Raw genomic sequence first — 56398 nt, forward strand, 5'->3', positions numbered from 1 at the left:
CAAAGACGCCGAAGCCCCCATCTTCGACCTCGTCGACTACGGCATCGTCGGCGACCTCTTCCAGGTCGTCCCCCAACTCACCGAAGAAGTGAACAGCCGCAAGGGCTGACCGTCTCACTTCCTGGCCGGGGCCGTTGACCTTGTCAACGGCCCCGGCTACTTTCGTTCTACGGATTGTTGAATCCGCAGAGCGGAAAACTGGAGGGTGTACGCATGGGTCAGCAGGAGAAGGTGGCAACGAGCCTCGCGGGCAAGGTCAGCGAGGACATCAGCGCCTCCCTCACGGGAGTGGACGCCGAACTGGCCCGCCGCTACCCGGGAGACCCCGGCACCCGCCAGCCCGTGCACACCGTGTACGTCCCCGGCGATGTCTTCGCGCCGGACACCATCCGTTCCTGGGGCGACCAGGCACTTGAGGCTCTCGACCGGCACGCACCGGACGCGGGTGCGCTCGCGCACGTGCTCGGCATCTCCGAGGACCTGGCCGCACCCGTCTACGACCGTGTGCGCGCCAAGCTGGAGCGCGAGCCCGTCGAAGACCTGCGCATCGACTTCGAGGACGGCTACGGACCGCGCCCCGACGCGGAGGAGGACGAGGCGGCCGCCCGCGCGGCCCGGCTGGTCTCCGAGGCGTACGCGAACGGCACCGCCGCCCCGTACATGGGCATCCGCATGAAGTGCATGGAAGCGCCGGTCCGGGACCGCGGCATCCGCACCACGGACGTCTTCCTCAGCGGGCTGATGCAGGCCGGCGGCCTCCCCGAGGGCATGGTCCTCACCCTCCCCAAGGTCACCTACCCCGAGCAGGTCACCGCGTTCGTGCAGCTTCTGGAAGCCTTCGAGAAGTCGCACGGACTCGACGCCGGCCGCATCGGCTTCGAGATCCAGATCGAGACCAGCCAGTCCATCCTGGCCGCCGACGGCACCGCGGCCGTGGCCCGGATGATCGACGCCGCCCAGGGCCGGGCCACCGGGCTGCACTACGGCACCTTCGACTACAGCGCCTGCATCGGCGTCAGCGCCGCGTACCAGGCCAGCGACCACCCCGCGGCCGACCACGCCAAGGCCGTCATGCAGGTCGCGGCCGCCGGTACGGGCGTACGCGTCTCGGACGGCTCCACGAACGTCCTGCCCGTCGGCCCGACCGCCCAGGTCCACGAGGCCTGGAAGCTCCACTACGGACTGACGCGCCGCGCCCTGGCCCGTGCGTACTACCAGGGCTGGGACATGCACCCCGGTCACCTGCCGACCCGCTACGCCGCTGTCTACGCCTTCTACCGCGAGGGCCTCGACGCGGCAGCGGCCCGCCTCGCCGCGTACGTGGCGAAGGCCGGTGGCGACGTGATGGACGAACCCGCAACCGCCAAGGCGCTCAGCGGCTTCCTGCTGCGCGGCCTGGACTGCGGGGCGCTCGGCGAGGAGGAGGTCGGCCTGCTCACCGGACTGTCCCGCGCCGACCTGGACTCCTTCTCCAGCCCGCGCCGCGCAGCGCTCACGGTCACGGCTCCGTAGAGGGCCGACCAGCCCTAGTGGGGCGGGAGTTCTCCGGAACCCCGGGCGATCAGGCGCGTCGGCAGCACCTTCTGGGCCGGCGCGCCTCCTGCTCCCTCCAGGCGGCGGAAGAGGCTCTCGGCCGCCGTACGGCCCAGCGTGGCCGCGTCCTGGGCGATCACGGTGATGCCCAGCAGATCGGCCAGCTCGATGTCGTCGAATCCGACGAGGGCGGTGGGCCGGCTCCGCCCGGCCAGCACGCGGACCGCGGTGACCGTCACACGGTTGTTCCCCGCGAAGATCGCGGTGACCGGGTCGGGGGCGTCGAGCAGTGTCGTGAGCGCGGTCGCGACCCGGTCCGGGGCGGTGGTGCCCAGCGAGACCCAGGATTCGTCGACCGGAAGCTCGGCCTCGTCCATCGCGGCGTGATAGCCGCGGAGCCGCTCTATCGCGGTGTGGATGCGCGGCTGGTCACCGATGAAGCCGATGCGTCGGTGGCCGTGCGCGATGAGATGCGCGACACCGTCGCGGGCGCCGCCGAAGCTGTCGGACCGTACGACATCCGCGTCGATCTGCCCGGCCGGACGGTCGACGAAGACCGTGGCCACCCCCGCGGCGATCTCCGGCTCCAGATAGCGGTGGTCGTCCCCGGCGGGGATGACGATCAGCCCGTCGACCCGGCGTGCGCAGAGCGCGAGCACCAACTCCTGTTCGCGCTCCGGGTCCTCGGCGCTGGAGCCGTTGATGAGCAGGGCACCGTGTGCGCGGGCGACCTCCTCGACGGCGCGGTTCAGCGGGCCGTAGAACGGGTCGGCGAGATCTTCCAGTACGAGACCGATGCTCGCGGTGCGGCCCTTGCGGAGCACGCGCGCGCTGTCGTTGCGGCGGAAACCGAGCGCCTCGATCGCCTCCTGCACGCGACGCTCCGTGTCGGGAGTGACTCCCGACTCGCCGTTCACCACCCGGGAGACCGTTTTGAGGCCCACGCCGGCGCGGGCGGCGACGTCCTTCATGGTCGGCCGATTGCCGTAGCGGGGCTCGGGGCGGCGGTCGGTCTCGGCCACGGTGCGCTGTCCTGTCGTCGGCTGAAGAGGGCTGTACATGGTGTGGCGTCGAGCATAGAGCCTGGACAACGTTGTCAGGTGAATGGAGACTGGTCATCGCGATACCTTCTGTGCCCCTTGCCACCTGGAGATCCCACACCGATGCACAACGACCTGTACGCCGCGCTGGACATCGGCGGCACCAAGATCGCCGCTGCGCTGGTCGGCGACGACGGCCGGATCCTCCTCCGTACGCAGGCGCCGACCCCCGCACGTGAGGACGGCGAGACGGTCATGGGGGCCGTCGGCACGGTGCTCGACACCCTGACCGCCGACCCCCGCTGGGAGCGGGTGCGCGCTGTCGGCATCGGCAGCGCGGGCCCCGTCGACGCCTCGGCCGGTACGGTCAGCCCGGTCAACGTCCCCGGCTGGCGCGGCTTTCCGCTGGTCGACCGGGTGCGCGGCGCGACCCGCGGACTGCCGGTCACGCTGGTCGGCGACGGCGTCGCGATGACGGCGGCCGAGCACTGGCAGGGCGCGGCCCGCGGCTACGACAACGCCCTGTGCATGGTGGTCTCCACGGGGGTGGGCGGCGGTCTGGTCCTCGGCGGGAAGCTCCACCCCGGCCCCACCGGCAACGCCGGCCACATCGGGCACATCAGCGTCGACCTCGACGGGGACCCGTGCCCCTGTGGCGGGCGTGGCTGCGTCGAGCGGATCGCCAGTGGACCCAACATCGCCCGGCGGGCGCTGGAGAGCGGCTGGCGGCCAGGACCGGACGGCGACACCACCGCCGCCGCCGTGGCCGCTGCGGCCCGCGCGGGGGACCCCCTGGCCGTCGCCTCGTACCAGCGTGCGGGTCAGGCGCTGGCCGCCGGGATCGCCGCGACGGCGACTCTGGTCGAGATCGACATCGCGGTGATCGGCGGGGGAGTGGCCGGTGCGGGCGAGGTGCTCTTCGCGCCGCTGCGGCGCGCGCTGCACGACTACGCGACGCTCTCGTTCGTACAGCATCTGAAGATCGCTCCCGCGCTGATGGGTACGGACGCTGGTCTGGTGGGTGCGGCGGCTGCCGCCTCGCTCAGTGCGCAGGAGGCGGCAGCCGCTGTCGGCTAGCAGTCGGCCACTAGCAGCTGAGCCTGGCGTCGGCCCAGTCGGCGTGATCGGAGTCGTTGCCGTCCCCGCCGTCCGTGACGACCAGGCGCACCACCTGCGCGCCGCTCACGTCCGCGGAGAGCGGCTGCGCGGGCATGGCGGTGGTCAGGACGCCGGTGGCGGCGACCTTCTTCCCGTCGGCCCAGATCTCGAAGGTGACCGTGCCCTTGGCGCTCTTCTCGTCGTCGACACCGACCTGCGCCGAGACAGAGCTGCACCTGCCGCCCGTGTAGTACTCGATGGAGCTGTCCGCGTGGGCGCCGATTCCCTTGGCGTAGACGGTTCCGCCGAGGGTGATCGGCTTGCCGTCGCCCGCGGCGCTCTCACCGTTGCTGGTGTTGCGCTCGACGGGCCCCCAGCCGTTGCTGGACGACATCCAGGGCAGGTCGCCCAGGTACGAGCTCCCGGCGGGTGGCGGCACCACCACGCTTCCCTGGAAAGGCAGCCGGCTCTTCACGCGGACGCCCGCAGGTGAGCGGTAGGCGGCGCTGAGCGTGAAGTCGTACGCACCGACCGCAGTGCCCGCCGGTGCGGTCACCTTCCACTTCGTGGTGAGGGCCGTGCCCGTCGGCAGGACCGTCTTCGATGTCGCGGAGGCCGGTGCGACCTCCCAGCCCGCCGGACCCGTGAGGGCGGCGGAGACCTGCAGTGCGGGCGTACGGCCGAGATCGGTGACCGTGGTGGTCAGGTCGACCGTGCCGCCTGCTTCCACCAACGGGCCGCTGTCCAGGCCGAGTTCGACGGCCGGTGGGTTGGTCGCCCACTTCTTGTCCGCCGTGACGCGCAGCAGCACGGTGCCGTGCGCGGGGACGGTCGCCGAGACGGTGCCCGCGGTGTTGAAGCTCTGGTGCTTCCAGAGGTCGCGCTGGGTGTACGCGGCAGCCTTCGGCAGACCTACGGCCTGCGCGGTGGTGGCGATGTGCTGTGCGGTTCCGGTCTCGTTGAAGAGCGCGATGGTCCGGCTCCCGTCCGCCATCTCCTTGGACACCACCCAGCGGCCGCCCTCGGAGGAGAGCACGGTGCCCTGCTTGCCCAGGGGGTCCTGGTCGACTGCGATGACTTCACTGTTGGTGACGATGTCGAAGGTTTCGGGCGTCGCCTTGCGCAGATCGGAGCCGATCAGCAGCGGGGACGCCATGACCGACCACATGGAGAAGTGCGTGCGGTACTCGGTGTCGGTCATGCCACCGTTGCCGACCTCCAGCATGTCCGGGTCGTTCCAGTGCCCGGGGCCGGCGGCGGAGGCGAGCGGCAGGTTCTGCTTCATGATCGACAGCATCGATCCCCAGCTGTCGCTGATGTCGCCCGTGGTGCGCCACAGGTTGCCGACATCGGCCGCCCACTCCCAGGGCTTGTTGGAACCCCATTCGCAGATGCTGTAGACGATGGGACGACCGGTCGCCTCGAGTGCGTCGCGCATCGTCGTGTAGCGCTGGACGGCGTCCACGCCCTGGTTGTTGCAGTTGTCGTACTTGAGGTAGTCGACGCCCCAGTCGGCGAATTGCCGGGCGTCGCTGTACTCATGGCCGAGGCCGCCGGGGAATCCCGCGCTGTTGCAGGTCTTGGTGCCGGCGCTGGTGTAGATGCCGAGCTTCAGTCCCTTGGAGTGCACATAGTCGGCAACGGCCTTGATTCCGTTGGGGAACCGCACCGGGTCGGGCACCAGTTCGCCGTTCGCGTCACGCTGCGGGAGCGCCCAGCAGTCGTCGAGGTTGACGTACTGGTAACCGGCGGCCTTGAGGCCCTTGTCGACGAAGATGTCGGCAATTCCCTTGACCATCGACTCGTTGAACTCGGCCCTGCAGCCGGTGGAGTTCCAGTTGTTGAAACCCATCGGAGGGGTGAGGGCGAGGCCGTTGTCGAGTTGTGGTGCGGCGCGGGGTCCGGCATCGCGTGCCGCGGCCGGGGCTGCCAGTCCTCCGGCGCACAGCAGTGCGGTGGCCAGCGCTCCGAGGATTCTTCGGTGGGTGGTGCGCGGTGGGAGATGACGCATCGTTACGTTCCTCCGTGCTCGCCTGTCATCGGATCTCTCCATGTACGCGTCAGAGACGCGCGTTTACGTTAGAGCCTGTTGAAGTCTGTTGGAAGAGATGCGGTAACGGTTGTTCGATATCTCGTGAAACCCCTTGACGAGCACGTGACTTGGGAGTGAGATCCAAGCCTCGCGTTCGGTTGTGTTGGGTTCCACCCTGGAGGAGGGGGACATGGCGCAGTCTTCGTACAAAGGTTCGGCCATACCTGGAAGCGTGGCAGGACATCGGATGTCCCGGCGGAATCTTCTGCGCGGTGCAGCGGTCGGGGCCGGTGCTGTGGCGCTGCCCTCGCTGCTCGCCGCCTGCAGCAGCGGGCCCGGAGGTGACTCCAAGACCATCCGGCTGGGGTCCAACTCCTCGGACCCCGTACCGAAGAAGGCATTCGCGGATGCCTTCGCCGCATATGAGAAGCAGTCCACGGGGGGCCGGAAGATCAAGGTCAACACCGTTGACCACAACACCTTCCAGGAGAACATCAACCGCTATCTGCAGGGCAAGCCGGACGACGTCTTCATGTGGTTCGCCGGATACCGCATGCAGTTCTTCGCGAAGAAGGGTCTGCTGCTCGACATCAGCGATCTCTGGAAGAACTACCAGGGCTTCTCGCAGGCGTTGAAGGACCAGTCGACGGGCGAGGACGGCAAGCAGTACTTCACGCCGTACTACTACTATCCGTGGGCCGTATTCCACCGCAAGAGCCTCTTCGACCAGCACGGTTACACCGCCCCGAAGACGCTGGACGAGTACATCGCGCTCGCCAAGCAGATGCAGAAGGACAAGCTGGTCCCGATCGCTTTCTGCGACAAGGACGGCTGGCCCGCCATGGGCACCTTCGACTACATCAACATGCGGACCAACGGCTACGAATTCCACAAGTCGCTGATGGCGGGCAAGGAGGCGTGGACCGACAAGCGGGTCAAGGACGTCTTCGACACCTGGCGCAGCCTCCTTCCGTACTGCCAGCCCGGCGCCAACGGCCGCACCTGGCAGGAGGCGGCCACCAGTCTCCAGCAGCGCAAGACGGGCATGGCCGTCTTCGGGATGCCGCACCCCGGCGCCCAGTTCCCCAAGGGCGAGCAGACCGACATCGACTTCTTCCCCTTCCCGGAGATCAACCCGGAGCACGGCCAGGCGGCCGTCGAGGCACCCATCGACGGGTTCCTGCTGGCGAAGAACTCCAAGTCGCTGAAGAACAAGAAGACGCTCGAAAGCGCGAAGGACCTGCTCACCTATCTGGCCACGCCCAAGGCGGAGGACGTGTACCTCGCCGGCGACCCCAACAACGTCGCGGTCAACAGCGGGGCCAGCACCTCGACCTACTCGGCGCTGCAGAAGAAGGCGGTCGAACTGGTCTCGGGCGCCAAGCAGATCTCGCAGTTCCTGGACCGCGACACCCGGCCGGACTTCGCGTCCACCGTGATGATCCCGGCCATCCAGAGCTTCATCAACAACCCCAAGGATGTCGACGGCCTGGTCAACGGGATCGAACGGCAGAAGAAGACCATCTTCTCCACCGAAGGCTGACCGGCTCCGGCTTCACCAGACCGACCTGGAGTTCACAGACGTGTCGCTGACCTCTGCGCGGCGCGCCAAGCGACGAGGGCCACGGCGGTTCACCCGCCGTGACCTCGTCGTCCTGGGCGTGCTGCTGGGCATCCCGATCCTGCTCGACATCGCCATCGTGTGGGGCCCGACCATCGCCTCCGTCGTTCTCTCCTTCACCAGTTGGGACGGCATCGGATCGATCCACTGGGTCGGTACGCAGAACTACACGAACCTCTTCACCAACTACCCGCCGTTCTGGCCGGCGGTGCGGCACAACCTGATGTGGCTGGGCTTCCTCGGGCTCATCGCCACCCCGTTCGGGCTGCTGCTCGCCGTACTCATCGACCGGGGCGTGCGGTTCAGCCGCTTCTACCAGTCGACGCTCTACATGCCCGTGGTGCTCTCCCTGGCCATCGTCGGCTTCATCGCCCAACTGGTCTTCTCCCGCGACCAGGGCGCGCTCAACGCCGTACTGGGAAACAAGGACAACCCCACCGACTGGCTCGGTGATCCGAACCTGAACATCTGGATGATCCTGATCGCGGCCGCCTGGCGGCACACCGGTTACGTGATGATCCTCTACCTGGCCGGCCTCAAGGCCGTCGACCCCTCGCTCAAGGAAGCGGCCGCCATCGACGGGGCCAACGACCGGCAGACCTTCTTCCGCGTCGTCTTCCCGACACTGCGCCCGGTCAACGTCATCGTCGGTGTCATCACCGTCATCGAGTCGCTGCGCGCCTTCGACATCGTCTACGCCGTCAACCACGGCCGCAACGGCCTCGAAGTGCTCTCGGTGCTCGTCACCGACAACATCATCGGCGAGGCCAGCCGGATCGGCTTCGGCTCCGCCATCGCGGTGGTGCTGCTGGCCGTCTCCATGGGATTCGTCGTGACCTACCTGGTCCAGGAGATCCGAGGAGAGAAGAACCGATGACGCTCGACACCACGGTGGACGTCGCGACCCCGGTGAAACCCGCGGCCCGCCGGCGTATCCGCCCCGGCCGCTTCGGCGTCCACGTCTTCCTGATGGCCGTCTCGCTGGCTTTCGTGGCACCGCTGCTGCTGGCGGTCTACGCCTCGCTCAGGCCGTACGACGAGACGTCCAGGGACGGCTACCTCTCCCTTCCCAAGCATCTCTCCTTCGACTACTACAAGCAGGCGTTCAACGACTCGGGGATGATGAAGTACTTCGTCAACACCCTGATGATCGCCGTGCCCGGGGTGATCCTCGCCCTGTTCTTCGCGTCCTTCGTGGCCTTCGCCGTCTCCCGGCTGCGGCTCAAGGGCGGCATCGTCCTGCTGATGCTCTTCACCGCGGGCAATCTGCTGCCGCAACAGGTCATCGTCACCCCGCTGTACGTGGTCTTCAACAAGATCCCGCTGCCGTACTGGATGTCCGACTCGATGACGATGTTCGACTCGTACTGGGCCGTCGTCGCCGTCCAGGTCGGATTCCAGATGGGCTTCTGCGTCTTCGTCCTGGCCAACTTCATGCGCACCCTGCCGCAGGAGATCCTGGAAGCGGCGATCGTCGACGGGGCGGGCGTATGGACGCAGTACTGGCGCATCACGCTCCCCCTGTGCCGCCCCGCGCTTGCCGCGCTCGGCACCCTGCAGTTCACCTGGATGTACAACGACTTCCTGTGGGCGCTGGTCTTCATGTCCGACGGGGACAAGCTGCCGATCACCTCGGCACTGAACAACCTCCGCGGCCAGTTCTTCACCGACTACAACCTGCTGGCCGCGGGCTCCGTGATCGTCGCGCTGCCCACACTCGTCGTCTTCCTGCTGCTCCAGCGGCACTTCATCGCGGGGCTGACACTCGGATCGAGCAAGTGAGAGGAGCTTCTCAGGGGGCGACGGGAAGCTGACGCTTGTGCTCGGTGAGGCGGTAGCGGTCGACGATCATCTCGTAGGCGCGCCCGTCCACCGGCTTGCCCTCCAGGAAGTCGTCGATGTCGTCGTACGTCACCCCGAGCGCGTCCTCGTCGGTCTTGCCGGGGTCCAGCGTCTCCAGGTCGGCCGTCGGGGCCTTCCACACCAGCTCGGAGGGCGCGCCCAGCGCGTCCGCGACGGCGCGCACCCGGCGCTTGGTCAGGCCGGTCAGCGGGACCAGGTCGGCGGCGCCGTCACCGAACTTGGTGAAGAAGCCGGAGACCGCCTCGGCCGCATGGTCCGTACCCACGACCAGGCCGTTGTGCGCTCCGGCCACCACGTACTGCGCGATCATGCGCTGGCGGGCCTTGATGTTGCCGTGCACGAAGTCCTGGTGGTGTACGTCGCGGAAGCCCACCCCCGCCGCCAGTGCGGCATCGAGCGCGGCATCGCTCGCGGGCCTGATGTCCACTGTCAGCACCTGGTCGGCCCGGATGAAGGAGAGCGCGAGCTGCGCGTCGTGTTCGTCGGCCTGGACGCCGTACGGCAGGCGCATCGCGTAGAACGTCGCCTCGTGGCCTGCGGCCCGCGCCCGCTCGACGGCGAGCTGGCACAGCCGGCCCGTGGTGGTGGAGTCGACGCCGCCGCTGATGCCCAGCACGAGGGCGCGCAGACCGGTGGAGGTCAGCCGCTCGGCGAGGAAGGCCACACGGCGTTCGATCTCCTGGGCGGCATCGAAGGTCTCGGCCACCTGGAGTTCCCGGGCGATCTCCTGCTGCAGGGCGATGGACGCCGGCTCGCTCACGTCTGCTCCTTGTTCCGCTTCACGATGTGCTGTCGCGGCCACTCTATCCAGGGGCTTCCGGCGGATCGGGGTGCGCCTACTCCGCGGGCTCCAGCTGTCTGGCGACGACCAGGAACGCATCCGTGTCGAGGTCCATCACGACCTCGACCGGGCGCCCCAGCGCGCGCTGGGCCGCCGCGAACTCCTCCGCGGGCCAGCTGCCGCGCGGGCCCCCGGCCGGAAACTTCTGCACCACCATGCGGTTCATGCCCAACTCCTCTGTCCCACTCGGGTTTTCCGGTGCTGGAGAACCCAACGAGATGCCGTGTACGTGCGTCACGGTCTCCCCTTCCCCCGCGGAAGGACTCAAGGTGAAGGACGCAGTGCTGCGTACGGAACGTTGCTGCGGGGCGGGCAACAGTACCGCTACGGATGTCGGGCTTCTGTACCGGGGAGGGCCGGGCGTTCAGGCCGACGCGCGCTTCTTCGCCGCGGCCGACTTCTTGGCGGGAGACTTCTTCGCTGCCGCCTTCTTCGCCGTCGTTTTCTTCGCGGCCGTCTTCTTGGACGCCGCCTTCTTGGGTGTCGACCTCTTCTGACCGGGGCGCAGGGCGGTGACCTTGGCCGGCGGCGAACTCGCGTCGCCGCGCGACTCCTTCGCCTCGCGCACACTGTTCTCCAGCGCGGCCATGAGGTCGATGACCTTGCCCCCGGACGGCGCTCCCGCGGACTCCGCAGCCGCCTCGCCGCCGGACGTCTTCGCGGCGATCATGTTCTCCACGGCTTCCCGGTAACCGTCGCGCAGCGAGGCCATCTCCACTTCGCCCAGCGTGCTCATCAGGGTGTCCGCCAGGTCGAGTTCGGCGTCGCTGACCGTCACCGCGGACTCGGGCGCGACTCCTTCGGGGGCGCGGATCTCGTCGGGCCACAGCAGGCCGTGCATCGCGATCACGTCGTCGACGACGCGCAGCATCCCCAGCCGCTCGCGCCCGTGCAGCGCGAATTTCGCGACCCCCACCTTCTCGCTGCGCTTCAGCGCCTCACGCAGCAGCGTGTACGGCTTCGCGGCGGGGACACCGTTCGCGACGAGGTAGTACGCCGAGCTCATCTGCAGGGGATCGATCGAAGCAGCGGGGGCGAAGGAAACGATCTCGATGGTCTTGGCGGTCGGCAGGGGCAGCGAGGCCAGGTCCTCGTCGGTGATCGGGATGATCGACCCGTCGGCGTCCTCGTACCCCTTGCCGATATCGGCGGCAGCCACCTCCTCCTCGTCCAGCTCGCAGACCTTGCGGTAGCGGATCCTGCCCCCGTCGGCGGTGTGGATCATCTTGAAGCCGATCGAGTGGTTCTCGGTGGCGTTCACGAGCTTGATAGGGATGCTGACCAGGCCGAACGAGATGGCGCCATTCCATATGGATCGCACGACTGCTCCTACCCGACGGGTCGATTTGTCATGAATCGTGGGATTCTCATGGTATGCCGCCGATGACTGAGGTGGAGGGGCGACGCCTGGCGCTCAGCAACCTGGACAAGGTCCTGTACCCGTCCACGGGCACCACCAAGGGCGAAGTCCTCCACTACTACGCCACCACCGCCGGGTCGCTCCTTGCCCATCTGTACAACCGGCCGGTGTCCTTCCTGCGCTATCCGAACGGCCCCGAAGGCCAGCACTTCTTCGCCAAAAACGTTCCACCGGGAGCTCCCGCCTGGGTCCGCAGCGCCGAGGTGCCGCGCTCCGGCGGCAAGACCGCACGCCAGGTCCTCGTACAGGACGTGGCCACCCTGATGTGGGCCGCGAACCTGGTCACCGAATTCCATGCACCGCAGTGGCAGGCGGACACCCCGGGCATCGCCGACCGCCTGGTACTGGATCTGGACCCCGGCGCGCCCGCCTCGGTGGTCGAGTGCTGCACCGTGGCGATGTGGCTGCGCGAGCGCCTCGCCGTCGACGGTCTGCACGCGTACGCCAAGACCAGCGGCTCCAAGGGCCTGCATGTGCTCGTCCCGATCGAGCCCACGCCGTCCGAGGACGTGAGCGCCTACGCGAAACGCATCGCCGTCGAGGCGGAGGCCGATCTGCCCTCCCTGGTCGTCCATGCGATGGCCCGGGCGCAGCGCCCGGGAAAGGTCTTCGTCGACTACAGCCAGAACGCGGCGGCGAAGACCACCGCCACGGCCTACACCCTGCGCGCCCGCCCCGAGCCGACCGTCTCCACGCCCGTCACCTGGGACGAGGTCAGGGACTGCGGGGCCGCCGAGGAGCTGGTCTTCCGCATCGAGGACATCGGGCCGCGCCTGGAGCGGCACGGCGATCTCCTCGGGCCGCTGATCAACCTCAACCGGGCCAGGCCCCTGCCGTGAAGCAGCCCGTCGACGTGGCGCTCGCCGCCACCGTGCGGGCGTTGCCCGACGGGCAGGGATGGGCGTACGAGCCGAAGTTCGACGGCCATCGCCTGGTCGTCATCAGAGGCGAGGACGCGGTGGTGCTGCAGGCGCGTTCGGGGCGGAATGTCACGGCCTCCTTCCCTGACGTCGCCGATGCCGCTCGCGCCCTGCCTGCCGGCACCGTCGTGGACGGTGAAGTGGTCGTCTGGACCGAGGGGCGTACCGACTTCGGTGCCGTACAGCACCGCGCCCACGCCTCGGCGGCGCAGGCGGCAGCACTGGCCGTACGGCTCCCGGCCTCGTACGCCGCCTTCGACCTGCTGGAGGAGCACGGCGTGGACCTCCGCACCGGTCCTTACACCCTGCGGCGCGAACGCCTGGTCGCACTCCTCACTCCGCTCGGCCCGCCCCTCCAGCCCGTCCCCATGACCACGGACCGCGCCACGGCCGTCCTCTGGTACGACACGCTGCCCGCCACCGGCATCGAGGGCCTGGTCGCCAAGCGGCTCGACCAGCCCTACCGGGGCGGCACCCGCGCCTGGAGCAAGCTGCGCCACTCCGAGCCCCGCGACGCCGCAGTCGTCGGCCACATCGGCAGCGCGGCCCGCCCCGGCGCCCTGCTCCTCGTACTGCACGGTGACGACACCCCGGTGCGGTCCTCCCCGCTCACCCCCGCCCTGCGGGGGCAGGCGGGTGCGGCGCTGGCCGCCGGTGAGCTGGGGGAACTGGCCGCGGAGGTGGAGCAAGGCACCACCGCGCGGCACGCGGGGGTCACCGTCATCCGCCTGATCAGGCCCTGAACGGGCCTGTTCCGCAGGGCAGTTCCTGTCCGGCACGCGTTTCCGTGGCAGGGTGTTGCGGGCAAGCCACAGGGGGCTACGGATGAGGGGGGAACCGTGATCGTCTGGATCAACGGTGCGTTCGGTGCGGGCAAGACCACGGCCGCGCGGGAACTGATCGATCTGATCCCGAACAGCACCTTCTACGACCCCGAGGTGATGGGCGGGGCGCTGCGCCACCTGCTGCCGCAGAAGCGGCTCGCGGAGGTCACCGACTACCAGGACCTGCCGATCTGGCGGCGCATGGTGGTCGACGCGGCCGCGGCGCTGCTCGCCGAGGTGGGCGGGGTGCTCGTGGTGCCGATGACGCTGCTCAGGCAGGAGTACCGGGACGAGATCTTCGGCTCGCTGGCCGCGCGCCGCATCCCGGTCCGGCATGTGCTGCTGACAACTGACGAAACGATCCTGCGCCAACGCATCGAGGGACGCGAGGAGTTCGACGGCGACCCCGAGGGCAGTGAACGCGTACGCCAGTGGGCGCAGGACCGCATCGAGCCGTATCGCACGGCGCTCGGCTGGCTCCGCTCCGACGCCCATGTGATCGACAACAGCGCGCTCACACCGGCCGCGACCGCCGAACGTATCGCCGAGGCGATACGGTCCGGGGCGGCCGCGGTCTGCGAGATCGTCCAGACGCCCGCGCCGACCGGGGAGACCGTCGCCGCCGGGGTCCTGCTCTTCGACGAGGAGGACCGGGTGCTGCTCGTCGACCCGACCTACAAGCCGGGCTGGGAGTTTCCCGGGGGAATAGTGGAACGGGGCGAGGCGCCCGCCCGCGCGGGGATACGCGAGGTGGCGGAGGAACTCGGCATCCAACTCGACCGGGTGCCCGGGCTGTTGGTGGTGGACTGGGAACCGCCCAGACCGCCCGCGTACGGCGGGCTGCGGCTGCTGTTCGACGGCGGGCTGCTGAGCCCGGCGGAGGCCGGAGAGCTGTCGCTTCCGGGTCCCGAGCTGCGCGCCTGGCGGTTCGTCACCGAGGTGGAGGCGGCCGGGATGCTGCCGCCCAACCGTTTCGAGCGGCTGCGCTGGGCGCTGCGGGCCCGGGAGCGGTCAGCCGTGATCAACCTCGAGGCCGGAGTCCCGGTCGGCTGAAGCGCGCAGCACCTTCGCCGCGTCCTCCGTCAGCGGATCGCCGTGGCCGAAGCAGACCGTCGTGGGTGCGAGGGCGGCCAGGCGACGGTACGAGGCGAGAGCGCGGCGCCGGTCGGTGTTGAAGACGCCCAGCATGACCTGGCCGACCGCGGCGACGGCGTCACCGGTGAACAGCACACCGTGGCGCGGGAGATGGACGGCGATCGAGCCGTCCGTGTGACCGGGGGAGTGCACGACGAAGGCGCCGTCACCGAAGCCGAGCTCGTCACCGTCCTCCACCTCCCGGTCCACCCGGGTGGGCGGGGCGACGGGCACGGTCAGTCCGTGCTCGTACAGCGGGATCTCCCAGTCGAGGAGCACGGGTTCGGGTGCGGGCGCCAGACCGCGGACGACCGGTGCGTCCAGGCGGTGGGCGATGATCTCGGTGCCGTACAGGCCGGCGAGTTCCTCCGCCGCACCGACGTGATCGCGGTGGCAGTGCGTGAGGACGATACGGCTCAGGCGGTGCGGATCGAGGCCGAGTCCGCGTATCGCTGCGCCGATCGCGGTGGCCGAGTCCGCGTGACCGGCGTCGATCAGCGTCAGTTCGTCGCCGTCGCGCCAGAGGTAGGCCTGGCCGATGGGGAAGCGGAGCAGATGCAGGCGGGGGAGTACTTCGACGAGGTCCATGCGGCGAACGTAATGAGCTGTGAGCGCCCGCCGCACGGGCCTTCGCCGAGCGCTTAACCCTGCTTGGAGCGTGCGTAGTTGACCAGGAAGTGGGCTTCGGCGACCGAGAGCCGCTCCAGTTCCTCGGGGGAGACGCTCTCGTTCACCGCGTGGATCTGCGCCTCCGGCTCGCTCAGCCCGATCAGCAGGATCTCCGACTCCGGGTAGAGCGCGGCGAGGGTGTTGCAGAGCGGGATCGAGCCGCCCATGCCCGAGGACTGCATCTCCTGGCCGGGGTAGGCGATGCTCATCGCCTCGGCCATCGAGGTGTACGCCGGGCTCGAGGTGTCCGCCCGGAAGGCCTGGCCCTGCCCGACCCGCTCGAAGGAGACCCGCGCACCCCACGGGGTGTGCTTCTCGATGTGCGCGAACAGCAGCTCCGTCGCCTCGGCGGCGTCCTGGCCCGGGGGTACCCGCAGGCTGATCTGGGCGCGGGCACTGGCCGGGACGGACGGGGTCGCACCGGCCACCGGCGAACAGTCGATGCCGACCACGGTGACGGCGGGTCGCGCCCAGATACGGTCGGCCACCGCGCCGTTGCCGATCAGCTCGACACCGTCGAGGACCTTGGCGTCCTTGCGGAAGTCGCCCTCGGGGTACGCCAGTCCGTCCCACTGCGCGTCGGCGGCAAGCCCGTCGACGACCGTGGAACCGTCCTCGGCGCGCAGCGAGTCCAGCACGCGGATCAGTGCGGCGAGCGCGTCAGGGGCCGCGCCGCCGAACTGGCCGGAGTGCAGATTGCCTTCGAGCGTCTCCAGGGTGACCCGGATCATCGTCATGCCGCGCAGCGTCGCGGTGACGGTGGGCAGGCCGACCCGGAAGTTGCCGGTGTCGCCGATCACGATGGAGTCGGCGGTCAGCAGGTCGGGGTGCGCCTCCGCGTACCGCTCGAGACCCCCGGTGCCCTGCTCCTCCGAACCCTCCACGATCACCTTCACGGAGACCGGGATGCCGCCGTTGGCCTTGAGGGCCCGCAGCGCGAGCAGGTGCATGATGAAGCCGCCCTTGCAGTCCGCCGCACCGCGCCCGTACCAGCGGCTGTCCCGCTCGGTCAGCGCGAAGGGCGGGGAGACCCAGGCGGCCTCGTCGAGCATGGGCTGTACGTCGTAGTGCGCGTAGAGCAGTACGGTCGGCGCGCCCTCGGGGCCGGGCAGGAAGCCGTACACCGACTGCGAACCGTCGGGGGTGTCGAGGAGGGCGACGTCATCGAAACCCTCGGTGCGCAGTGCGTCCGCGACCCAGTTGGCGGCGGCCTCGCACTCGCTCTTCGGTGCCACGGCCACATCCGCCACCGACTGGAACGCCACCAGTTCGGTGAGCTCCGCCTTGGCGCGGGGCATCAGCGAAGCAATGGTCTCGGCAATCGGATTCGCGGTCATGGGCACGCTCCTCGTGGGTGCGACGTTGGGATACGTGTACGTGTTTGTACGACGAAGGTGAGATCGATCCTCCCACAGCGGGATCGGTGACTACCGCGCCGTAGGATGCCGTCGACAGCACGGGCCACTGGTCGGATCGGGAGCAGCAGCACATCGTGAGCAGCGAGAACGCAGACGCGGGCACGGAGAACGACCTGTCGGTCTGGGACGTCGTCGTGGTCGGCGCAGGGCCCGCGGGGGCCTCGGCCGCCCATGCGGCGGCAGTCGCGGGACGGCGGGTGCTTCTCTTGGAGAAGGCCGAACTGCCCCGCTACAAGACGTGTGGCGGCGGAATCATCGGACCCTCGCGCGACTCGCTGCCGCCCGGCTTCGAACTGCCGCTGCGCGACCGGGTGCACGCCGTGACGTTCTCCATGAACGGGAAGCTGACCCGCACCCGCCGGTCCAAGCAGATGCTCTTCGGGCTGATCAACCGCCCTGAGTTCGACCAGGGTCTGGTGGAGTCGGCGCAGAAGGCGGGCGCCGAGCTGCGGACCGGCGTCACGGTCTCGCGGGTCGAGCAGCACGGATCGGCCGTGCCGGACCGGCGGACCGTGGCCGTGGTGCTCTCCGATGGGGAGACCGTACTGGCCAGGGCGGTCGTCGGCGCGGACGGCAGTGCCAGCCGTATAGGGGCACACGTCGGCGTGAAGATGGACCAGGTGGACCTCGGCCTGGAGGCGGAGATCCCCGTGCCGCCGACCGTCGCCGAGGACTGGGCAGGGCGGGTGCTCATCGACTGGGGCCCCATTCCCGGGAGTTACGGCTGGGTGTTCCCCAAGGGCGACACCCTGACGGTGGGTGTGATCTCCGCGCGCGGCGAAGGCGCCGCCACCAAGCGGTACATGGAGGACTTCGTCGCCCGCCTCGGGCTCGCCGGGTTCGAGCCCGCTGTGTCCTCCGGCCATCTGACGCGGTGCCGCAGCGACGATTCGCCGCTGTCGCGCGGCCGGGTGCTGGTGTGCGGGGACGCGGCCGGGCTCCTCGAGCCGTGGACGCGCGAGGGAATCTCCTTCGCCCTGCGGTCGGGCCGGCTCGCGGGGGAGTGGGCGGTGCGGGTGGCGGAGTCGCACGACGCGGTCGACGCCCGGCGCCAGGCGCTGAACTACGCCTTCGCCGTCAAGGCGGGACTCGGTGTGGAGATGGCGGTGGGGCGGCGGATGCTCGCGGCCTTCGAGCGCCGCCCGATGCTGCTGCATCTGGCGATCACCGGTCTGCGGCCCGCGTGGAACGCATTCGCCGGGATCACCCGCGGTTCGACCTCGCTCGCCGAGCTGGTGCGGAACCATCCGCTGGCCCAGCGCGCGCTGTCCACCATGGACCGGGACTAGCCGGGGTCAGTTCTCCACGGTGATACGGAAGATGGGGTGGTCGGGGGCGATGCGGCGCAGCTCCTCCGCGGTGGAGTCGGGGCCGACGCCGTTGAAGAAGACCCCGACCTCCGCCTTCCAGCGCTTGAGGTAGGCGCGGAGGATGTCGGGCTTGTCGTCGTCGCCGACCTCGACCGCGGTGAAGGCGTCGGTCTTCTTGCCGAGGATCAGCTCGCCGCCGCCTGCGGCGCGCATGTTGTGGGTCCACTGGACGTGGCCGCGCGGTGCGACGAGGTACTGCTGTCCGTCCAGGGTGAGCACGTTGACCGGCGTACGGCGCCACTCGCCGCTCTTGCGTCCCTTCACGGCCAGCACCCGCGATCCCCAGACGCTGAGACCGCGCCGGGTCATCCAGGCGACGGTGCGGTTCATGACGTTGACGGTGAACCAGCCGGGCTTCTGAACGTGGGTGGACATGATGCACTCCCTGGTTTTGTGAGCACTGCTCTCGCTTGAGAGCAGTCTGCACCCGATCGGTGATCCAAAGCAAGAGCGCTGCTCTCGTTATTGGTCAGTGCTCTGGAATCTGGCAGACTGGTCCCCATGAGCACCATCCGAGGAGCCCGCGCCCGAGCCCGTATCGAAGTGACCGCAGCCATCAAGGACGAGGCGCGCAGACAACTGGCCGCCGACGGTGCCGCGAAGCTTTCCCTCCGCGCGGTCGCCCGCGAACTGGGCATGGTCTCCTCCGCGCTCTACCGCTACTTCCCCAGCCGCGACGACCTGCTCACCGCACTGATCGTCGACGCCTACGACGCCGTGGGCGAGGCCGCCGAGACCGCGCTCGCGAAAGCGGCGCGCTCCGGACGCCGGGCCCAGTGGGCTGCCGTCTGCGCGGCGGCACGGACCTGGGCACTGGCCCACCCCCACGAGTACGCCCTGATCTACGGCTCGCCCGTCCCCGGCTACACCGCCCCTCAGGACACCGTGGTCCCCGCGAGCCGCGTGGCCCTGGTCCTCATCTCCATCGTCCGTGACGCACACCGGGCAGAGGGCCTCGCCCTCGCGCCGCTGCCCGAAGCCGTACGCCCGGAAGCCGAGCGCCTCGCCGCCGACATCACCCCCGAGCTCCCGCCCGCCGCGGCCCTCGCGCTGGCCACGGTCTGGGCACAGCTCTTCGGGGTCATCTCCTTCGAGGTCTTCGGTCAGTTCCACCGGGTCGTCGAGGACCGCGACGCCTTCTTCGCGCAGACGGCCGAGGGCCTCGCCCAGTCGGTCGGCCTACTCCGCGGGGAGTAGAGGTGATCACCTCGCCCGGCTGACGCCCCGGCCGCTTCCGCCGGTCTAGCGTTGCGGACATGGAAGAGCAGCGAGCACACACCTGGGGCGGAGCGCCTCGTTGGCAGCCGCCATGGGCCACGGAGTCCGACGACAGGCTGCCCTGGGCATCCACCGTTCTGCTCACCGTCCTCGTACAGGCGGGCTCGACCTTCGCCGCGCACGGCCAGCCGGACCGGTCCGCACTGGACCTGTTCGCCCGGCTCCTGCTCCTCGCCGGCACGGCCCTGCTCCTCCTCCGCCACCGCCACCCCGTGCTCGTGGCCTTCGGCACCGCGGGCACCGCGATGCTCTACCTCGGCGCCGGCTACCCCTACGGTCCGGTCTTCTTCACCGTCGCCGTCGGCTGCTTCGCCGCGATCGTCGCCGGTCACCGGCGCGCCGCCTGGTCCGCCGTCGCCATGCTCTGGGCCGGACACCTGCTGGTCGCCCACTGGCTCTATCGCTGGCTGCCGCCCGCCGGTGACAGTTCCCCGCCCTGGGGGCAGGAACTGGTGGTGCTCGCCTGGGTGGTCGCCATCGTCGCGGCTTCCGAACTGGCGCGTGTACGGCGCGAACAGTGGGCCCACTCCCGCGCGGAGCGCGAGGCCGCGGCCAAGCGCCGCGCGGACGAGGAGCGGCTGCGTATCGCCCGCGAACTCCATGACGTCCTCGCGCACTCCATCTCGGTCATCAACGTCCAGGCGGGCATGGGACTTGCCCTGCTCGACTCCGACCCCGAGCAGGCCCGCACCGCCCTGACCACCATCAAGTCCGCCAGCAAGGAGGCGCTGGGGGAGGTGCGCCAGGTCCTCGACACCCTGCGCGCGCCCGGTGAGGCGCCGCGCGCGCCGGCCCCCGGACTCGACCGGCTCCCCGAACTCGTGGAGCAGGCGCGCGGAGCCGGGCTGACCGTGGAGGTCGAGCGGGCGGGCAGCGCGGTCACGCTGCCGCCCGGTACGGATCTGGCCGCCTTCCGGATCGTGCAGGAGGCCCTGACCAATGTGGTGCGCCACTCCGGGTCGCGTACCGCGCACGTCAGAGTCGACTGCGCGACGCCGGGCCGCCTCGGGCTGCGGATCGACGACGCGGGTCCGGCGACCGGCGGGGACGCGGGCGGCAGCGGCAACGGACTGATCGGAATGCGGGAGCGGGCGGCCGCTCTCGGTGGCACCATCGAGGCGGGCTCGCTCCCGGACGGCGGTTTTCGGGTCGAGGCCGTCATTCCGCTGGCCGCCGCACCGAAGGAGTCGCTGTGATCCGCGTACTGCTCGCCGACGACCAGTCCCTGGTCCGGGCCGGATTCCGGGCGCTGCTCGGCGCCCAGAGCGACATCGAGGTGGCAGGGGAGGCCGCCGACGGCGAGGAGGCGGTACGCCTCGTGCGCGAACTGCGCCCCGACGTCGTACTGATGGACATCCGGATGCCGGTGCTCGACGGGCTCGCCGCGACCCGCAGGATCACCGGGGACAAGGCGTTCGACGGGGTGAAGGTGGTCATGCTCACCACCTTCGAACTCGACGAGTACGTCTTCGAGGCGATCCGCTCCGGGGCCTCCGGCTTCCTGGTCAAGGACACCGAACCGGAGGAACTGCTGCGGGCGGTACGCGCAGTGGTGGAGGGCGACGCGCTGCTCTCGCCGGGCGTCACCCGCCGGCTCATCGCGGAGTTCGCGGCCCGCTCCAAGGAGCCTCAGGAGGTGGACAGCCTGAGCGAACTCACCGAGCGGGAGCGGGAGGTGATGGCGCTGGTCGGGATCGGCCTCACCAACGAGGAGATCGCCCGGCGCCTGGTGGTCAGCCCGCTCACGGCCAAGACCCATGTGAGCCGCACCATGGTCAAGCTCGGCGCCAGGGACCGGGCCCAATTGGTCGTGCTCGCCTACGAGTCGGGCCTCGTGCGCCCGGGCTGGATCGGCTGAGGCGCGGGGCGGCCCCGATAGCGCCACAGCACGTACACCACGCGCACCACGAAGACGAGCGCCGCGGCGCAGGCGGCGAGCACGGTCACCGCCCGCCGCGCGGCACCTTCCAGATCGAAGAAGTGCACCGGGCTGATGACGCCCGCGAAGGTGGCCACGGCGACGAACGTCGCGCTGAGCAGGGCGTAGCCGATCTCCACGGTCATGGCGTCCCGCTCGGCCTGGTCTCTGCGCCCCATACGGGAAAGTCTCACAGGCCGGTGGCCGGCGGGCAAGGAACTCCCGTCGGCCACCGGCCCGTTCGTGCGGTGCGGACCGTCAGTCGCGTACGGCCACCGGCTCCGCCGCCTCCGCCTGCACAGGTGCGGGCTCGGACTTCGCGATCAGTACGGTGTGCTGCTGCACCCGGCGCGTACGCAGCCCGGTCAGCGTGATCAGCAGTCCGGCCAGCGCGACCACCGTCACCACGATCAGACCGGGACGGTAGCTGTCGAGCAGCGCCTGCGGTGAGCCGCTCGTGCTGCCGTCCGACGTGATGACAGCGGTGACGACGGCCAGGAAGATGGCCCCGCCGACCTGGACCGAGGTGTTCAGCAGGCCCGAGACCATGCCCTGCTCATGGTCGTCCACGCCGTTGGTGGCCTGGATGTTGAGCGAGGGGAAGGTCAGCGCGCAGGCCGCGCCGATCAGCAGCATGCTCGGCAGGATCACCGCCGCGTAGTTCGGGTGGAGGCTGACGCGCAGGAACAGCGCGTAGCCGACCACCATGAAGGCGAAGCCCGCAGCGATGAGCCGCGGCGTGCCGAACCGGTCGACCACCGAGCCGACCTTCGTCGACGACAGGGCCACCAGCGCTCCCGCCGGGAGGAAGGCCAGCGCGGTCTGCAGCGCGGTCCAGCCGAGCACCGTCTGCAGGTACTGCGTGGCGATGAACTGGAAGCCCACGTACGAGCCGAAGAACGCGGCCGCGCCCAGCTGGGCCCGCACCTGGGTGCCCGAGCGCAGGACGCCGAGCCGGATCAGCGGGCTGCTGCTGCGCTGTTCGATCACCACGAACGCGGCGAGCAGCAGGGCCACGGCGAGGAAGGAGAGCAGCGTACGGGCCGAGGCCCAGCCGACCTCGGAGGCCTGGACGACGGTGAAGACGAGCAGCAGCATGGAGACCGTGCCGGTGACGGCGCCCGGCAGGTCGTAGCCGCGGTGCGTACGGTCGCGCTCGCTGCGCGGGATCAGCTTCGCGCCGAAGACCAGGGCGATCAGCGCGATGGGTGCGGGCAGCAGCATGGTCGAGCGCCAGCTCACCTCGGTGAGCAGCCCGGAGAGCACGAGGCCCATTGAGAAACCGGTGGCGGCGCAGGTGGTGTAGATGGAGAGCGCGCGATTGCGCTGAGGGCCTTCCTTGAAGGTCGTGGTGATGATCGAGAGTCCGGCGGGTGCGGTGAACGCGGCGCTGAGGCCCTTGATGAACCGGCTGGCGATCAGCAGCGGACCGGAGTCGACGAAGCCGCCGAGCAATGACGCCAGGGCGAAGACGCCCAGGGCGATCAGGAAGACCTGACGCCGGCCGAGGAGGTCGGCCGCGCGGCCGCCGAGGAGCAGCAGTCCGCCGTAGCCGAGGATGTAGCCGCTGACGATCCATTGCAGGGTCGAGGTGGTGAGGTTCAGGTCGCTCGCGATGGACGGCAGGGCGACGCCGACCATCGAGACGTCGAGGGCGTCGAGGAACATCGCGGCGCAGAGCACGAGAAGGGTGCCCCACAGGCGGGGGCTCCAACGCTCTTGTGTACCGGGGACGTTGAGCGGAGAGGTCATGCGAGGAACAGTACATGCACGTGCATCGAGTGCAAGTGCATTTAATTCCGATGCAACAAAATGCCCGAACTCTGCTACCGTGCGGACATGGCGGTGAAGAAGACTGAGCGCGTTCTCGCGGATGAATGGCGCGAGATCCTTGCGCTGCACGCCCGCACCCAGTGCGAGCTGGACCGCGAGCTGCATCAGCACGGACTCGGCGCCAGTGACTTCGAGGTTCTCGACGTGCTCTCGGTGAAGGCTGCGGAGGACGGCAGCGACGCGTACCGCGTTCAGGAGATCGCCGCCAGGGTCCACCTCAGTCAGAGCGCGCTGTCGCGACTGATCGCGCGTCTGGAGAAGGACGGTCTGGTCTGCCGCGGCATGTGCAACGAGGACCGGCGCGGGGTGCGGGTGGTGCTCACGGATGCGGGCCGCGAGCGACACGCCGCGGTACTTCCGCTGCAGCGTGCGGTGCTCGCCCGGATGCTCCGGCCCGCGTGAAATGCGTGCGTGAAGTGCGTGCGTGACCGCGGTCAGACGCCGGAGTTCTCCTGCCACAGCTGCGCGAGGGCCGTGTCGCCCGTGACGGTCGCTTCCGACAGGGGCAGCCGGTTCCACAGGGCCGTATAGAGGTGCTCGGCCGGACCGCTCAACTCGCAGTCGGCGGGGCCTTCTTCACCGTATACGGCCTGTGCCGGCTCGCTCGAGAGCCGGACCGTCCATACGGCGTCCGCGTCCGCGTCCGTGGCGCGTACGCGCAAAGTCTTCGGGGTGTCGGTACGCACCCGGCTCTTGAGCCTGGCATGGAACAGCCGCAGGAGCTCGTCGATGCCGTCCACGGCGAAGTCCGTGCCCAGCGGGCTGAACCGGGCACCGGCGGCCGCCTCCGCGTCCATGCGGTGGACCGCCGTCTCGTGCGCCTGGCGCCGCGCCCAGAAGGCGAGCGGCGACGGCGCGGGCATGAAGGTGAAGCACTCCAGCTCTGCGGGCGCCTCGCTCAGTGCCGCGACCAATGCCGTATGGCCATCGCGGAACCAGTCGATCAACTCGGCCCCGTCGAGGTCGCTTCCGTCGCCGATGGAGCGGGGTGCGGTGCGGCGCTCCACGACGAAACCGGCCGCCCAGCGGTGGACCGCGCCCGTGTGCCGCAGCAGATCACGCACCTGCCAGCCGGGGCAGGTCGGCACGGGGGCTTCGGTTCCGCTCGCGGCGCAGGACGCGGCGAGCAATCTGCCTTCGTGCTCCAGGGACTTGATGTGCTCAGTGATCTCCACGTCGCGATTGTGCCAGCGTTCCCGCGCCGTGGGTGGAAGGGGATGCGCTCCGGGCGAGGAACCCGATGAGCGCGGCTGTCGCGGCCAGCAGCGACACGGTCGTCAGGGCCAGCGGCAGCGAGAGGGCGTCCGCCAGGAAGCCGATCGCGGGCGGCCCGAGCAGCATGCCGCCGTACCCGAGGGTCGAGGCGGTGGCGACGCCGCTCGGACCGGCCAGGGCGCCCGCGCGTGCCACGGCCACCGGGAAGATGTTGGCGAGGCCGAGTCCCGTCACCGCGAAGCCGAACAGGGCGAGCCACGCAGCGGGGGCGAGTGCGCCGAGCAGCATCCCGGCCGCCGCGGTCGCGCCGCCCGCGACGAGGGTACGGGTCTGACCGAGCCGTTCCAGGAGAGCGGTGCCGGTGAGCCGGCCGACCGTCATGGCCAGGGCGAAGGCCGAGTACCCGGCGGCGGCGACGCCCGGGTGGGTGTGCAGGTCCTCTTCGAGGTGGAGTGCGCCCCAGTCGGCCAGGGCGCCTTCGCCGTACGCCGTGCACAGCGCGATGACGCCGAAGACGACGACAAGGCGCCTGTTGCCCGTGCCGGTCCGGGGCGATCCGGGCCGTGGGGCGGGGAGTTCGGGGGCGGGCGGGGCGTCGTGCCGCAGCAGTACGCGACCGGCCGCGCCGGTCACCAGGAGCCCGATGACGGTGAGGATCAGCAGATGGGCGGTGGGGGAGAGGCCGCCGGCCACCAGCCCGCCGAGGCTCGCGCCGAGCATCCCGCCGAGGCTGAACGCGGCGTGGAAGCTGGGCATCAGCGGGCGGCGCAGGGCGGCGACCACGTCGACGGCCGCGCTGTTCATGGCGACGTTGACACCGCCGTACGCGGCGCCGAAGACCAGCAGGACCAGGCCGAGCGCGAGTGCGGAGTGGGTCAGCGGAGGCAGCGCGATGCTCAGCGAGAGCAGGACGGCGCACACGACGGTCACCGCGTGACTGCCGAAGCGGCGGCAGAGCCGGCCGGTGAGCGTCATGGTGATCACGGCGCCCGCCGAGACCCCGAGCAGGGCGAGTCCGAGCGTGCTCGCCGACGCTCCGGTCTGGTCCTTGATCGCGGGGATACGGACCACCCAGCCGGCGAAGAGGAAGCCGTCGAGGGCGAAGAAGGCGGTCAGGGCGGTGCGCAGGCGGGACAGGGAGGCGGTGGCGGGGTCCGTACCGGTTCCCCCCGGAACGGCCGTACGTAGTTTGTTTAGTAGCGGCACAAAGGCAGGATAGGGGAGCGGTCCACTCCGTACAAGTGCGTTGCCCGAAGGCCTTCCTCCGCCCGGGATCATGCGAGACTCACCCTCATGAACGGCAAGGTGACGACGGCCAGGACCCGGCTGGAACGCGGTCGCAGCGCGCTCGGACCCGCACTCGAACTGGTCCATACGGGCCGGGCGCCCACCCGCGCCGTGCTCACCGCCGAGCTCGGCGTCACCCGCGCCACCGCGGGCGCGGTCGCCGCCGAGCTCGAAGCGCTCGGTCTCATCCGGGTGGACTCCAGACCCGCTGCCGCGGCCGGCTCCCAGGGCCGCCCCTCGCACCGGCTCTCCGTGGACGCGAGCGGACCCGTGGTCCTCGCCGCCCAGGTGCACGCCGACGGTTTCCGGGCCGCACTCGTCGGGCTCGGCGGCCGGATCGTCGCGACCTCGCCCGGCTGCGTCATCGTCGACGCCGACCCCGCCCAGGTGCTCGGTGAAGTGGTCGACGAGGGTACGACCCTGCTGCGCGACACCGGACTGCGCTGTGTCGGCGCGGGACTTGCCGTGCCTTCGGCCGTCGCCGAACCGGACGGCACCGCGCTCAACCCGCTCCACCTCGCGTGGCCGGCCGGAGCCCCGGTCCGCGACATCTTCGCCGACCGGGTCCGCGCGGCGGGCATCGCGGGGCCCGCCTTCACTGGCAACGACGTCAACCTCGCCGCGCTCGCCGAACACCGCCACGGAGCGGGCCGCGGCGCCGCCCACCTCCTGTGCGTGGCCACCGGACACCGCGGCGTCGGCGGCGCCCTGGTCCTCGACGGCCGTCTGCACACCGGCAGTTCGGGCCTCGCCCTGGAGGTCGGCCACCTCACCGTCAACCCCGAGGGCCGCCCCTGCTACTGCGGCAGCCGCGGCTGCCTGGACGTCGAGACCGACCCGCTCGCCTTTCTCACCGCGGCGGGCCGCGCACCGGGACCCGAGGGGTCGCTGCTCCAGCAGGCGCGTGATCTGCTCCGTACGGAATCCACGGACACCGCGGTACGGGCCGCCACCGAGGAGGTCGTGGACCGTCTGGGACTCGGACTCGCGGGCCTGGTGAACATCCTCAACCCCGACCGCATCATCCTCGGCGGCCTGCACCGCGAACTCCTGGACGCCGCCCCGGAGCGGCTGCGCGCCGTCGTCACCGACCGCAGCCTGTGGGGCAGGAGCGGCGGGGTGCCGATCCTGCCGTGCACGCTCGACCACAACAGCCTTGTCGGGGCTGCCGAGTTGGCATGGCAGCCGGTGCTCGACGACCCCCTCGCGGCGCTTGCTCAGGCCTGAGCGGCGAGACTCCACAGCGCGGCGCCGAAGTTCAGGACCAGCGGCGGTACGACACCCGTGCCGCCCTCAACGCGACCAGCGCCTCGTTGACCGTCCACCGCGGCGGACATCTCCATGACCGTCCTGAGCTCTCAGCCCGCGGACCCGGCGAGGGCGAAGGCGCGCGCCGGGTTCGCGGTCAGGATGTCCTCCACCAGTTCTTTGCCCAGGGCGAGTTCGAGCCGTGGGCGCAATCCGCTCAGCAGATACGGCATCCCTGGCGTCCCCGGCACCACGGTGTCCCCGCCGAGCAGCAGCCGGTCCCCGTACCCCGCATCGGCGAGCGAGGACAGCGCCTCCGGCAGCTTCCAGTCGGTGGCGTGGTTGGCCCGCGAGGGCCCGTCGAAGGCGAGGAACGCCCCGGCCTCCGCCGCCTGGCGGTGCACCACGGAGTCGGGGGAGCGGTTGAGGTGACCGAGGATCACCTGCTCGGGTGCGACCTCGAACTCCCCGCACAGCAGGGCGAGTACATCAAGGACCGCCGTCCCCAGTTCCAGGTGTACGGCGATGGGCGCTCCCGTGCGGTGGTGCGCCTCGGCGGCCGCCCGCATCGTCATCCGGGCATGCGCGTCCAGTACGTGAAAGCTGCCCGCGACCTTGATGAGCCCCGCCCGCACGCCCGTCGACCCGATCCCCTCGGTCAGCTCGGTCACGAAGAGATCGGCGAGCGACTCGGCGACCCGCCCCAGGGTCGAGTCGCTGTAGTTCGCCGCCTGGTGCAGCCCGGTCGCGGCCACCACATGCGCCCCGGTCTCCCGGGAGAGCTCCACGAGGGCTGCGGGCTCGCGCCCCATGCCGTACGGCGTCCACTGGATCACCGACCTGCCGCCGAGCCCGCGGAAGTCGCGGAGCGCGCTTCGCGCACGCTCCGGGTCGTCCAGCTCCTGCCCCGGCAGCAGCGGACTGCGGATGAAGAGGTGGTCGTGGGAGTCCGTGACCCCCAACTCGTCGGCAGGGATGTCCCCGAGTACCGTCCGGACGACGCTCATCGCTGTGCTCCCCACTGTTGGCCACGGACCAGCTCGGCCTGCTCGGGCCGGGACAGGTGCAGCACCTCGAACCGGTCGCCGGCCGCCTTGGAATCGCCCTCCCACAGCGTGAGGTGCACCAGCTCCCAGTGGCGGGGATCGACGGCGAGCGCCGCGCTCACCACGCCCTCGACGCGGGCGAGGCGCCGGGTCTCCCGTACCGCCTCGTCGATCGCGGCCGACAGGTCGCCGCCCTCCGGGATCCCTTGTCTGCGCCGGACGGCGTTGCGCGGCACGGCGCCGGCGGCGGGCCCGTCCTCGTAGGCGAGGCCGGTCCAGTGCAGGACCCGCGGCCGCCCGAAGTCGTTGACGACGCCCTGGAATCCGGGGCCCCAGAGGAAGGAGTTCATGCCCTCGGGGGTGTTCCACAGATAGAACGGCGCGTACTGGTTGACCGGCGAATCCGCGCCGCGCTCACGCATCAGGTACGCCTTGACGCCGAGCCCGGGGAAGTCGTCGAGCAGGTGGCCTTTCGTGGCCACCCGCTTGCGGATGATCTCCATGTCGTAGTCGGCGGGGAGGGTGATCTCGTATTGCATGGCATGCATGGGCGCGGGCGCTCCTCGGTCCTCGGCTTCGGGTCCCGGACGGGATGTCGGTCTGGGTGTCTCAGACGGGGTACACGTCGTCGTCGACGTGGTCGTGCCAGGTGATCGTGGTGCCGTCCTCGGCCGCCTCGACGGCGGCGATGTGCGTCATGAAGGTGCGCGGCGCCGCCCCGTGCCAGTGCAGTTCGCCCGGCTCGATCCAGACGGTGTCGCCGGCCCTGATCGGCTCGACGGGGCCGCCTTCGCGCTGCACCAGGCCTTCGCCCTCGGTCACATGGAGGACCTGGCCGTGCGGGTGGGTGTGCCAGGCCGTACGCGAACAGGGGGCGAAGTGGACGCTGAACATCCGCAGCCGGGTGGCGGGTTGGGACGCGCTGATCTCGTCCAGCCACACCGTCCCGGCGAAGTTCTCCGCGGGACCTTGCACGCTGGCGGGGCGCTGTCGGGTGATGTGCATGTGCGCTTGAACTCCTCAGTCTCGGGGTGCGAGCAGGGCGAGCAGTCCGCGGACTCCCGCGTCGAAGGCGGCGGTCGAGCCCGAGGCGCGGGCGAGCACATAGCCGCCCTGGACGGTGGCGACGATCGTCGAGGCGATCTCCTCGGGCACCAGCGCGCCCGGGAACTCCCCGTCCCGCACGCCCTGTTGGACGATTCCGGCCAGCCGGCCGCGCAGCCAGTCGATCGTCTCGTCGACCGGGGCGCGCAGCGCGTCGTCGGCGATGACGTCCGGGTCCATCGTGAGCCGCCCGACCGGGCAGCCGCGCAGCACGTCGCGCTCGCGCCGCAGATACGACGCGATCTTCTCGTACGCCGACCCCTCGATCCCCAGCGTGGCATCGGCCGTGGCGCGCAACTCCTGCGCCGTACGCCGGATCGCGGCCAGCGCCAGATCCTGCTTGCCGGCGAAGTGGTGGTACATGCTGCCCTGGCCCACGCCCGCCTGCTGCAGGATCGCCTTGGGGCTGGTGCCCACGTACCCGCGCTCCCACAGGAGCTCGCGGGTGGCCTCGATCAGACGCTCCGGAGTGCTCATGAGCTCACTGTACATACTAGTAGGTACAGAATCCAGAGGATCCAGGAAGCAGCCGGGCACCGCCCGCGTACTCCCGTGGTGGTACGCCGACAGCCGCTGGCCGTACGACGACCCGGACCCCCTCCCGGCGGGAGGCTCGAAAGCAGCAGGAGACCATCCCCACCGAGGAGCTGAACCGAAATGAACACCCTTGCGTACGCAGGCGGACCCGGCCCGTGGATCCTCTTCTTCCCGCTCATCTGGGCAGCCGTCGTCATCACCGTCGTCACCGTGCTGCGCCGCACCGTCTGGCGCGGCCGCCGCGGCCCCTGGCAGGTGCGGGCCGCCCACGGCGAGCACTCGCCCATCGCGCTCCTCGGCCGGCGCTTCGCCGCAGGGGAGATCGACGAGGACGAGTACTGGCGCCGGCTCTCCGTCCTGGACGAGCAGTTCGGTCAGGTGGGCCAGTTCGGGCGCGGTGGCAAGGGCGGTGCGGCATGAGCACCGCCACCCGTACCGAAACCGCCGCGCGTGTCACCGACGCCGTGAAGGTCTACGGCAGGGGCGACACCGAAGTGAGGGCCCTGGACGGGGTGAGCGTCGACTTCCCGGCCGGCCGCTTCACCGCGATCATGGGGCCCTCGGGCTCCGGCAAGTCCACGCTGATGCACTGCGCCGCCGGACTCGACACCCTCACCTCCGGATCCGCCTTCATCGGCGGTACGGAACTGAGCACCCTGGACGACCGCCGCCTCACCCTGCTCCGCCGCGAGCGCATCGGCTTCGTCTTCCAGGCCTTCAACCTGATCCCCACGCTGACGGTCGCCGAGAACATCACCCTCCCGCAGGACCTCGCCGGAGCCCGCGGCGACCAGGAGTGGATCGACGCACTCGTGGACGTCGTCGGGCTGGGCGACAGGCTGCACCACCGGCCGAGCGAACTCTCCGGCGGCCAGCAGCAGCGCGTCGCCGTGGCACGGGCCTTCGCGGGTCGCCCCGACGTCGTCTTCGCCGACGAACCCACCGGCAATCTCGACTCCCGCTCGGGGGAGGAGGTGCTGCGGCTGCTGGGCCGGGCAGTGCGCCAGATGGACCGCACCGTCGTGATGGTCACCCACGACCCGGTGGCAGCGGCCCACGCCGACGAGGTCGTGTTCCTCGCCGACGGCCGGCTCGTCGACCGGATGCAGAATCCCACCGCGGATCGTGTACTCGACCGCCTGAAAGCCTTCGACAGCAGGGGTGTTCAGACATGAGCAAGCTCCCCGCAACCCTCCGTCTCAGCCTCTCCTCCCTTCGAGCCCACAAGCGGCGCTTCGCCGGAACCTTCACCGCGGTGCTGCTCGGTGTCGCCTTCCTCGCGGGCACGCTCGTCATGGGCGACACCCTGCGCGCCAGCTTCGACACGCTGTTCACCAACGCCAACGGCGGGACCGACGCGGTCGTACGCAGCTCCAACGTCGTCACCGTCTCCGGTGAGGGCCAGGGCACCCGCCAGCCGGTGAACACCTCGCTCGCCGATGCGATCAGGCGCACTCCGGGCGTCGCCGCCGCAGCGCCCGACATCCAGGGCGCGGGCCAACTCGTCGGCTCCAACGGCAAACCCGTCGGCGGCCAGGGCCCGCCCACCCTCGCGGGCAACTGGATCGCCGACGCGGAGCTCAATCCGTACCAGCTCGCCGAAGGCCGCGCCCCGAGCGCCCCCGGTGAGGTCGTCGTCAACCGCGGCGCCGCCGACAAGGGCGGCCTGAAGCTCGGCGACACCACCGTGCTGCGCACTCCCGACCCGGTGACCGTCCGCATCGTCGGCCTGGCCACCTTCGGCGGCGAGGACGGCATGGGCCAGACCACCTACACCGGAATGACCCTGGCGGACGCCTCGAAATACCTCACCCCCAAGCCGGGCGAAGCGTCCTCCATCCAGGTCAGGGCGGGCCCCGGCACCACACAGCAGCAGCTCGTGGACGCCCTGAAGCCCGTACTGCCCAAGGGAGTCGAGGCGATCACCGGACAGGAGTCCGCCGAGGAGAGCCAGGAAGCGGTCTCCGGCCAGTTCCTGTCCCTCTTCACCACCCTCCTCCTGGTCTTCTCCGGCATCGTGCTGCTCGTCGCGACCTTCTCCATCCACAACACCTTCGCGATCGTCGTGGCCCAACGCACCCGTGAGAACGCCCTGTTGCGCGCCCTGGGGGCCTCCCGCCGCCAGGTGCTCTCCTCGACGCTCGCCGAAGCCACGGTCGTCGCCGTCACGGCATCCACCGCGGGACTCCTCGGCGGCATCGGCATCGCCGCCGGGCTGCAGGCACTCTTCCCCGTCGTCGGATTCCCCTTCCCCAAGGGCGACTTGGTGATCAGCGGCCTCTCGCTGGCGCTGCCCCTCGTCGTCGGCATCGTCGTCTGCCTGGGCTCCGCGCTGCTGCCCGCCGTCCGCGCCGGACGCACCGCACCCCTGGCCGCCCTGCGCGAGACGGCCGTCGACCACTCCGGGGCGTCCCGCACCCGTGCGGTCACCGGTACGGCTCTCGGCGTCGCCGGCATCGCGGCCGTCCTCACCGGCGCCCTCATCGCCCCGTCCATCTGGCTCTCCGCGGCCGGCGCGATCCTGGCCATGGCGGCCTTCGTCGTACTGGGCCCCGTCGCCTCCTCCTTCGCCGTACGGACCCTCGGCAGCCCCCTCGACCGGCTGCGCGGCGTCACCGGCGGCCTCGCCAAACGCAATGCGCTGCGCAGCCCCAAGCGCACGGCGGCGACCGCCACCGCGCTGATGATCGGGGTCGCCGTCGTCTCGCTCTTCACGGTCTTTGCCGCCTCCCTGAAGGCGACCATGGACCAGACGGTGGACCGCTCCTTCGCCGGTGATCTGGCCGTCAGCGCCCCGTCGTTCGGTGCGGGCGGCAGCGGACTGAGCCCGGCACTGGGCCCCGCGCTCGCCAGGCTTCCCGAGGTCGACACGGCAGTCGGCCTGGGCAAGGGCGTCGCGGAAGTGGACGGCGCGGGACGCAATCTGACCGTCACCGACCCCGCCTCCCTCGCCAGGGTCCTGGATCTGGGTACCGTCACCGGAACACTGGACGGCCTGGGCACCGACGGCATCGCCGTCTCCGAGAAGGAGGCCGACAAGCGCGGCTGGAAGCCCGGGAGCACCGTCGAGCTGGCGTTCGCCGACGGCAAGAAGCAGACGTTCACCGTCCGCGCCGAGTACAGCCGCTGGGAGCTGCCCGGCGACTACCTGATCACCCGCCAGGCCTGGGCCCCGCACCGCGCACAGGACTCCGACACCCTGGTCGCCGTCTCGCTCAAGGACGGGGTCACGGCAGCCGACGGCAAGTCCGCCGTGGCGAAGACCGCGGCGGCCTACGGCAATCCGTCCGTACAGACCCGCAGCGAGTACGCGCAGTCCTCGGCCGGCATGATCGACATGATGCTGACCCTGGTGTACGCCCTGCTGGCACTTGCCGTCCTGATCGCGCTGCTCGGCATCGCCAACACCCTCACCCTCGCCATCCACGAGCGCACCCGCGAACTCGGCCTGCTCCGCGCCGTCGGACAGACCAGGAGCCAGTTGCGCGCCATGGTCCGCTGGGAGTCGGTGCTGGTGGCGGCCTTCAGCACGGCAGGCGGGGTGGGCCTGGGAGCGTTCCTCGGCTGGGTGCTCGTCAAGGCCTCGGAAGGGGCGGGGGACACCGCCTTCGCCTTCTCGCTGCCGCCGGTGCGCATCGCCGTGATCGTGCTCGTAGGACTCACGGCGGGAGCGCTCGCCGGGTGGCGCCCGGCCCGCAGGGCGGCGCGCCTGGACGTGCTGCGCGCCATCGCCACCGATTAGGGATCCCGCTCCACCGCGTACGCGGCCCGGTCAGCCCACGACGGCGGACCGGGCCAGTGGCGCGGGGCAGGGCGGCAGGGCGACCGCGGGCGTCGGCGCGGGCAGAGTGAACCACACGACCTTCCCCGTCGGGCCTTCCGGCCGTACTCCCCAGCTCTCGCTGACCGCCGCGATCATCGCGAGACCGCGCCCGCAGGTGGCGAGCGGATCCGCGTCGCGGACCGTGGGCAGATGAGGGTCATGGTCATGCACCGACACCGTGAGCCGGTCGAGCAGCAGCTCGATCTCGACGATGCACATCTTGTCCGGCTGGGCATGACGATGGACGTTGGTGAGCAATTCGGTGACGCCCAGCGCTGCCTGGTCGATCAGAGGATCGAGATGCCAGTAGCGCAACTGCGCCGATACGATTCTGCGGACTTGCCCGATCCGCGACGGCAGAGCCTGCAACTCCACCGTGCAATGCCTGCTTGGCTGGCTGATCACGACTGCGACTCCCCGAATGAGGTCCGGAAGTGCTGTGAGGACCGGCGGAGTGGACTGGATCTCAGGGTGACCGCCGGTGAACGCTCAGTGATGTGACCAGGGTGGCCCAGCGGGCACGGCCGCGCAACTCGCGCCTCATCACTCTCATGCGCCCCGTGCGCCACGCACCGCGTCCAAAAAGCGGCTGACCACGCCTGTTGCGTCCGGCCTGCGGTCCGGCTGCCCCATGGTGAGCCGGTAGCGCGTGCCGTTGACGGTCGCCACCGTACGGTCACCTCCGGCGAACCAGGGGCGCCCTGCGCTGACCGTCCCCAGCGGGGCGCTGTCGATCTCCCGCCCGTTGCTGGTCAGCAGCGCCAGCCTGCCGTCCTTGATCAGGACCTTCCCCGCCCGGGTCAGTGAGCGGGGCCACCGCTCTATCCGTACGCCCGTAGCAGTGAATTCGGGGTCTGCCATGGCCGTTCCGCCCCCTTCGTGTCGACTCCTGCGTTGCAGTCTGCCGGGGCAGGAGCCCGCGCACCAGTGTGCACGGTGAACGGATCGCGCCGGACTCGCGGCGTTCGGCACCCCTGGCCCACAAGCAACTGCTATGGCGTATCAAAGTGAACGTTTGTGCAGGTGAGGGGCGTATGTTGGCCAGAGGTGAGGGAAGTTGCGACGACGAGGAGTGGCGCGGATGAACACCATTGATGTGGACCGCAGCGATCCGGAGTACCGGGCCTGGCTGAAGGAGGCCGTCCGCAAGGTCCAGGCCGATTCCAACCGCTCCGCCGACACCCATCTGCTGCGCTTCCCGCTCCCCGAGCACTGGGGCATCGACCTCTATCTGAAGGACGAGTCGACCCACCCGACCGGCAGCCTCAAGCACCGCCTCGCCCGCTCGCTCTTCCTCTACGGCCTGTGCAATGGCTGGATCCGCCCCGGCAAGCCCGTCATCGAGGCCTCCAGCGGCTCGACCGCGGTCTCCGAGGCGTACTTCGCCAAGCTGATCGGCGTGCCCTTCATCGCGGTGATGCCCCGCACCACCAGCCAGGAGAAGTGCCGGCTGATCCAGTTCCACGGCGGCGAGTGTCATTACGTCGACGACTCCCGGAAGATGTACGAGGAGGCCGCGGCCCTCGCCGCCGATTCCGGCGGCCACTACATGGACCAGTTCACCTACGCGGAGCGTGCCACCGACTGGCGGGGCAACAACAACATCGCCGAATCCATCTATCAGCAGCTGAAGTTGGAGCGCTACCCCGAGCCCGCCTGGATCGTGGCGACGGCCGGAACCGGCGGTACCTCGGCGACCATCGCGCGCTACGTCCACTACATGCAGCACGACACCCGCATCTGCGTCCCCGACCCGGAGAACTCCTGCTTCTTCGAAGGCTGGACGAACAACGACCCGCTCGCCACCAGCGACTGCGGCTCGCGGATCGAGGGCATCGGCCGGCCCCGGATGGAGCCGAGCTTCGTCCCCGGCGCGATCGACCGGATGATGAAGGTGCCCGACGCGGCGAGCGTCGCCGCCGTACGCGCCCTGGAACAGGCCATCGGCCGCAAGGCGGGCGGCTCCACCGGCACCGGTCTGTGGAGCGCGCTGAAGATTGTCGCCGAGATGGTGGCCGAGGGCCGGACCGGGAGTGTCGTCACGCTGATCTGCGACCCGGGCGACCGCTATCTCGACAAGTACTACTCGGACAGCTGGCTCGCCGAGCAGGGTCTGGACATCGCGCCGTACACGGCGGCCATCGACTCCCTCCTGGCCACCGGCCGCTGGGCCGACTGACGCCCGACCGCCGCCTGCTACGCGGGAGTTGCGGCGAGCCGCCGGTCCAGTGCGCGGACCGCGTCGCGGAACGACCGGCCCAGGCCCGCCCTGACCAGTTTGAGGCTCACACGGACCGGTGCGGAGGCGTCGGCGGCGAAGGTCCACTGGACGCGGGTGCCGTTCGCCGTCGGCGTCAGCAGCCAGATCTCCAACAGGGCGCGCATTCCAGGGGCGTTGGTGGTGTCGACCCGGTATGCGTACCGGGTCGAAGGCTCCTTGGCCAGGATCGTCTCCTGGAAGCGGACGCCGCCCGCCAGCCTGATCTCACGGCCCGCTCCGCCTGCCAGGGGGCGGGCCTGTTTCACCGCGGCGAACCATTGGGGCATGGTCTCGACTTCCTCCGCGAGGGCCCGGTACAGCTCCTCCGCCGAGGCGGACACCTCCGTCGCGAAAACCAGGCGCACCGGTGCGGTGTCCACGAAGTCGAGTTCCACGGGGCGGAGTTGACGCGCCATGACTGGTGCACCTCCAACAGGGTCTGCGGGCCGGGCCCGGACACCATAACTGACGCACTGTCAGTTGTCTGCGGTTCCTTCGCCTTCGCCGGCGACCATCAGTCCCGGCAGGTGCTCCTCGATCTCCTCGCGCACCTCGCCGGAGAGCCCCGCATCGGTGACAAAGATGTCGACCTCTTCCAATGTGGCAAACGAACTCAGCCCCACCTTGCCCCACTTGGTGTGGTCGGCGACCACCACCACCCGGCGTGCGGACTGCACGAACCGCCGGTTGGTCTCCGCCTCCGCCAGGTTCGGCGTGGACAAGCCGGCCTCGGCCGAGATGCCGTGCACGCCGAGGAAGAGCACATCGAAGTGGAGCGAGCGGATCGCCTGGTCGGCCACCGGACCCACCAGCGTCTCCGAGGGCGTACGGACCCCGCCGGTGAGCACCACGGTCGCGGCCCCGGGCCGCTGTCCGTTCCCACCCGAGGGGCGCTGCGCCGACTGGAACACATCGGCGACGCGCACCGAGTTGGTCACCACCGTCAGATCCGGCACGTCGAGGAGCTGATGGGCCAGGGCGTACGTCGTCGTGCCGCCGGCCAGCGCGATCGCACTGCCGGGCACCGCCATCGCCGCGGCCGCCCGCGCGATGTCCTCCTTGGCGCTCAGCTCCAGCGACGACTTCGCCTCGAACCCCGGCTCGTGCGTGGAGGCCTCGACCACGGGCACGGCACCGCCGTGCACCTTCTCGATGACACCCTGGCGGGCGAGCGCGTCCAGGTCCCTGCGGACCGTCATGTCGGAGACCTTGAGCTTGCGGGTCAGCTCGTTGACCCGTACTCCGCCGCGCCGCCGGACCTCGTCCAGGATGAGGGCGCGACGCTGTTCCGCGAGCAGATTCTGGTTCTCGCTCACCGCAGAGTCGGTCCTTCCGCATTGTCGTGACGTGCACAGGGGTCCCTCATCCTGCCACGCGGCGTCTCCGGCCGCCCCACTGGTTGCCGCGCCGATGTGTGATCCGGGATTCTGGTCGTACGCACCCGAGGAGAGCGAGCCGCACACGTGCCCACACCATCGCTGGAGCTGCTCGTCCACGGAGTCGGCGGAGCCACACCCCAGGAGATGCTCGGTGATCCGCGCACCGTCCGCGTCACGGGGGACGAAACCGCAGCCGTGTACCGGCGTATCTCGGACACCGGAGCGGAGCACGGCGGCCCCGTCCAGGAGGCGTACGTCTGGTCCAACCTGACCTCGGGCAACGGCGCCCGTGCACTCTGGCTGCTCCTGCTCCCCTTCATGGTCGTCAATCTCGCGCACTGGATGCGGCCCCCCACCGAGGGCCTGGCCAGGACGGTTCGCGTGTACGGAGTCCTGGTGCGGCTCCTCGCGCTCAGCCTCACCGTGCTCCTGGTCGCCGCCGCCTGCGAGGTCGCGCTCGATCTGACGGCCTGGCAGTGCGCGGGCTCCGCCGCCTGTGTCCGCTCCAAGTCATGGCTCGGATTCCTCTCGGCGGCACAGGGCGGCTGGTGGGCCCAGCCGGGCCGCAGGCTCGCCCTGGCCGCCATGGTGCCCGCGGCGCTCACCGCATTCCTCTGGTACCTCTCCAACCGCACCTGGAGTGCGTACGAGTCCCAGCAGCCGCTCACCGGCGCGGACGACGAGGAGGACCCCGAACCGACCGCGAGGCCCGCCCTGTCCACCCCCGGATTCTGGTACGGCCGCCGGCTGGTCGCCCGGCTGCGCGCCGCGCACACGGCCGCCGGATTCCTGACCGTGGCCGCGGCCCTGGCCACCGCCACGGTCGGCTTCGACCGCCGCTCATCCACCCTGCTCCTGGAGGCGATCGGCTGGCTCCTGGAGGCAACTCTCCTGGTGGCGGCGGGAGTTGTGGTCTGGGTGATCTGTCGCAGAGGGCGCACCGAGAGCCGCCTCGACGAGGAGCTCGACCGGGCCGTCGTCACCCTGCTGCCGGGATCGGCCCTCGTCCTGCTCGTCCTCTCCGCGGTGTACGCATCCTGGTCCCGCCCCCGCTGGACCTCCCACGGCTCGCTCCCCGGCGACAGCACCTTCGGCGTCATCACCCTCGCCCAGGGCACCCTCGTGGTGGTCCTCGCCGTCGTGGCAGCCGTCCTCCACCGCCGGGCGCCCCATGCCCGCACCGCGCTCAGGGGATTCGGCGGACCGGCCGTCGCGATGCTGGCCTGCGCACTGGGCGGCGTGATGAGCGGCGGCATCGCCCAGCGCGTCGCCGACTGGCTCGACGGCCGTGGCACCCCCGGCATGGGTTCGGCCATCGACGGACCGCCGGTACTGCTCAGCTGGCAGGCCTCGGTGATCCCGGTGCTCCTTCTCGTCCTGCTGGTCCCGGCCGTCTTCCTCGCCGTACGCACCGTGCACCGCTCCCGGGTGGCCGGACGCCATGTCATGGACGACTACCCCGGCGAGAAACCCGACACCGTCCGTACACGCACGATCGCGAGCGCCCGCACCAGGGCCGCCCTCACCGACGCCGCACCGCCCCTGCTCGGCATCATGGCGTCCGCCACCCTGCTGCTGGGCGCCGGCGCCCTCGCCGGGGCCTGGCTCAGCGACAAGGTGCCCGGCAGGGCGGCCCAGGGCTCGCCCGATGTCGTGGAGTCCACCGCCGAGACGGCGCAGGCGCTGGGGTCATGGCTGGTGGGTCTCGGCTTCGTGCTCTTCGTGACCTGGGGGAGGCGCGCGTACCGGGATGCCTCGGCGCGGCGGACCATCGGGATCCTCTGGGACGTCGGCACGTTCTGGCCTCGCGCCGCCCATCCGTTCGCACCGCCGTGCTACGCCGAGCGGGCCGTACCCGACCTGACCTGGCGGATGTTCACCTGGACCGACCGCACCGGCGGACGGCTCGTCATCTCCGGGCACTCCCAGGGCAGCGTGCTCTCGGCGGCCGCGGTCTGGCAGCTGCCCGCCCGCACCCGGCGCAGGGTCGCGCTGCTCACCTACGGCTGCCCGCTGGAGCGGCTCTACGGCCGGTGGTTCCCCGCGTACTTCGGACCCGCCTGCCTGCACAACCTCCAGGAGGAGCTGCACTGCTGGCGCAATCTGTGGCGTTCCACCGACCCGATCGGCGGTCCGGTGAGGGTCGAGGGCGGCGTGGACAAGGGGCCGCTGCTCGACCCCGTCGCGTACGGGCGCACCCGTGAACACCCGCTGCCCGCACCGATCCTGGCCCACTCGGACTACCAGGCGGACCCGGTCTTCGCACGGGAGCGCACCGCGCTGCTCGACGAGCTCGAAGAGGTGGCCTCGCTGCCGAAGCAGGGCGTCAGGGAAGTTCGGGCAGGTCCTCGGGATGCAGCAGACTGAGGTCGTCGGTGGAGACCTCGGCCTGCTGCGCGACCCGCCCCGCATGCCGCTCGACCATCGACTCGAAGGTCTGGCGGGCCGTGCGGCCGTTGCCGAAGGCGGGACCCTTGGGAAGCACGGTGAAGTACTTCAGCAGCGCCTCGCCCGTGCCCTCCGCCAGCTGGTACTCGTGCTCGTCGGACTGCTGCTCCACGATGCGCAGCAGTTCGTCGGGCGCGTAGTCGCTGAAGGTGATGGTCCGTGAGAAACGGGAGGCCACACCGGGGTTGATGTTCAGGAAGCGCTTCATCTCGGCTGTGTACCCCGCCACGATGACGACCACCGCCTCCCGGTGGTCCTCCATCAGCTTCACCAGGGTGTCGATGGCCTCCTTGCCGAAATCCCGGCCGGAGTCCTCGGGTGAGAGGGCGTACGCCTCGTCGATGAAGAGGACCCCGCCGCGGGCCCGGTCGAAGGCCTCCTGGGTGCGGATCGCTGTCGAGCCGATGTGCTCGCCGACCAGGTCGACGCGGGACACCTCGACGAGATGCCCGCGCTCCAGCACGCCGAGCGAGGCCAGGATCTCTCCGTACAACCGGGCGACCGTGGTCTTTCCGGTGCCCGGGGAGCCGGTGAAGACGAGATGGCGGCGGGCCGATGCGGCTTTGAGCCCCGCCTCCTGGCGGCGCCGGCCGATCTCGATCATGTCGGTGAGGGCGCGCACCTCGCGCTTGACGCTCTCCAGGCCGACCAGCGTGTCCAGTTCGCCGAGGACGGCCTTGGCGGGCCGCTGCGGGTCGGCGGCCGGCGCGGAGGCAGGTGCGGCCGGTTCGGCCGAGCGCTGGCCCGGGATCGAGCCGAGCAGCCCGGTGGTCTGCGTCGCCGTCACCACGGTGGGTGTCTCCTGGGGCTCGGAGCGCACTCCGCTCTCGTCGCTGGTGCAGTCCTCGACGAGGGGGCCGTCCTCGGCGAATTCGTAACCGCCGCGCGCACAGCGCTCCGTACGGCACCGGGTCAGCGTCGTACGGCAGCCGTCCATGACGTGGAAGCCGTACCCGCTGCTGCCCGTCACCCGGCAGTTGTGGAAGGTGCCACGGCCCTCGGCGGACACATAGAAACCGGCCTCGGCGGGGGAGGTGACCGTGCACCGCTCGATCCGCGGGTCGGCACCCTTGGTGACGATCACGCCGGTCTGCGCGGCGTCGATCGTGCAGCCGCTGAGTGTGCCGCCACTGCCGTGGTCGCGGAACCAGGCGCCCGTGGCGGCCTCCCGGATACGGCAGTCGTCGAGCTGCGCGCTGGCGCCGTCGCTCACGGAGACCGCCGTGTTGCGGATCTGGGAGAGATCGCTGTCGACGACGTCGGCGCGCGAGCCGCGGTCCAGGACGAAGATGGCGTCCGGTACGTCGTGGACGCGGCAGGAATCGAGGACGACGGTCGCGCCGTCGCTGACCCAGACCGCCGGGTAGTCGCCCGTACTGTCGTGGATCTCGCACTGGTTGGCATCCACCCGCGTGCCCGGGTCCCACACCGACAGGCCGTTGCGGCCGAAGCGGCGGACGGCGGAGCGGGTGAGGGTGAGCACCGAACGGGAGCGCAGATCGACCGCGTTCTCCGGGATGTCGTGGATGTCGCAGTCGGACAGCGTCAGGACCGCGTCGGTGTCGAGCGTGACACCGTCCGTCGAGGTGCGGTGCACGGTGCAGTCGGTGAGATGGGCGGTGGCGCGTGCGGCGATCTGCACACCGGTGCCGCTGATCTCGTACACCTCGCAGCCCAGCGCCTCCAGGGCCGTCCCCTCGCCGGTCACGCTCAGGCCCGCGCCCGACGCGTGGTGGATCCGGCAGCGCTCCAGACGCGGGTGGGCGCCGCCGCGCACCGAGACGCCGGACTGGCCGGCCGCGACCACCTCGCACTCCTCGAACACCCCGCCGGCGCCGTCCAGTACGCCGATGCCGACCCCCGCCGGATTGTCGACGGTGCAGCGCCGCACGGTCGGCCTGGCCGCCCCGCGGACCTCGATGCCGGACGCGGAACGCGTCACGACCCGCAGATCGTTGAGCTCGGGGGCGCCGTCCTCGATCAGGAGCGCGGGGGCCGCCGAGTCCTGGCCCTCCAGGTGCAGATCACTGATGACGGCGGAGGCGCGCAGGGTCAGTGCGACACCGTCGACCGGCGCGATACGCACCGATCCGACCATGCCCTCGGGGCCGCGCAGGGTCACCGCGCGCTGCACCACGAGGTTCTCTCTGTACGTACCGGGAGCGATGGTGAGGACGTCGCCGTCACCGGCGGCCTCCAGAGCTGCGGCGAGGGAGGCGTATTCACCTGTGCGGCGCCGCCACCGCGATGTGCCGGTGTAGGTCACCTGGACCGTGCCCTGAGCCATGGTGCTGCTCTGCCCCCACCTCGTGCGTGACGCGTCCGTCTCTCTGCTCCACCGTAGCGCGCGCGGGGCGGGGGAGTTGACCGGTCAGCTGCCTGTGCCGGTTCGTCCCCAGTCGGGACCGGCCTTGGCCCAGGCCCGGTCGAGCCGGGCGTACCGGCGGCGCACCAGCCGCCATACGACGAAGTGTCTGCCGCCGGCGAAGAGGCCTGCGGCCGCCACGGCCGCTCCGACGCCCGCGAGGACGGCATGCGACCGGGCCGTCGTGGTGTCCAGGGGGCGGTTGACCACACTGCCGTGGCCGTCCGTCCATATCGGGAGCGTGTCCCCGGGCTTGTCGTGCCGCTTGCCGGCGATCAGCGCGCCGGTGTGCAGACTGCCGTCCGCTGCTTTCCAGTTGGCCAGCACCTTGCTGCGCGCGGCCGACCCGTCCGGGGAGCCGTCAGGGTTGGCGGACAGGGCAGGGCCCGGCAGAGTCCGTACGACCAGGGCGATCGTGGCATGGCGCTGCTGCTGCTGACGGTGCACGGCCCGCTCCAGCGCCCGGTCGCTGAGCACTCCGCAGCACCAGCCCAGGAGCGGGGCGCCGAGCACGATGAGCAGCATCGCCGCCAACGCCACCCAGGCCTCGACGAGATCGGTACTGCGGCGCAGGGGATTGCGCCGCCAGCGCCACACGCCAGAAGCAACTCGCAAGGTCCCGCACCCCCTTCCGCGTCCGTCCTCTCCGCACCGAGAGCGGCATGAGCGCGGGTGGAACGAAGAGAGCAATGTCACCTTGGTCAACGCGCCTGCCTCCCCGGTGAGTTCCCGCGGGGGGTGGTCCTATTCCAGGATCCGCACCGGATCACCCACGCGGATGGTGCCGGTGGTCTCGGGGACGAGGTTCTGCCCGAACAAGAGATCGCTGCCGACCCGGCGATGGCGGGCGAGGGTGCGCAGCGGCTCCTTGCCGCGCTCCGCCGTTTCCTGGTCGGTGGTCGTCACCACGCAGCGGTCGCAGGGCTTGGGCACCCGGAAGGCGACCTCCCCGATCGCGATGCGGTACCAGTCGTCCTCCGCCCAGGGCGGCGTTCCCGACACCACGACATTGGGGCGGAAACGATTCATCGGCAGCGGCCCCTCGTCGGGATGATCTCCCTGCGCCACGAGGGAGTTGAGGGCGTCCAGCGAGGAGCGGGTGGTGAGAAGCAGCGGATAGCCGTCGGCGAGACTGACCGTCTCCCCGGGCAGTGCGAAGGCCGGGTCCACCGGACGGCGGTGCGCCGGTTCGTCGAGATGTACGAGGCGCACCTCGGCCCCGAGATACGCGCTGAACCAGGCGTGGGCCGCGTCGTCGGCCGGCACGACCTCGACCTTGTCGCGGAAGAGCGCGACGGTGATCGTCTCCACCAGATCGGGCACGGCGACGGTCAGCGGCTCGCGCCCCGGGGCGGACAGCCGGACACCGCCGTCGGCGCCGGGCCGCGCTCCGGCCAACGCCAGGCGTGTGTGCTGGCGTTGGGTGACCACCTTCCCCGCGGTGTCGACCAGCATCCACCTGCGGTCCCCGGCCAGCCCCCAGGGCTCGACGACCGCCGAGCCCTGCGCATGACCTCCGAGCGACTTGACCGGATGGACGTGGAGCGCGGCCAGAACAGGGTGAACGGGATTCGACATGCGTCCATCCTGCCAGCCGGTCCGGACCTCCCTCCGACCGGTCAGTACCCCCGGCCTCCCTGGTAGGGGCGGTTGTACGGGTCCTCATAGGGCGCGGGCGCCGGACGCTGCGCCGCTGGACGCATCGCCTCGTAACCACTGTTGGCCGCGGGACGCTGCATCTGCGCCTGCGGGCCGGGGTAGCCGCGCGGGCCGGCGGCCTGCTGCGGGATGTACGGAGCGGGGGCGTACCCCTGCGCGGGCACCGGCTGGGCCGTCGGCTGCTGGTAGCCGTACGACTGATAGTTCTGGGCGGACGGTCCGGCCGGCAGGGCGGGCAGGGCGGACGGAAGGGCCGGCAGATAGCTGTTGCCGGTGTCGTACGCGGAAGGCACTCGGATCGGGGCGATCTGAGGCGTACCCCGCTCTGCGACGAGGGAGTCGTAGATCGGAGTGTCCGGGAAAGACGGCGCGGAGTAGTAACCGCCGCCGTAGGTGGCGCGGGGGGAGGTCATGGCACATAAGTAAAGCCGACGATGTGCCGGATGGGGAGCCCGATAAGAGGGTTGTTTTGCGCGTTGTGCGTGACAGGGGATCCCCAATCCGAGCGAACGTGTGAAAAACGGTCGTCGTCCGGCGTTCGGATCGTGTAAAGGCCAGCTCGTGAGGGGTTACCGGCAGGTCCGTTCGTGATCTTCCGGTGCCGTCCATGGGCCTCCCGGGTCGTCCGGGATTAGGTTGGGCGCAGCGAAGAATGTCGGCATCCGGACGCAAGATGGGGGCGAGCATGACAATGCTTAAGGGAGCGAATGTTCCGGTGCCGGCTCAGGCCGTACGCATCGAATTGGGCTGGCGTTCAGGCCCGGGGGTACCCGACGTCGACGCCTCGGCGCTGTTGTTGGTGTCGGGGAAAGTCCGCTCCGATGCCGACTTCGTCTTTTACAACCAGCCGGCGCACGCCTCGGGTGCGGTCCGCCACGAGGGCAAGCAGCCCGCCGGTGACGGCGTGAGCGACACCCTCGCCGTGGATCTCGCACGCGTGGAGCCCGCCATCGAGCGCATCGTGCTCGCCGCGTCGGCGGACGGCGGCACCTTCGGACAGGTCCCGGGCCTGTACATCCGGGTGCTCGACGCGGGCAGCGGCGCGGAGCTGGCACGCTTCGACAGCCAGGACGCTTCTGTAGAGACGGCCTTCGTCCTCGGCGAGCTCTACCGCCGCCAGGGGGCATGGAAATTCCGGGCAGTGGGACAGGGCTACAGCAGCGGACTCGGCGGTCTGGCAACGGACTTCGGGATCAGCGTCGAGGAGCCGCAGCCGCCGGTACAGGCCGCACCGCCACTCCAGCCCGCCCAGATGCCGCCGCCCCCTCCCGCACCCCCGGCCGCGCCGCCCACACCCGTACGCCTCTCCAAGGTCACCCTGACGAAGGAGGCGCCGCGGGTCTCCCTGGCCAAGCAGGGCGGCACGTCAGGGGCGATGCGGGTCAATCTCAACTGGCAGGTGCGCAAACAGTTCAAGAGCTGGGGGGCCAAACTCGGCCGGGCCGTCGCCCAGCACTCCGATCTCGACCTGGACCTCTGCGCGCTGTACGAACTGACCGACGGCCGCAAGGGAGTCGTCCAGGCCCTCGGCAATGCCTTCGGGGCACTCAACCAGCCGCCGTACATCCTGCTGGACGGCGACGACCGCACCGGGGCCGTGGACGCCGGTGAGAACCTGACCATCAACCTCGACCAGATGGACAAGATCCGCCGCATCGTCATCTTCGTGACGATCTACGAGGGCGCCCGCAGCTTCGCCGACCTGCACGCGACCGTCACCCTGCAGCCGCAGCACGGCGCGGCGATCGACTTCTCGCTCGACGAATGCACCGTCCCCTCCACGGTGTGTGCTCTGGCGCTCATCACGAACAACGGGGGAGACCTCGTCGTCCAGCGCGAGGCCCGCTATCTGGTGCCCGACCGCGGGGTCAGCCCGCAGCGGACCATGGACCGCACCTACGGCTGGGGCATGAACTGGACGCCCGGCAGGAAGTGACCCCGCCCCCTCAGCGGTCGGGTGCCGTCTCGGGACGGGCGTACGTACGCCCCTTCCAGGCGGCCCCGCGGCCGCGGTAGTGCTGCACCGCGGAATCCACCGTCATCAGCAGATACATCAGCGCGGTGAACGGCAGCAGCGGCGCGAGCCAGAGCGACTGCCGGTAATAACTCAGCATGGGCAGATACGTGCCCGTCATCACCAGCCAGGCCAGCGCGCCCGCCCAGGCGGCGGCCGCGTCACCGGTGAGGACACCGGCCAGCAGCGCGACGGGCGGCGCCAGATAGATCACCGCGAGCCCGGCGACCGTACCGGCGAGCAGCAGCAGGCTGTGCCGCAGCTGGGCGTACGCGCTGCGCGAGACCATCCGCCACAGATCGCCGAGGCCCGGATACGGACGGATGCTGTCCACCCGGGTCGCCAGCCCCAGCCAGATCCGCCCGCCGCTGCGCTGCACCGCCCGGGCGAGCGAGACGTCGTCGATCACCGCCTGCCTGATCGACTCCGGTACACGGGCCCGCTCGGCGGCATCCGTACGCAGCAGCACACAGCCACCGGCCGCTGCCGCCGTCCCGGCCCGGGCGTTGTTGATCCACCGGAAGGGATAGAGCTGGGCGAAGAAGTAGACGAAGGCGGGCACGACGAGGCACTCCCACAGGCTCGCCACGCGCAGCCGGGCCATCTGGGAGACCAGATCCAGATCCTGCGACCGGGCGGCGGCCACCAACTCCCGCAGGCTGTCCGGCTCATGGGCGATGTCGGCATCCGTGAGAAGGAGATACTCGGGGTCGCTCTCCTTGGCGAGGCCGATGCCGTACCGCAGCGCCCAGAGCTTCCCGGTCCAGCCCGGCTCCGGCTCGCCGGGCGACAGGACGGTCAGCGGCAGCCCGCCGTGCCGTGCGGACAGGGACCGGGCGAGCTCACCCGTACCGTCCGAACTCCCGTCGTCGACCAGATGGATGCGGGCCTCGCCGGGATAGTCCTGGGCCAGCAGCGACGGCAGGCTCAGCGGCAGTACGTCGGCCTCGTCCCTCGCGGGGACCACGACGGCGACACGGGGCCAGTCGGGCGGGTCCGTGCGCGCGGGCAGGCGCTGGTCCGTGCGCCAGAAGAAGCCCTGTCCCAGCAGCAGCCACAGCCAGGCGGCCAGCGATCCGACGGCGATCCATGCCATGACGCTCATCCGCCGAAGTCTGCCCCACGAAGCGGGGTTCGCAGAGGTGGTCGACTAAGGTGACCGGGTGAAGATCGCGCTCATGGACTCCGGGATCGGCCTGCTCGCGGCAGCCGCCGCGGTGCGCCGACTGCGACCGGACGCCGGTCTGGTCCTCTCCTCCGACCCCGACGGCATGCCCTGGGGGCCGCGTACCCCCGAGGACGTGACCGCCCATGCGCTGGCCGTGGCCCGCGCGGCCGCCGAGCACCGGCCGGACGCCCTGATCGTGGCCTGCAACACGGCCTCCGTGCATGCCCTGCCGAGCATCCGGGCCGCGCTGGAGCCGAGGATTCCGGTCATCGGCACGGTTCCCGCGATCAAGCCGGCCGCCGCCGACGGAGGGCCCTTCGCCATCTGGGCCACCCCGGCCACCACCGGCAGCCCCTACCAGCGCGGGCTGATCCGTGAATTCGCCGCAGGCGTCGAGGTCACCGAAGTGCCCTGCCCCGGTCTAGCGGACGCGGTCCAGCAGGCCGACGAGGCCGCGATCGACCGCGCCGTGGCCGCCGCGGCCGCGCTCACCCCGGCCTCGGTAAGGACCGTCGTCCTGGGCTGCACCCATTACGAACTCGTCGCCGAGCGGATCCGCGCCGCCGTCCAGCAGCCCGGCGCCGCACCGGTCGTCCTGCACGGCTCCGCCGAGGCCGTGGCAGCCCAGGCTCTGCGCCGGATCGGCTCGGGGCCCGCCCCTGCCGCCCCGCCGAGCACCGGCCTGACCGTGCTCCTCAGCGGCCGCCCGTCCGCTCTGCCGGCTGCCGCGCTCGCCTATGTGGAAGGCCGTCTGCTCGAGGCGATGAGCCCCGCACACTGACCGCCGAAGACGCCGCAGAAGCACTGCCGCTGCGCCGGAACGTGAGTACGCTGCTACGTATGAGGGATCAGAGCGCCCCCACCGAGAACGCCCCCGAAACCGCGGTCTGGACCGGGCGGGCGACCAACCGCGGCCAGTGGCTGCTCGCCGCCGCGGGTGCCGCCTGCATGGCACTCGGTGTCGAGCTCGCCGTCGACTCGGAGTGGACCTCCGGTCTCGCCCCCCTGCTGATGTCCGTGATCGGTTGTGTGGCCGCCGGACTCCTCATGCTCTACGGCACGCTCGCCTTCGTCCATGTGGCGGTGAAGGTCGACCGAGATGTGCTCGAAGTGCGCTGCGGCCACATCGGGCTGCCGCGCCGGAGCATCCCCCTCGACCATGTGGTGGGCGCCGAATTCGCACCCCGGGTCACCCCGCGGCAGTGGGGCGGCTGGGGTTACCGCTGGCGCCCCGAGAAGGGCACCGCCGTGGTCGTGCGCCGCGGCGAGGGCCTGGTCCTGACGCTGGGCGACGGCCGCAGCTTCACCGTCACCGTGGACGACGCCGAGGCCGCCGTACGGGTCATCCGCGACCGGCTGCGCCTGCTAGCGGCTGGAAAGCCTGCCAAGGCCTGACCCGGTCTCCGCCGCGCCCTCCCCGCCCGAATTGCCACTCTCGCCCGGCATGCGGGCGGTGGCGAGGCCGGCCAGCAGTCCGGCGCCCGCGGTCACGGGCGTGAAACTCAGCGCGTTGCCGACGCTCGCCAGGGCGGCCAGCGCAGTGAGAGCCGCCCCCGCCGTGAGGACGACCGGCGTCGAGCGGGGCGAGCGCCAGAACCCGTACAGAATCCAGCCGAAGGCACCCGCGAGGAGGCCGACGCCGACGATCCCCTGCTCGGCGGCCTGCTGCAGCGCCGCCGAATGCGGTTTGCTGTCCGCGCTCAGCGACCGCTGGGCGGTGGGGCTCAGCTCGCCGAAGCGGTCCGGGCCGGCGCCGAGGACCGGATGGTCCTTGGCAAGACCGAGTGCGTCCTGCCACAGCAGGACCCGGTTCTGGGTGAGCTGGCCCTCCAGCGAGACCGAGAGCCCATCGGGGAGCGCGTGCGCGGCCACCGCCCAGGAGCCGCCGACCACGAGCCCCGTGGCCAGAACCAGCCCCGCGAGCCCGACCAGGCGGCGGCGCATCCGGGCCGCGGCCAGCGAGCACAGCTGCACGCCCAGCGCGACCGCGCACGCGGCGACGGAACCCAGGAGGAGAGCGGCCACCGCGAGAGCGAGGGCGAAGAGGCGCAGCGCCAGCCTGAGCGGCGCCGACCGCGTGGCCCAGGAGGCACAGCAGGCGGCGCCCGTGGCCAGCACCAGCAGGGCGGCCGTCGCGCCGGTGTGGCCCACGGCATGATTCGAGGTCGCGCCCGGAACACCGTGGCGCGAGGCGATGGCCAGGCCCAGTGCGGCGAGCGCGGCGGCAGCGGGGGCGACGACCGGCAGGAGTGTTCCGCAGATACGGCCCCAGGCGTAGCCCGCGGCCAGGGCCAGAACGGCCAGCAGCACACCCTCGGGCCTGGCCTCGCGGCCTGCCGCGCTCACCAGCGACCAGACGGCACAACTGCTCAGTACCAGCACGCCGACGACATCGGGCGCACTGCCGCCCGCCCGTGCGGAAGCGCCGTCCGCCGATGCGGCCATCCCGTCAACCCCCCACCTCTGACGGGCCCCGCCCGATGGCCGGATCAGGCCAGTCGGCAGGGACTCGCGCACACGCTAACGGCAGCGGGGGCTGTTTGTGGACAGCATGCGCAGAATCGATGCTGCAAGAGGTGGGGGACCGGAAGACCGCAGGCCCGGACCGTCACCGTAGAATCCGCCGCGTGAGCACCACCATCGCCCCTGTCGAGGCCCCCGCCCCTCCGCCTGCGCCGGTCCCGCGCTACCGCAAGCTGGTGCGGCCGGCCCTGGCCGCGGTCTCCGGGCTGCTGCTGTACGCGAGCTTCCCGCCGAGACCGCTGTGGTGGCTCGCGCCCTTCGCCTTCGCCCTGTTCGGCCTGGTCATGTACGGCCGCCGGGCCAGGGCGGGTTTCGGCCTCGGATATCTTGCGGGTCTGGGATTCCTCCTTCCGCTGCTGGTCTGGACGGGCGTCGAGGTCGGGCCGGGCCCGTGGCTGGGACTCGCCGCGGTCGAGGCGCTGTTCGTCGCCGCGGCCGGCGCCGGCATCGCGTACATCTCCCGGCTGCCGCTCTGGCCGCTGTGGGCGTCCGGCGTGTGGATCGCCGTCGAGGCGGCCCGCGCCCGGTTCCCGTTCGGCGGCTTCCCCTGGGGGAAGATCGCCTTCGGTCAGCCCGAAGGAGTCTTCCTGCCGCTCGCGGCCGTGGGCGGCACCCCGCTGCTCGGCTTCGCCGTCGTCCTGTGCGGTTTCGGCATCGGCGAGCTGGTGCGGCGACTGGCCGCGCGGCGCCGGGTATGGGAGCGCGGGGTCGCGGGCGCGGCTCTGCTCGCGGCTGTGCCCGTCGCCGCCGGACTCGCGGCCCTGCCCCTTGTCGACGACGGGGCCGAGGACGGCACCACCACCGTCGGGCTCATCCAGGGCAACGTCCCCAGGATGGGGCTCGACTTCGCCTCCCAGCGCCGTGCGGTGCTCGACTACCACGTCAAGGAGACGATGAAGCTTGCCGCGGATGTGAAGGCCGGGCGGGCCGCGCAGCCGGACCTGGTGCTCTGGCCGGAGAACTCCTCCGACATCGACCCGTACGCCAACGCCGACGCGTACTTCGCCATCGACGAGGCCGCCAAGGCGATAGGGGCGCCCATCTCGGTCGGCGCCGTCGTCAACGCCAAGAACGGCGATCTGCTCAACGAGCAGATCCTCTGGGACCCCAAGAAGGGCCCCACGACGACGTACGACAAGCGGCAGCTGCAGCCCTTCGGCGAGTACATGCCCTACCGCTCCTTCTTCCGGAACTTCAGCTCCGACGTCGACCTGGTACGCCAGGACTTCACGCCCGGCAAGAAGTCCGTGGTGTTCGACATGGCCGGGACGAAGATCGGTCCCGTCACCTGTTACGAGGCGGCCTTCGACTGGGCCGTGCGCGACCAGGTGAAGGCGGGCGCGCAGATCATTTCTGTACCCAGCAACAACGCGACCTTCGACCGCAGCGAGATGACGTACCAGCAGCTCGCCATGTCGCGGGTGCGGGCCGTCGAGCACAGCAGGGCCGTGATGGTCCCGGTCACCACCGGGGTCACCGCGGTGATCAGACCGGACGGTTCCGTCGCGCAGAAGACGAAGATGTTCACCGCCGACGCACTGGTCGCCGAGGTGCCCAAGCGCTCGTCGACGACTCCCGCCACCGAGCTCGGCACCCTGCCCGAGTGGCTGCTCGTGGCCATCGGCGTGGGCGGTCTCGGCTGGGCAGGAACCCGTACCTACAAGGCCAGGAAGGCCCGCGGTTAGGGTCGTTGCATGGCAACTCCCGATTTCATCCGAGACATCAGGGCCACCGCGGGCCACCAGCTGCTCTTCCTGCCGGGGGTGAGCGCCGTGGTCCTCGACGACGAGGACAGGGTGCTGCTCGGCCGTCGCGCCGACACGGGCAAGTGGGCGATTCTCGCCGGGATTCCGGAGCCGGGGGAGCAGCCTGCCACCACAGCGGTGCGCGAGGTCTTCGAGGAGTCGGCCGTACGATGCGTGCCGGAGCGCGTCCTTCAGGTGCAGGCGACGGAACCGATCCAGTACCCCAACGGCGACCGCTGCCAGTTCATGAACATCACCTTCCTGTGCCGCGCCGTCGGCGGCGAGGCGAAGGTCAATGACGAAGAGTCCCTGGAAGTGGGCTGGTTCGCGATGGACGGGCTGCCGGAGCTCGCCGACCACGACCTGACGCGGATCAAGCGGGCGCTCGTCGACGAACCCACGTGGTTCGACGCCACCGTCGCCGACTGACGTACGGGTCGCGGCATGACCGCGCACCCGAACCCGTCCCTGGGACACGTTGCCCGACCTCGCCGGTGGCACGACCGCCCACGAGGACTGGCGCCGCCCGCCGTACGGCAGGTATTCCTGTGACCATGTCCCACGATCAGTCGCAGCCGGGCTACGCCGAGGCGCCCTACCTGGAGCTTCTCGCGCGGGGTGCCGCCGCCGAGGCCTACGACCGCCCGTTGCTGCTCGCCCGTGCCGAGGGCGCCGCACCCGAGGTCCTCGCGGCGCTGGACAACGGCAGGCAGCTCGCCCTGCGGGTAGGGGCCGAGCTTGCCGAGCGGCGGCGGCGCGAGGCCGAACTCTCCGCGCTCGTCGAGACCGCGAACGACCTGGCGGGGCTGCGCGACCTGGACGCGGTACTGCGGGCCATCGTCCAGCGCGCCCGCTCGCTCCTCGGCACGGAGGTCGCCTACCTGTGCCTCAACGACCCGGCGGCCGGCGACACGTACATGCGGGTCACCGAGGGCTCGGTCTCCGCGCGCTTCCAGCAGGTGAGGCTCGGCATGGGAGAGGGCCTCGGCGGACTCGTCGCCCAGACCGCCCGCCCCTACGTCACCGAGAGCTATTTCGACGACCCGCGCTTCGAACACACCCCGAGTATCGACTCGGCGGTACGGGACGAGGGCCTGGTCGCCATCCTCGGGGTGCCGCTCACCCTCGGCAGCCAGATCATCGGCGTCCTCTTCGCCGCCGACCGCAGGGCCAGGGTCTTCGCGCACGAACAGGTCGCGCTCCTGGGCTCGTTCGCGGCGCACGCCGCCGTGGCCATCGACACCGCCAACCTGCTCTCCGAGACCCGTACGGCACTGGCCGAGCTCGAAAAGGCCAACGCGATCATCCGCGACCACAGCGGTGTCATCGAGCGGGCATCGGACGCCCATGACCGGCTCACCGAACTGGTGCTGCGCGGCGGAGGAGTCCACGATGTGGCGGGCGCGGTCTCCGAAGTCCTCGACGGCGACGTCGAGTTCATCGAGGGGGACTTCGGCCCGGCGGGCGCGGACGGCCACGCGGTACGCCGCGGCGAGGACTGGGTGGCCGCCGTCTCCGCGGGCGGGGAGCAGCTCGGCGCGCTCGTCCTGCACGGCAGTCCGGGCCTCGATCCCGTCGACCTGCGCACCCTGGAGCGGGCCGCCGTCGTCACCTCGCTCCTGCTGCTCGCACGCCGCTCGGCGGGCGAGGCCGAGCAGCGCGTACGCGGAGAACTCCTCGACGACCTCCTCGACGCACCGGACCGCGACCCGCACCTGCTGCGCGAGCGCGCCGCACGGCTGCGGGCCGACCTGGACGCCCCGCACGTGGTGCTGGCCGCGCGGATCGACGTACCGGCGGACAGGACGGGAACGGTCGACGAGGAGAGCGCCGACCGGCAACGACTGTGGTCGGCCGCCTCGCACCTGGCGGCGACCCGCCACGGTCTGGCCGCGGCGCGCGACGGCGGCGCGGTACTGCTGCTTCCGCTGCAACCGGGCGACACCCCGGCGGCACTCGCCCGCCAGTGCGCGAAGCAGCTCGGTGGGGCGCTCCACGAACACGTCACGGTGGGAGCCTCGGCACCGGTGGACGCACCCGCGGACCGCACCGCCACCGTGGCCTATGCCTATGCCTATGCCTATGCCGAGGCCCGCCGCTGCATCGAGGCCCTCCGGCTCCTCGGCAGGTCGGGCGAAGGGGCGGCGGCACAGGACCTCGGCTTCCTGGGGCTGCTGCTCGCCGACACCGGGGACATCGACGGTTTCGTACGGCGCACGGTCGGCGAGGTGGTGTCGTACGACGAACGGCGCGGCACCGACCTGGTACGCACCCTAAACGCCTACTTCGCGAGCGGGATGAGCCCCGCCCGCACCAAGGACGACCTGCACGTCCACGTCAACACCGTGGCCCAGCGCCTGGACCGGATCGGCCGGCTCCTGGGCCCCGACTGGCAGTCGCCTTCACGGGCCCTGGAGATCCAACTCGCGCTGCGCCTGCACGGATTGTCGTCCGCGATCGCGCGCTGAGCACGCGCGCGAGGGGCCGCCGCACGGACCGTCTCCGTACGGCGCCCCTCAGCGCATTTCAGGCGGTACGGGCGTCGATCGAGGCGGTGCGGGCCGGAGCGACCGCGTCCTGGTCGGCTTCCTCGATGTTCTCCAGGTTCCGGGTACGGGTCTCCTTCGCGCAGGCGATCGCGACCACGGTCAGGAGCACCGCCGCGATCACGTACAAGGCGATCGGCGTGGAGTTGTCGTAGTCCTTCAGCAGCGCGGTGGCGATCAGCGGCGCGGGTGCGCCGGCCGCGACCGAGGACAACTGTGCGCCGAGCGATGCGCCGGAGTAGCGCATCCGGGTCGCGAACATCTCCGAGAAGAAGGCCGCCTGGGGCGCGTACATCGCGCCGTGGAAGATCAGCCCGACGGTCACGGCGAGCAGGAGGCTCCCGAAGCTCTTGGTGTCGATGAGCGCGAAGAACGGGAACATCCACGCTCCGACACCGATCGCCCCGATCAGGTAGACGGGCCTGCGGCCGATGCGGTCCGAGAGCGCACCCCAGGCCGGGATCACCGCGAAGTGCACGGCGGACGCGATGAGTACGGCATTCAGCGCGGTCTGCTTGCTCAGGCCTGCGGAGGTCACCGCGTACACCAGGATGAAGGCGGTGATCACGTAGTAGCTGATGTTCTCCGCCATACGGGCGCCCATCGCGATCAGCACATCGCGCCAGTGGTGACGCAGCACGGAGACCAGCGGAAGTTTCTCCACCTGGCCCGCCGAAGCTGCCTTGCGCTCCTCGGACTTCGCCAACGCGGCCTTGAACAGCGGGGATTCATCGACAGAGAGACGAATCCACATGCCGACGCCCACCAGCACACCGGACAGCAGGAACGGTATGCGCCAGCCCCACGAGGTGAACGCGGCATCCGACAGGAGCGCGGTGAGCGCGGAGAGCACACCGGTGGCGAGCAACTGCCCCGCCGGCGCACCGGTCTGCGGCCACGAGGCCCAGAAGCCCCGCCGCTTGGCGTCCCCGTGCTCGGACACCAGGAGCACGGCGCCGCCCCATTCGCCGCCGAGCGCGAATCCCTGGATGAGGCGCAGCACGGTGAGCAGCACGGGTGCGGCGGCCCCGACGGTCGCGTGGGTGGGCAGCAGCCCGATGGCGAAAGTCGATGCGCCCATCATCAGCAGGCTCACGACCAGCAGCTTCTTACGGCCGAGCCGGTCACCGAAATGTCCGAAGACGAGGGCGCCGATGGGCCGGGCGGCGAAGCCGACGGCGTACGTCAGGAAGGACAGGAGGGTTCCGACGAGCGGGTCGGAGTCCGGGAAGAAGAGCTTGTTGAAGACCAGCGCGGCAGCGGAGCCGTACAGGAAGAAGTCGTACCACTCGATGGTGGTGCCGATGAGACTGGCGGCGACGACTTTCCGCATGCTGCGGAGCGCGGTGGCGGGTTGAGCGGGTGCGGCCATGGTGGTCACTTCCGGGCGGTGGACGGGGACGATTCCAGTGGCCACACCGTAGGAACGCCCAGATCACGGGCACATGTGGTGGGGCGCCATAGTTCACACGGCAGGTGTGACGGCGGGCACTATGAGGGCGGAGTGCCGGCTGTGAAGGGGAACGTGCCGAGTGGGGCTCGGCGCTGCGGTGCTGATTCCCGTCCACTTCTCCCGCCGCTTCCACCAGACGTACGGAGTCACGCCCCGCCAGTGGCGCCGCCTCCACTACCACGGCGAAGCTGGATGCACTGCGGCGACGAGATCGGTCACACCATCGCCTGTCCGCAGAGGCGGAGGGCATCGTCGATCTTTTCGAGCTTCGCGGAGGACAGGATGCCCGCCCGCTCGATCAGGTCGTCCCGGGACATGGTGGTCAGCCACGTGCAAGGGGTGAAGCCTGGACGCGGGAACGCGAACCGCAGCACGCCTGTATGCGGCAGTGCTTCCATGTCGCCGACAGGCACTTCGACACCCAGACCGCTGATGTCGACGCCCGCCGGAGGGACGACCTGCATCGCTTGGATCTCGGATGCGTCGTCTACCGACAGCAGTACGACCAGCCGCCGCTCGTCGAACTCGACCCACCAGACCTCGCCACGGTTCACATGTCCTCCTGACACAGGGTGGCAGGCCAACGTTCGCGTCCCCAGCGCGCTGAGAAGACGCGTGCGGCCGCCGTTGATCATCGGCGTGCGAGGGTGGGCGAACACCCTGTGGCTGCGGGTCACAGCGTAGAGCTTTCCGCGATCGAGCATCCGCCTGAGTGCGGTTCTGCAGCGCGGACTTGAGGGGAGGGGACGGCTCAGTGCCCGACGCCGGCATGCCTACCTGGGGCGTGCGCCTGGTCCTCCGTTACGGGCAGGCACTCGGCGAGCAGGTCGACGATGTCGCGCCAGGCCCGCTGCGCGTGCTGTGGGTGGTAGCCGACGCCGGGGACCACGGGGTGGTCGACCGGCGGGTGGTGGAAGGCGTGCAAGGCGCCGCCGTAGACGACGAGGCGCCAGTCGACGCCCGCGGCCTGCAGCTCGGCGGTGAACGCGTCCCGTTGCGCGGGCGGCATGATCGGGTCTTCCGACCCGACCCCGGCCCACACCGGGCAGCGAATGCGCGCCGCCTCGCCCGGTCGGCCCGTGGTGGTCGCGTTGACCGTCCCGATCGCGCGCAGGTTGGCGCCGTCGCGCCCGAGTTCCAGCCCGATGGCGCCCCCGGTGCCGTAGCCGACGGCGGCGATCCGGTCGGGGTCGGCCCGCGGTTCGGCGCGCAACACGTCGAGCGCCGCATGGCCGATGCCCCGCATCCGGTCGGGGTCGGCGAGCAGCGGCAGGCAACGCGCCAGCATCTCCTCGGGGTTGCCCAGATAGCGCCCGCCGTGAAGGTCGAAGGCCAGCGCTATATATCCCAGTTCGGCGAGAGCATCGGCCCGGCGGCGCTCGACGTCGCTGAGCCCCATGCCCTCTGGTCCGAGCAGCACCGCGGGCCGGCGGTCGACACCGGCCGGTAGCGCGAGGTGCCCGATCATCGTCAAACCGTCGGCCGGATACTCGACGGTACGCGTCGTAATCGTCGTCATGAGTCCGGACTGTAGTGATCGTCGATCCCGGTCCGGCTGGTGTTCTGCCGCTGGCAGAACAGGGCCGGAAACCTGTCATGGCCGTATCGGTGCTGCTCGGAGTGGGTGCCTCGGCTGGGGTGGGGGTGCCTTCCGTCCCTTGCTGCGGCCGAGGTCGACCATCTCTTTTCTCGGGACACGGAAATCTGTGTCGGCCGGAGTAGACATTGGGTGGTGGTGTGGTTATGGTTTCTCTCGTAGCCGAGAT

At 70.6% G+C, this 56398-nt stretch carries 53 protein-coding genes and 2 pseudogenes; 26 read left to right on the forward strand and 29 right to left on the reverse strand.

Annotated features, from left to right (window positions below; genetic code table 11):
- Both AB0H78_RS37420 and AB0H78_RS37425 read left to right on the forward strand, forming a co-directional pair.
- Positions 1–109: pseudogene (locus AB0H78_RS37420) on the forward strand (electron transfer flavoprotein subunit alpha/FixB family protein); the annotation flags it as partial.
- A gap of 104 nt (positions 110–213) precedes the next feature.
- The gene (locus tag AB0H78_RS37425; RefSeq protein WP_363239293.1) at positions 214–1512 is read left to right on the forward strand and encodes an aldolase/citrate lyase family protein; all 1299 of its coding nucleotides are present in this window, start codon (positions 214–216) and stop codon (positions 1510–1512) included.
- A gap of 14 nt (positions 1513–1526) precedes the next feature.
- On the opposite strand, the gene AB0H78_RS37430 is transcribed toward AB0H78_RS37425, so the two are convergent.
- A complete protein-coding gene (locus AB0H78_RS37430) occupies positions 1527–2555 on the reverse strand; it encodes a LacI family DNA-binding transcriptional regulator (protein WP_363239344.1) in 1029 nt (342 codons plus the stop codon).
- Positions 2556–2696: 141 nt separating this feature from the next.
- Here AB0H78_RS37430 and AB0H78_RS37435 point away from each other — a divergent pair, with 141 nt between their 5' ends.
- Positions 2697–3650, forward strand: a complete 954-nt coding sequence (locus AB0H78_RS37435; RefSeq protein WP_363239294.1) for an ROK family protein — start codon at positions 2697–2699, stop codon at positions 3648–3650.
- A 10-nt stretch (positions 3651–3660) separates the two neighbouring features.
- Here AB0H78_RS37435 and AB0H78_RS37440 read toward each other — a convergent pair whose 3' ends face one another.
- Entirely contained in the window at positions 3661–5682 is a 2022-nt protein-coding gene (locus AB0H78_RS37440; RefSeq protein ID WP_363239295.1) for an NPCBM/NEW2 domain-containing protein, read from the reverse strand.
- A gap of 268 nt (positions 5683–5950) precedes the next feature.
- Between AB0H78_RS37440 and AB0H78_RS37445 the strand changes: the two genes are divergently transcribed.
- From AB0H78_RS37445 to AB0H78_RS37455, 3 genes are read left to right on the forward strand one after another with little or no spacing between them, the layout of a single operon-like run.
- Positions 5951–7246, forward strand: a complete 1296-nt coding sequence (locus tag AB0H78_RS37445) for an ABC transporter substrate-binding protein (RefSeq protein ID WP_363239296.1) — start codon at positions 5951–5953, stop codon at positions 7244–7246.
- A 40-nt stretch (positions 7247–7286) separates the two neighbouring features.
- Entirely contained in the window at positions 7287–8201 is a 915-nt protein-coding gene (locus AB0H78_RS37450) for a sugar ABC transporter permease (RefSeq protein WP_363239297.1), read from the forward strand.
- Positions 8198–9106: a carbohydrate ABC transporter permease gene (locus AB0H78_RS37455; RefSeq protein ID WP_363239298.1), complete on the forward strand. Its 909-nt coding sequence runs from the start codon at positions 8198–8200 to the stop codon at positions 9104–9106. The genes AB0H78_RS37450 and AB0H78_RS37455 overlap by 4 nt, the downstream gene beginning before the upstream one ends.
- A 10-nt stretch (positions 9107–9116) precedes the next feature.
- Here AB0H78_RS37455 and nadE read toward each other — a convergent pair whose 3' ends face one another.
- The 3 genes from nadE to AB0H78_RS37470 all read right to left on the reverse strand — a co-directional run bounded on the left by nadE (position 9117) and on the right by AB0H78_RS37470 (position 11349).
- A complete protein-coding gene (nadE, locus tag AB0H78_RS37460; protein ID WP_363239299.1) occupies positions 9117–9947 on the reverse strand; it encodes an ammonia-dependent NAD(+) synthetase in 831 nt (276 codons plus the stop codon).
- A 76-nt stretch (positions 9948–10023) separates the two neighbouring features.
- Positions 10024–10194, reverse strand: coding sequence for a hypothetical protein (locus tag AB0H78_RS37465; protein WP_363239300.1), 171 nt, complete (start codon positions 10192–10194; stop codon positions 10024–10026).
- Positions 10195–10392: 198 nt separating this feature from the next.
- Entirely contained in the window at positions 10393–11349 is a 957-nt protein-coding gene (locus AB0H78_RS37470; RefSeq protein ID WP_363239301.1) for a Ku protein, read from the reverse strand.
- Between the two features lie 53 nt (positions 11350–11402).
- On the opposite strand from AB0H78_RS37470, the gene ligD reads away from it, so the two are divergent.
- The 3 genes from ligD to AB0H78_RS37485 all read left to right on the forward strand — a co-directional run bounded on the left by ligD (position 11403) and on the right by AB0H78_RS37485 (position 14245).
- Positions 11403–12287, forward strand: a complete 885-nt coding sequence (gene ligD, locus AB0H78_RS37475; protein ID WP_363239302.1) for a non-homologous end-joining DNA ligase — start codon at positions 11403–11405, stop codon at positions 12285–12287.
- The gene (locus AB0H78_RS37480; protein WP_363239303.1) at positions 12284–13111 is read left to right on the forward strand and encodes an ATP-dependent DNA ligase; all 828 of its coding nucleotides are present in this window, start codon (positions 12284–12286) and stop codon (positions 13109–13111) included. Before ligD ends, AB0H78_RS37480 begins: the two co-directional genes overlap by 4 nt.
- Positions 13112–13207: 96 nt before the next feature.
- Positions 13208–14245 (forward strand): NUDIX hydrolase, encoded by a 1038-nt coding sequence (locus AB0H78_RS37485; protein ID WP_363239304.1) that lies wholly within the window; start codon positions 13208–13210, stop codon positions 14243–14245.
- Here the strand turns inward: AB0H78_RS37485 and AB0H78_RS37490 are convergent.
- Together AB0H78_RS37490 and AB0H78_RS37495 are read right to left on the reverse strand one after the other, a co-directional pair.
- Entirely contained in the window at positions 14204–14914 is a 711-nt protein-coding gene (locus tag AB0H78_RS37490) for an MBL fold metallo-hydrolase (RefSeq protein ID WP_363239305.1), read from the reverse strand. The two genes, AB0H78_RS37485 and AB0H78_RS37490, sit on opposite strands and share 42 nt — an antisense overlap.
- Positions 14915–14967: 53 nt before the next feature.
- Entirely contained in the window at positions 14968–16332 is a 1365-nt protein-coding gene (locus AB0H78_RS37495; protein WP_363239306.1) for a dipeptidase, read from the reverse strand.
- Between the two features lie 155 nt (positions 16333–16487).
- On the opposite strand from AB0H78_RS37495, the gene AB0H78_RS37500 reads away from it, so the two are divergent.
- The gene (locus AB0H78_RS37500) at positions 16488–17702 is read left to right on the forward strand and encodes a geranylgeranyl reductase family protein (RefSeq protein ID WP_363239307.1); all 1215 of its coding nucleotides are present in this window, start codon (positions 16488–16490) and stop codon (positions 17700–17702) included.
- Positions 17703–17708: 6 nt separating this feature from the next.
- Here AB0H78_RS37500 and AB0H78_RS37505 read toward each other — a convergent pair whose 3' ends face one another.
- A complete protein-coding gene (locus tag AB0H78_RS37505) occupies positions 17709–18158 on the reverse strand; it encodes a nitroreductase family deazaflavin-dependent oxidoreductase (RefSeq protein WP_363239308.1) in 450 nt (149 codons plus the stop codon).
- Between the two features lie 126 nt (positions 18159–18284).
- On the opposite strand from AB0H78_RS37505, the gene AB0H78_RS37510 reads away from it, so the two are divergent.
- Genes AB0H78_RS37510 through AB0H78_RS37520 form a run of 3 tightly spaced genes read left to right on the forward strand, consistent with a single transcriptional unit; the run spans position 18285 to position 20919 of the window.
- Positions 18285–18980: a TetR/AcrR family transcriptional regulator gene (locus AB0H78_RS37510; protein WP_363239309.1), complete on the forward strand. Its 696-nt coding sequence runs from the start codon at positions 18285–18287 to the stop codon at positions 18978–18980.
- Positions 18981–19039: 59 nt separating this feature from the next.
- Positions 19040–20257 (forward strand): histidine kinase, encoded by a 1218-nt coding sequence (locus AB0H78_RS37515; protein WP_363239310.1) that lies wholly within the window; start codon positions 19040–19042, stop codon positions 20255–20257.
- On the forward strand, positions 20254–20919 hold the full coding sequence (locus tag AB0H78_RS37520) for a response regulator transcription factor (RefSeq protein ID WP_363239311.1): 666 nt from the start codon (positions 20254–20256) through the stop codon (positions 20917–20919). Before AB0H78_RS37515 ends, AB0H78_RS37520 begins: the two co-directional genes overlap by 4 nt.
- On the opposite strand, the gene AB0H78_RS37525 is transcribed toward AB0H78_RS37520, so the two are convergent.
- Positions 20880–21158 carry a DUF6332 family protein gene (locus AB0H78_RS37525; protein WP_363239312.1) on the reverse strand — a complete coding sequence of 93 codons (279 nt, stop codon included), beginning with the start codon at positions 21156–21158 and terminating at the stop codon, positions 20880–20882. The two genes, AB0H78_RS37520 and AB0H78_RS37525, sit on opposite strands and share 40 nt — an antisense overlap.
- A gap of 79 nt (positions 21159–21237) precedes the next feature.
- Positions 21238–22731, reverse strand: coding sequence for an MFS transporter (locus AB0H78_RS37530; protein ID WP_363239313.1), 1494 nt, complete (start codon positions 22729–22731; stop codon positions 21238–21240).
- A gap of 87 nt (positions 22732–22818) precedes the next feature.
- On the opposite strand from AB0H78_RS37530, the gene AB0H78_RS37535 reads away from it, so the two are divergent.
- Entirely contained in the window at positions 22819–23214 is a 396-nt protein-coding gene (locus AB0H78_RS37535) for a MarR family transcriptional regulator (RefSeq protein ID WP_363239314.1), read from the forward strand.
- Between the two features lie 32 nt (positions 23215–23246).
- On the opposite strand, the gene AB0H78_RS37540 is transcribed toward AB0H78_RS37535, so the two are convergent.
- Both AB0H78_RS37540 and AB0H78_RS37545 read right to left on the reverse strand, forming a co-directional pair.
- Positions 23247–23987: a maleylpyruvate isomerase family mycothiol-dependent enzyme gene (locus tag AB0H78_RS37540; RefSeq protein WP_363239315.1), complete on the reverse strand. Its 741-nt coding sequence runs from the start codon at positions 23985–23987 to the stop codon at positions 23247–23249.
- Positions 23974–25233 (reverse strand): MFS transporter, encoded by a 1260-nt coding sequence (locus AB0H78_RS37545; protein ID WP_363239316.1) that lies wholly within the window; start codon positions 25231–25233, stop codon positions 23974–23976. The genes AB0H78_RS37540 and AB0H78_RS37545 overlap by 14 nt, the downstream gene beginning before the upstream one ends.
- Before the next feature lie 87 nt (positions 25234–25320).
- Between AB0H78_RS37545 and AB0H78_RS37550 the strand changes: the two genes are divergently transcribed.
- Positions 25321–26541, forward strand: coding sequence for an ROK family protein (locus tag AB0H78_RS37550; protein WP_363239317.1), 1221 nt, complete (start codon positions 25321–25323; stop codon positions 26539–26541).
- 131 nt (positions 26542–26672) lie between these two features.
- On the opposite strand, the gene AB0H78_RS37555 is transcribed toward AB0H78_RS37550, so the two are convergent.
- From AB0H78_RS37555 to AB0H78_RS37570, 4 genes are all read right to left on the reverse strand, one after another.
- Entirely contained in the window at positions 26673–27569 is an 897-nt protein-coding gene (locus tag AB0H78_RS37555) for an amidohydrolase family protein (protein ID WP_363239318.1), read from the reverse strand.
- Complete coding sequence (locus tag AB0H78_RS37560; RefSeq protein ID WP_363239319.1) at positions 27566–28156, reverse strand: DUF4865 family protein; 591 nt, start codon at positions 28154–28156, stop codon at positions 27566–27568. The genes AB0H78_RS37555 and AB0H78_RS37560 overlap by 4 nt, the downstream gene beginning before the upstream one ends.
- A 61-nt stretch (positions 28157–28217) precedes the next feature.
- Positions 28218–28613 (reverse strand): cupin domain-containing protein, encoded by a 396-nt coding sequence (locus tag AB0H78_RS37565; RefSeq protein ID WP_363239320.1) that lies wholly within the window; start codon positions 28611–28613, stop codon positions 28218–28220.
- 15 nt (positions 28614–28628) lie between these two features.
- Entirely contained in the window at positions 28629–29204 is a 576-nt protein-coding gene (locus tag AB0H78_RS37570; protein WP_363239321.1) for a TetR/AcrR family transcriptional regulator, read from the reverse strand.
- A gap of 165 nt (positions 29205–29369) precedes the next feature.
- Between AB0H78_RS37570 and AB0H78_RS37575 the strand changes: the two genes are divergently transcribed.
- From AB0H78_RS37575 to AB0H78_RS37585, 3 genes are read left to right on the forward strand one after another with little or no spacing between them, the layout of a single operon-like run.
- Complete coding sequence (locus AB0H78_RS37575) at positions 29370–29669, forward strand: SHOCT domain-containing protein (protein ID WP_363239322.1); 300 nt, start codon at positions 29370–29372, stop codon at positions 29667–29669.
- Positions 29666–30424, forward strand: coding sequence for an ABC transporter ATP-binding protein (locus AB0H78_RS37580; protein WP_363239323.1), 759 nt, complete (start codon positions 29666–29668; stop codon positions 30422–30424). Before AB0H78_RS37575 ends, AB0H78_RS37580 begins: the two co-directional genes overlap by 4 nt.
- A complete protein-coding gene (locus AB0H78_RS37585) occupies positions 30421–32991 on the forward strand; it encodes an FtsX-like permease family protein (protein WP_363239324.1) in 2571 nt (856 codons plus the stop codon). Before AB0H78_RS37580 ends, AB0H78_RS37585 begins: the two co-directional genes overlap by 4 nt.
- 30 nt (positions 32992–33021) lie before the next feature.
- Here the strand turns inward: AB0H78_RS37585 and AB0H78_RS37590 are convergent, their stop codons facing one another.
- The gene (locus AB0H78_RS37590) at positions 33022–33477 is read right to left on the reverse strand and encodes an ATP-binding protein (protein ID WP_363239325.1); all 456 of its coding nucleotides are present in this window, start codon (positions 33475–33477) and stop codon (positions 33022–33024) included.
- 144 nt (positions 33478–33621) lie between these two features.
- Positions 33622–33933, reverse strand: coding sequence for a hypothetical protein (locus AB0H78_RS37595; protein ID WP_363239326.1), 312 nt, complete (start codon positions 33931–33933; stop codon positions 33622–33624).
- Between the two features lie 220 nt (positions 33934–34153).
- On the opposite strand from AB0H78_RS37595, the gene AB0H78_RS37600 reads away from it, so the two are divergent.
- Complete coding sequence (locus AB0H78_RS37600; protein WP_363239327.1) at positions 34154–35251, forward strand: PLP-dependent cysteine synthase family protein; 1098 nt, start codon at positions 34154–34156, stop codon at positions 35249–35251.
- Positions 35252–35268: 17 nt separating this feature from the next.
- Here AB0H78_RS37600 and AB0H78_RS37605 read toward each other — a convergent pair whose 3' ends face one another.
- A complete protein-coding gene (locus AB0H78_RS37605; protein WP_363239328.1) occupies positions 35269–35748 on the reverse strand; it encodes an SRPBCC family protein in 480 nt (159 codons plus the stop codon).
- Between the two features lie 60 nt (positions 35749–35808).
- The gene (locus tag AB0H78_RS37610; protein WP_363239329.1) at positions 35809–36648 is read right to left on the reverse strand and encodes a DeoR/GlpR family DNA-binding transcription regulator; all 840 of its coding nucleotides are present in this window, start codon (positions 36646–36648) and stop codon (positions 35809–35811) included.
- A gap of 111 nt (positions 36649–36759) precedes the next feature.
- Between AB0H78_RS37610 and AB0H78_RS37615 the strand changes: the two are divergent.
- Positions 36760–39065, forward strand: a pseudogene (locus AB0H78_RS37615) (hypothetical protein); the annotation flags it as partial.
- On the opposite strand, the gene AB0H78_RS37620 reads toward AB0H78_RS37615, so the two are convergent.
- From AB0H78_RS37620 to AB0H78_RS37635, 4 genes are all read right to left on the reverse strand, one after another.
- A complete protein-coding gene (locus AB0H78_RS37620; RefSeq protein WP_363239330.1) occupies positions 39038–41446 on the reverse strand; it encodes a right-handed parallel beta-helix repeat-containing protein in 2409 nt (802 codons plus the stop codon). The pseudogene AB0H78_RS37615 and the gene AB0H78_RS37620 sit on opposite strands and share 28 nt — an antisense overlap.
- Positions 41447–41530: 84 nt before the next feature.
- On the reverse strand, positions 41531–42139 hold the full coding sequence (locus AB0H78_RS37625; RefSeq protein ID WP_363239331.1) for a hypothetical protein: 609 nt from the start codon (positions 42137–42139) through the stop codon (positions 41531–41533).
- A gap of 129 nt (positions 42140–42268) precedes the next feature.
- Positions 42269–43102: an MOSC N-terminal beta barrel domain-containing protein gene (locus AB0H78_RS37630; RefSeq protein WP_363239332.1), complete on the reverse strand. Its 834-nt coding sequence runs from the start codon at positions 43100–43102 to the stop codon at positions 42269–42271.
- 41 nt (positions 43103–43143) lie between these two features.
- The gene (locus AB0H78_RS37635; RefSeq protein WP_363239333.1) at positions 43144–43596 is read right to left on the reverse strand and encodes a DUF6643 family protein; all 453 of its coding nucleotides are present in this window, start codon (positions 43594–43596) and stop codon (positions 43144–43146) included.
- Between the two features lie 260 nt (positions 43597–43856).
- Between AB0H78_RS37635 and AB0H78_RS37640 the strand changes: the two genes are divergently transcribed.
- Positions 43857–45119, forward strand: a complete 1263-nt coding sequence (locus AB0H78_RS37640) for a TerD family protein (protein ID WP_363239345.1) — start codon at positions 43857–43859, stop codon at positions 45117–45119.
- A gap of 10 nt (positions 45120–45129) precedes the next feature.
- Here the strand turns inward: AB0H78_RS37640 and AB0H78_RS37645 are convergent, their stop codons facing one another.
- Positions 45130–46302: a glycosyltransferase gene (locus tag AB0H78_RS37645; RefSeq protein WP_363239334.1), complete on the reverse strand. Its 1173-nt coding sequence runs from the start codon at positions 46300–46302 to the stop codon at positions 45130–45132.
- 58 nt (positions 46303–46360) lie between these two features.
- Between AB0H78_RS37645 and AB0H78_RS37650 the strand changes: the two genes are divergently transcribed.
- Positions 46361–47146 (forward strand): aspartate/glutamate racemase family protein, encoded by a 786-nt coding sequence (locus AB0H78_RS37650; RefSeq protein WP_363239335.1) that lies wholly within the window; start codon positions 46361–46363, stop codon positions 47144–47146.
- 59 nt (positions 47147–47205) lie between these two features.
- Positions 47206–47760 (forward strand): hypothetical protein, encoded by a 555-nt coding sequence (locus AB0H78_RS37655; RefSeq protein ID WP_363239336.1) that lies wholly within the window; start codon positions 47206–47208, stop codon positions 47758–47760.
- Here AB0H78_RS37655 and AB0H78_RS37660 read toward each other — a convergent pair.
- Positions 47731–48810 carry an O-antigen ligase family protein gene (locus AB0H78_RS37660; RefSeq protein ID WP_363239337.1) on the reverse strand — a complete coding sequence of 360 codons (1080 nt, stop codon included), beginning with the start codon at positions 48808–48810 and terminating at the stop codon, positions 47731–47733. The two genes, AB0H78_RS37655 and AB0H78_RS37660, sit on opposite strands and share 30 nt — an antisense overlap.
- A gap of 182 nt (positions 48811–48992) precedes the next feature.
- Here AB0H78_RS37660 and lnt point away from each other — a divergent pair, with 182 nt between their 5' ends.
- The 3 genes from lnt (at position 48993) to AB0H78_RS37675 (ending at position 53101) form a co-directional block, all read left to right on the forward strand.
- Positions 48993–50573: an apolipoprotein N-acyltransferase gene (lnt, locus tag AB0H78_RS37665; RefSeq protein WP_363239338.1), complete on the forward strand. Its 1581-nt coding sequence runs from the start codon at positions 48993–48995 to the stop codon at positions 50571–50573.
- A gap of 9 nt (positions 50574–50582) precedes the next feature.
- A complete protein-coding gene (locus tag AB0H78_RS37670) occupies positions 50583–51062 on the forward strand; it encodes an NUDIX domain-containing protein (protein WP_363239339.1) in 480 nt (159 codons plus the stop codon).
- Between the two features lie 125 nt (positions 51063–51187).
- Positions 51188–53101, forward strand: coding sequence for a GAF domain-containing protein (locus tag AB0H78_RS37675; RefSeq protein WP_363239340.1), 1914 nt, complete (start codon positions 51188–51190; stop codon positions 53099–53101).
- A 58-nt stretch (positions 53102–53159) separates the two neighbouring features.
- Here AB0H78_RS37675 and AB0H78_RS37680 read toward each other — a convergent pair whose 3' ends face one another.
- The 3 genes from AB0H78_RS37680 to AB0H78_RS37690 all read right to left on the reverse strand — a co-directional run bounded on the left by AB0H78_RS37680 (position 53160) and on the right by AB0H78_RS37690 (position 56151).
- Complete coding sequence (locus AB0H78_RS37680; protein ID WP_363239341.1) at positions 53160–54551, reverse strand: MFS transporter; 1392 nt, start codon at positions 54549–54551, stop codon at positions 53160–53162.
- A gap of 296 nt (positions 54552–54847) precedes the next feature.
- Positions 54848–55186 carry a type II toxin-antitoxin system PemK/MazF family toxin gene (locus AB0H78_RS37685; protein ID WP_363239342.1) on the reverse strand — a complete coding sequence of 113 codons (339 nt, stop codon included), beginning with the start codon at positions 55184–55186 and terminating at the stop codon, positions 54848–54850.
- A gap of 197 nt (positions 55187–55383) precedes the next feature.
- Positions 55384–56151 carry a dienelactone hydrolase family protein gene (locus AB0H78_RS37690; protein ID WP_363239343.1) on the reverse strand — a complete coding sequence of 256 codons (768 nt, stop codon included), beginning with the start codon at positions 56149–56151 and terminating at the stop codon, positions 55384–55386.
- Positions 56152–56398 lie beyond the last annotated feature (247 nt).

Origin of the sequence: Streptomyces sp. NPDC050738 (genome assembly GCF_040654175.1) — a bacterium.
Classification (GTDB): Bacteria; Actinomycetota; Actinomycetes; order Streptomycetales; family Streptomycetaceae; genus Streptomyces.

Coding starts and splice junctions, on each gene's coding strand:
- AB0H78_RS37425 (WP_363239293.1), top strand. CDS start 214: ATGGGTCAGCAGGAGAAGGTGGCAACGAGCCTCGCGGGCAAGGTCAGC.
- AB0H78_RS37435 (WP_363239294.1), top strand. CDS start 2,697: ATGCACAACGACCTGTACGCCGCGCTGGACATCGGCGGCACCAAGATC.
- AB0H78_RS37440 (WP_363239295.1), bottom strand. CDS start 5,682: ATGCGTCATCTCCCACCGCGCACCACCCACCGAAGAATCCTCGGAGCG.
- AB0H78_RS37445 (WP_363239296.1), top strand. CDS start 5,951: ATGTCCCGGCGGAATCTTCTGCGCGGTGCAGCGGTCGGGGCCGGTGCT.
- AB0H78_RS37455 (WP_363239298.1), top strand. CDS start 8,198: ATGACGCTCGACACCACGGTGGACGTCGCGACCCCGGTGAAACCCGCG.
- AB0H78_RS37465 (WP_363239300.1), bottom strand. CDS start 10,194: ATGAACCGCATGGTGGTGCAGAAGTTTCCGGCCGGGGGCCCGCGCGGC.
- ligD (WP_363239302.1), top strand. CDS start 11,403: ATGCCGCCGATGACTGAGGTGGAGGGGCGACGCCTGGCGCTCAGCAAC.
- AB0H78_RS37490 (WP_363239305.1), bottom strand. CDS start 14,914: ATGGACCTCGTCGAAGTACTCCCCCGCCTGCATCTGCTCCGCTTCCCC.
- AB0H78_RS37495 (WP_363239306.1), bottom strand. CDS start 16,332: ATGACCGCGAATCCGATTGCCGAGACCATTGCTTCGCTGATGCCCCGC.
- AB0H78_RS37505 (WP_363239308.1), bottom strand. CDS start 18,158: ATGTCCACCCACGTTCAGAAGCCCGGCTGGTTCACCGTCAACGTCATG.
- AB0H78_RS37510 (WP_363239309.1), top strand. CDS start 18,285: ATGAGCACCATCCGAGGAGCCCGCGCCCGAGCCCGTATCGAAGTGACC.
- AB0H78_RS37515 (WP_363239310.1), top strand. CDS start 19,040: ATGGAAGAGCAGCGAGCACACACCTGGGGCGGAGCGCCTCGTTGGCAG.
- AB0H78_RS37525 (WP_363239312.1), bottom strand. CDS start 21,158: ATGGGGCGCAGAGACCAGGCCGAGCGGGACGCCATGACCGTGGAGATC.
- AB0H78_RS37530 (WP_363239313.1), bottom strand. CDS start 22,731: ATGACCTCTCCGCTCAACGTCCCCGGTACACAAGAGCGTTGGAGCCCC.
- AB0H78_RS37535 (WP_363239314.1), top strand. CDS start 22,819: ATGGCGGTGAAGAAGACTGAGCGCGTTCTCGCGGATGAATGGCGCGAG.
- AB0H78_RS37550 (WP_363239317.1), top strand. CDS start 25,321: ATGAACGGCAAGGTGACGACGGCCAGGACCCGGCTGGAACGCGGTCGC.
- AB0H78_RS37555 (WP_363239318.1), bottom strand. CDS start 27,569: ATGAGCGTCGTCCGGACGGTACTCGGGGACATCCCTGCCGACGAGTTG.
- AB0H78_RS37560 (WP_363239319.1), bottom strand. CDS start 28,156: ATGCATGCCATGCAATACGAGATCACCCTCCCCGCCGACTACGACATG.
- AB0H78_RS37565 (WP_363239320.1), bottom strand. CDS start 28,613: ATGCACATCACCCGACAGCGCCCCGCCAGCGTGCAAGGTCCCGCGGAG.
- AB0H78_RS37570 (WP_363239321.1), bottom strand. CDS start 29,204: ATGTACAGTGAGCTCATGAGCACTCCGGAGCGTCTGATCGAGGCCACC.
- AB0H78_RS37575 (WP_363239322.1), top strand. CDS start 29,370: ATGAACACCCTTGCGTACGCAGGCGGACCCGGCCCGTGGATCCTCTTC.
- AB0H78_RS37580 (WP_363239323.1), top strand. CDS start 29,666: ATGAGCACCGCCACCCGTACCGAAACCGCCGCGCGTGTCACCGACGCC.
- AB0H78_RS37585 (WP_363239324.1), top strand. CDS start 30,421: ATGAGCAAGCTCCCCGCAACCCTCCGTCTCAGCCTCTCCTCCCTTCGA.
- AB0H78_RS37595 (WP_363239326.1), bottom strand. CDS start 33,933: ATGGCAGACCCCGAATTCACTGCTACGGGCGTACGGATAGAGCGGTGG.
- AB0H78_RS37600 (WP_363239327.1), top strand. CDS start 34,154: ATGAACACCATTGATGTGGACCGCAGCGATCCGGAGTACCGGGCCTGG.
- AB0H78_RS37605 (WP_363239328.1), bottom strand. CDS start 35,748: ATGGCGCGTCAACTCCGCCCCGTGGAACTCGACTTCGTGGACACCGCA.
- AB0H78_RS37620 (WP_363239330.1), bottom strand. CDS start 41,446: ATGGCTCAGGGCACGGTCCAGGTGACCTACACCGGCACATCGCGGTGG.
- AB0H78_RS37630 (WP_363239332.1), bottom strand. CDS start 43,102: ATGTCGAATCCCGTTCACCCTGTTCTGGCCGCGCTCCACGTCCATCCG.
- AB0H78_RS37635 (WP_363239333.1), bottom strand. CDS start 43,596: ATGACCTCCCCCCGCGCCACCTACGGCGGCGGTTACTACTCCGCGCCG.
- AB0H78_RS37640 (WP_363239345.1), top strand. CDS start 43,857: ATGGGGGCGAGCATGACAATGCTTAAGGGAGCGAATGTTCCGGTGCCG.
- AB0H78_RS37645 (WP_363239334.1), bottom strand. CDS start 46,302: ATGAGCGTCATGGCATGGATCGCCGTCGGATCGCTGGCCGCCTGGCTG.
- AB0H78_RS37655 (WP_363239336.1), top strand. CDS start 47,206: ATGAGGGATCAGAGCGCCCCCACCGAGAACGCCCCCGAAACCGCGGTC.
- AB0H78_RS37660 (WP_363239337.1), bottom strand. CDS start 48,810: ATGGCCGCATCGGCGGACGGCGCTTCCGCACGGGCGGGCGGCAGTGCG.
- AB0H78_RS37670 (WP_363239339.1), top strand. CDS start 50,583: ATGGCAACTCCCGATTTCATCCGAGACATCAGGGCCACCGCGGGCCAC.
- AB0H78_RS37675 (WP_363239340.1), top strand. CDS start 51,188: ATGTCCCACGATCAGTCGCAGCCGGGCTACGCCGAGGCGCCCTACCTG.
- AB0H78_RS37680 (WP_363239341.1), bottom strand. CDS start 54,551: ATGGCCGCACCCGCTCAACCCGCCACCGCGCTCCGCAGCATGCGGAAA.
- AB0H78_RS37690 (WP_363239343.1), bottom strand. CDS start 56,151: ATGACGACGATTACGACGCGTACCGTCGAGTATCCGGCCGACGGTTTG.